This is a genomic window from Rummeliibacillus sp. TYF005, from assembly GCF_003844195.1.
Lineage (GTDB): Bacteria > Bacillota > Bacilli > Bacillales_A > Planococcaceae > Rummeliibacillus.
Window position 1 is genome coordinate 1 of the sequence record NZ_ML122550.1, and the last position, 57671, is coordinate 57671.

Below are 57671 nucleotides of genomic sequence, written 5' to 3' on the forward strand. Positions count from 1 at the left end.
CAAATTCACTCAAACAGTTTTTATTACAGGGTCAAAGCCACCAAAAAAGCCCACGTTTAACATCCTGTTTGTGTCATTACCATTATGAACCGAAGGTAACTATTTTCATGCCAGGGTTGGGTGTAAAAAACTCATGAATGTTTTTATTCTAATTTCGCGAAAAATTAAGATACTTCTAAGTAGTACCTTATTTTTCTTGATAACTTTCTGGTAATTTCTTTTGTGATTTTAATTTTGCGATAATTTTGGGCATTAATTCATCTTCCGTATGAGCTGCACATGGACGATTATTTACAATAGTAAATGTTTTCCGAAGTCCAGGTCCGCAATAAGATTGGCATTTAATATCTATCGTCGCATCTGGATCAATTTCTTTAAGCTTAGGAATTAATGTTTTTAAATTAACGGCCTGACATTCATCGCAAACACGAAATTCGTTTGCCATTTTGTCTACAACCCTTTCTATATCTCAATTTTAAGTCTATGTAATAGTGTAGCGTATTTTCTATCTTTCATTCAAGACATAATACTCATAAAGCGTTTACAAGTTTATGAATAAAAAATATAAAAACTGTCTAGGCTAATCCTATGAATCAAATAGGAGGTTTTAAATCAATGAAAACAAGACAAGATGCTTGGTTACCAGAAAATGATGAATTATTAGCAGAAGCTGTTTTACGCCATGTAAAAGAAGGAAGTACACAACTCACTGCTTTCGAAGAAGCTGGAGATGCACTAAACCGCACTGCTGCGGCTTGCGGCTTTCGCTGGAATGCAGTAGTACGAAAAAACTATGAGAAAGAACTAGCTTCTGCTAAAAAAGAGAGAAAGGAAAGAATGCGCATTTATGGTACTTCTGCTAGAAGAAGAACTGCTGGACTATATCTGCTGCCAAATGAAAAGCATAATGAAGTGACGCGTTCAATTCCACTTTCTGCAATGTCAATCGACCTTGTTATTGCATATCTAATGCGTTTACAACAAAGTGACTTCCATGATGAAGAAGTGACAAGATGGCGTCATCTAGCAAATATAGCAAATGAAAAAGCTTCACAATTAGAAAAAGAAGTACTGCGATTAGAAAAAGAGCATCGTAATATGAAAAAAGATTACGACCAATTTATGCAAGTGATGAACCGCGCAAGACGTTTAATGACTCTAGGCACAGAAGATGAACATATCGCACCTGTATTTACGATGGAGCGAAATGGTAATCTCGTTAAAAAAGAAGATTCTTCAGTAGGTGTCGAAGAATAGTATTTAAAAAGCCTGATTGTTATTGTTGAAAAATAGCAATCAGGCTTTTTCTAAATTTCCCAGGAAATCGACAGAATAGGAAATTAAATTATAAATGTCTTTAACGTTTTGACAACATCGATTGATTTCTGTCGAGAACTCTCTTCAAATAGAATGTATACAATTCCATTTCATCTTCTTGTAATGTTCCCATTTTCACTTCATCACTTAAAGTAACTAGCAAACTCTGCAAGTCTATAGTTGTTTGTTGTACAGTCAATGTTTCATCTACTAATTCGTTTAAAGAAGCCATTACTTCTGGTTTAATATCTGGATATTTAAACTTTGTTTCTGCTCCTTGCAAACTAATGTCATAGAAATCACGGACAAGCTTTGCTCTTTCGACTCCGCTTCCTTCAATACATAGATAAATTTGTACAGCAATCCCTTGACGTAAACGGCGTTGGGAAATCCCTGCAAATTTCTTACCATTAATACTTAAATCATAGGAGCCTGGGCAATAAGAACCCACAATTTCATATACTTCTATCTTATCTGCAACTTTTGGAAATAACCTTTTGATCAGCGAAACCATAATATCATAGCCAGTATTAATATCTATTTTTTCCTCTTTCTCAGATAAAACCATTGAAATATTCAATACACCTGGATCTAATACAACAGCCAAGCCACCTGAATTTCGAACGATTGGTTTAAATCCTCTATCTTTTAATAATGCCATTCCTTCCTGAACATGTGGCAAGCGATGATCTTGAATCCCAAGTACAACCGATTGATCGTGTACCCACGTCCGAATTGTTGCTGGGGATAAACCTTGTCCAACTAATTGGCATAGTGTATCATCGGCAGCAAATGATTCTAATGGTGAACGTCCTTTACCACTAACCGATTGATCCCAAAAACGCCATACTGATTGTTGTAAATAATCTTTCATAGTCAATTCTCCCGAAATTGTTTTATATACCCTATAAGCATACATGATTTTAACGAATAACTCATGTCAAAATGGTGAAACCGAAGCGTTCTACATAGACCTCTCAAGCATTTATGTTAAAATTAACGTGAATAATTCTCAATAAGAAGGAGTGTCCACGATTATGATCGAAGCAGCACAAACACTAGATGGTTGGTACGTATTACATGATTTCCGTTCAATTGACTGGGCTTCATGGAAATTAGTTTCCGAAGAAGAACGTAAAGCAGCCGTTGATGAATTCATCAACTATCTAGAAAAAATTAACGAAGCAGATATTGCTAAAACAGGTAGCCATGCTTTCTACTCTATCTTAGGTCAAAAAGCAGACTTCGTGTTAATGACATTACGCGAAACAATGGAAGAACTACAAGATCTTGAAAACGAATTCAACAAATTAGCAATAGCTGATTTTACAATTCCAACTTACTCATATGTATCTGTAGTTGAACTTTCTAACTACTTAGCAAGCAAAAAAGCTGGAGATGAACCAGCTGAAGATCCATATCAAAATCCTCATGTACGTGCACGTTTATACCCTGAGCTTCCACGTTGGGAACATATTTGTTTCTATCCAATGGACAAACGTCGTCAAAAAGGCGCTAACTGGTACATGATGGAGATGGATGCACGTCGCGAATTAATGCGTTCTCACGGTTTAATCGGTCGTAGTTATGCTGGTAAAGTTAAACAAATTATTTCTGGTTCTATCGGTTTTGATGACCATGAATGGGGCGTTACATTATTTGCTCATGATGTTCTTGAATTTAAAAAACTTATTTACGAAATGCGCTTTGATGAAGTTTCAGCTCGTTATGCAGACTTCGGCGAATTCTTCGTTGGTAACATCATGGATAATGATAAATTAGTTAAGTACTTAGCTGTAAAATAAAAAAATTCCCGCTCTTTCTAGAATAAGAAGAGCGGGTTTTTTTAATATGCGAAACGGTTATCCAATTCCGATAGTTTTTCAATTATTTTTTCTTCTCGCAACGAATCGTTTTCAATATTTTCATCTGCGTAATGTGACAGTAAGGGATGTTTTCCAATCATTACACTATGTTGGGCATTTTCGAACATACTGATATCATTAGCATCATTGCCAAATGCAATATACTTTCCTTTTTGAACGCCTAATTGTTGAAGGGCATTCCACTTATGAATACCACAAGGAGTAATCTCTAATATCCCCTCTTGGTGATGAGTTTGGATAATTACGTCTAATTTATCTAGCTTTTTTCTTAGCCCCATCATATTAAAAGAAGTTAGAATAGCAATTTTCACAACATGCTCTAATTTTCCTATTGGTTTATTTACAGCAAGCTTTTTTGTATCAAAATTAGTTAAAATTGGATGATCAGCCGGACCTGTATAAGAATAATCCCAATCACCTTCAATTAAATAGGTAGCGTGATATTCTTCCATTAAATGTTTTATCTTTTCTAAAGTAATATCATCAAACCCAGCGTTTTGTTTTATATTCCCATTTACACATAATAGAGAACCATTTCCTCCAACCATTTTATAGCCATGGAATCTTTTATGTAGAATTGGCAATATATCACGAATTGGGCGTGCAGATGCAAATATAACTTCATGTCCTTTTTCCGTTAACAGTTCGAGACTGTTTAATATAGATTCAGTAACTTGCTTTCCTTCAAAACAAATCGTACCATCTAAATCAAAAACAAATTGCATATAAACACTTCTTTCTGTTTTTTTACATAATCATCTTAATACTTTACTTAAAAGTATACGATTGTATTGATTACATACGAAGGATGTGGCATGTATAAGATTATTTCCCTCCTTCCAATAATTTTATACAAATTTTCTGGTTCTTATTTTACCCAACTGTCATATATAAAGAAGAGGAGGTTATATAATGCCTGTTTTAGAGTAATGTCCAAAGAGCTTGATTTACTGCTCTAGTTATGTAGGTTACAGGTGATTATCCTACAAACTTTTATAGGCATCTAAAGACTGACATTATAAAGCACATGTTTTTTGTCTCCATCAGTAGATGATTGTCCACAAGTATAATATTCTGAAAGGAAGATGAAATGGTTCAATATTATTGGACACCAAATTATTCTGGCGGTACGCAATATCCTAGTGGTGCAGCCTTTCCTAGTGGCACCCCTCAACCTACTGCAGGTACGCCTGGAACAACAAACGTTTTTCCACAAAGAGAACAGTCCTATATCGAGAATATTCTCCGTTTAAATCGAGGAAAGCCTGGAAACTTTCACTTTTCTTTTGAACATGCGGTTGCTCCACAAGGAAATACCCTTAATATAAGAGGTGTTGTGGAAGCTGCAGGTCGAGATCATGTTATTTTACGTGAACTTAATACAAATCATCGATTCTTGATGCCTATGATTTACTTCGATTATGCAGAATTTGATGAGCAAATGAATTACTTCAATCAAAATCCATAGGCGTAAAAATGCCATATGCTATAAGCATATGGCATTTTTAGTTTTTAGAACTCAAGCTGCTTTTCGTCCGGCTTCGCTTTTATTTATCCAGCTCTGCCGGCTTGACCCTCGTGTCATTTCGGTCCCTCGGTCGAAAGTTGTAAAAATACTTTCGATTCGGGCCCTCCAATGCGCGTCGGGCCAGTTCGAGCCGGCTTCGCTTTTATAGTTTTGATGCAGTTAAGATTACCATTAGCCATGAGATTAGGAATAGGACGCCTCCAATTGGCGTAATGGCACCTAGAATTTTTATTTGAGTGATTGCTAGAACATATAGGCTTCCTGAGAAGATTATGACCCCTATGAACATAATAATTCCTGCGCGTGATAGCATTGTGGTTGGTCCTAGAATACCTTTACTAATTAAAATACCAATTACGATTAAACCAATTGCATGGAACATTTGATATTGTACAGCCGTATCCCATATTGCTGCATAATGTTCTGTTAATACATCTTTTAATGCATGTGCACCAAAGGCACCAAAAGCAACTGCTAGAAGTGCATATACTGCACCTGCTATAATATTAAATTTCATCGTTGTACATTCCTTTCTAAAAGTCAAAAATTGAATCACCATTTGCATCGTCTTCTTGTAACTTGTTAACCATCAACGATGGGGAAACTTGTCCGGAAGTTTGCTGTGGTGATGGATTTACATTTGTCATCATCTTAGGAAAACTAGGACTAGATGGAAGTTTTGTCCCTTCCCTATGTAAAGCTACATCACATAATGCGCGAATGGCAGAAAGCTCCTCACGTATTTGTGCATCTGAAGTAGTAGATTGCGCTTGTGTTATATGCTTTGCTATTTCAGTGACAATTACTTCATAAGAAATCATTGTACTTTTCCCCCTGCTTTTTGCTCAAACTTTAAACAATCCAAGCCTGACGATTTTTTTACTACAATTGAAGGAATCGCTTTACTTTTGAATTGATAGGCACGACATCCTCTAGGATTGTGCTGATCCCAAGTGACAAAAAAGTGTTTACATTTAAAACAACTCTGTTGCATCTTGCGTCCCCTCTTCACTTGACTTTAAGAATGATTCGCCAAATTGAAAGTTTAAAAGACACTTTCGATCTGGTCCCTCTTTTAGTATCACTTTACCATGTTTATAGTTTTTGGTGTAGTGTGATTACTTATACTGTCATAGACTTTTCATCTATTTTGTTAAATCAAAGTCAATCGGTTCCATCCCCCATGCCACTAGTTGATTGTTGATTTTCGAATATGGGCGACTGCCAAAGAATCCTCTATAGGCACTCAAAGGACTTGGATGAGGTGCTTTAATAATAGCATGACGTGTCGTATCAATTAGTCGTTCTTTTTGTTGTGCTGGTCTTCCCCATAATACAAAGACAATAGGTTCGTTTCGTTGTGATAACTTTTGAATGACTGTGTCTGTAAACTGCTCCCATCCATGAGCTTTATGTGAATGAGCTTGATGAGCACGGACGGTAAGCACTGTATTTAATAATAATACTCCTTGTTGAGCCCATTTGATCAACGTACCGTCTCTTGGAATATCATATCCGAGATCGTCATGTAGCTCCTTGAACATATTTTGTAAACTTGGTGGATGTGGTACACCGGGTTTAACTGAAAAACTCATTCCATGTGCTTGACCTGGTCCATGATAAGGATCTTGCCCTAAAATCACAACTTTTACTTTGGCATAAGGTGTATAACGAAAGGCACTCCACATATCTTCCATAGGTGGATAAACTGTTTTCGTAAAATATTCTTGCTTTAAAAACTCGCGTAATTGTAGATAATATGGTTTTTCAAACTCTGCTCCTAATACATCTTGCCAATCATTATCAAAAATAATCTTCGACATTTTTCTACTCCTTAAACTTCACTGTGACATGGTACCCAACTAAAGAGAACATTTCAGCTACTGATTTCTTAGCATTTCTTTCAGCAGTCTTCAGTACTCCCTGTGTCGTTGCCTCTTCAATCATCTGTTTTTTTGCAGCAGCGGCTAAATCATATGCTTCTGAAATATCCGGTTTACTTCGGAATAGTCCTTCACTTGAAAACACTTGTACTTTATCAAAGTCAATCTCTGGTTCACCTAATATTTCTGCTGAAGGTAATGTAATTGTAGCTGTCTTTTTCTTTTCATTAATCTCAATGCTTTTCCCCGATACATTTGAAAAATTGACTCCAGCCTTTACTCCCCCAGGAATAACGACAAGTAATTGTCTTTTGGTACCAGGTAAATCTATACCGATTTCCTTTCCAAATAGTTCGTTATTTTCACGTTCAATCATGACCTTTGTATAAGCTTCTGCAGTTGTTAATTCATTGAGGTTTTGAATACGCTCTACCAAAGCCCCCTTTTGTTCTGCAAAACTATTTCCTTGAATAAGTTTCCAAGTAGCAAAGGGTAAGATTAATACTGATAAGACTATTATGATTGCTGCCCACACATACCAATTTTTCAATAGGTGGATTAGTATCCTACTTTTAAAACGTACGCGAGAGCCTGATGCAACTTCCATAATCGTGGCTGCTTGTTGTTCACCCATATGAAAATCCTTTAGCACTTTTTCTAGCTCTTTGTTTGTTCTCATAGGCTTTCCTCTTTTCTTACCTTTATTATATCTTTCTATTAATATACTTTCTGTTATTGTAGCTAGAAAGTAGACTATTTGTCGAAATGTTAGGTTTCTCAAAAATGTTTCTTTTTTTTCCAAAATTCATTTACGATACTACTAAGGGAATGAACAGATTTTTTTGTAAATCCAACATGGTTTTAGTAAGACTGTTTAAATTTAATCTTACAATACATATCTTTATTGAATTCTACTGGAGGAATTTTAGATGAATTTTCAATGGAAAGAAAGACTTAAAAAAGTTGCAGATGTGACGACAAATGCAAAATATGTACCTGATAAAGTGAAGTCTATTGGGGTGCTGTTCTTTTATGTATTTGTTTTGATCATTGTGTTTGTTTTATTGTTTTTTGTCATTGGTTTATGCCAACAAAATCATTATATTGCGGCTATCATAGTTGCTATTATTAGTTGCAGTGGGATTTTCCTTTTGTGGAAAATCATTAGCGCTGATTCACTGGACAATGAGAAATATTAAATTGGCAACTCACTTATCTTCAATAAGTAAGAATAAAACTGACCACATCAAATTTATGATTTTTGACTATTTTCTTCTACTCAGTTTAGTCCCTATAATAAAGAATAATAGATATACACAATATCCCGCTTATGAAAATGCGCAGGAAGGACAAACTATAACAACTGTTGTCCGAAAAATTTGATAACTATTTAAAGGAGTCCTCATTATGTCATTGAAAAAAACGTTAACAATTGCTGGTTCTGATGCATCAGGTGGTGCTGGTTTAGAAGCAGATTTAAAAACATTCCAAGAACACGGCACATATGGTATGGCTGCAGTGACTGTCATTGCAACAATGGATCCGGATAATAATTGGTCTCATGGAGTTTACACATTACCAATAGATGTCTTAAAAGCACAATTAAAAACTACTTTTTCAACAGGTATCGATGCACTTAAAACAGGTATGTTATCAACAGAAGAAGTGATTAAAACTTCTGGTGAAGCGATTAAAACTTCTGGTGTACAAAATGTTGTGATTGATCCAGTTATGGTATGTAAAGGTGAAGATGAAGTATTGAACCCTGGTAATGTCGATGCAATGATCACATACTTACTTCCTCTTGCTTTAGTAACAACTCCAAACCTATTTGAAGCAGGTCAATTAGCAGGTATGAAAACCCCAAAAAACATTGATGAAATGAAAGAAGCAGCTGAAAAAATTCATGCTCTTGGTGCGAAAAATATTGTCATCAAAGGTGGTCGATCAATCGATCCAACTAAAGCATTCGATTTATACTACGATGGTGAAAAACACTATTTACTAGAAACACCTAAAATCGATACTAGCTATAACCATGGCGCAGGTTGTACTTTTGCTGCCGCAGTTACAGCTAACCTAGCAAATGGACTTGATGTAAAAGCAGCAGTTATTGAAGCAAAAGAATTTGTTGCTGCTGCAATTACTCATGGTTGGAAATTGAACAAATTTGTAGGTCCTGTTATGCATGGTGCTAAAGGCGTTTATGGCGCACCAGAAATTACAGTAACTGAGATTTAATAGAATAAAACTAACGAAAAGAGCTTCCATTCCATTTTAAGGTTGGAAACTCTTTTACTTTATGATTGAACAAATTTCAATTATGCTTTTTTAATACCACTTTTTCAACTGAATTTTTCTTCTTCCCCATAAGTATATGGTGCTTAACAATAATCCGGCAGACATCAAAATTCCTGTTACTGCTGTCACCAAACATATCCATTCATATATTGAATAGTGTAAGATTTTTGACCACTTATAGCCATTATCCCATTCATTTACAACAAGGTTCATACCGAAAATTCCAGAAATAACTGAGAACATCGTTAAAATAAATAATAATTGGTTTTGTCTCTGGTCTGATGTTTTTTCTTGATTGACATATAGTGCATCCAATGTTTTTGCAACATCTCCAAATAACTCATCGATTTTGAATATACTGCGTAATCTTTTTGCCATTTCTCTACTAGACGAACGACTGCTAACTTCTTGAAAATAGAATTTAGATGAAAATATTGTTATTTGCTTCATCAACTTTTCTATATACACTTCATCTGTTCTCCAAGAAAGCTCGCTATATCTAAAGGATAATTCTAATAATGTTAGTTTATAAAAATAATGTAACAACACATTATAATAATGAATGCCCATAAATCGAGCTCTAGCTTTTCTCCGCAATACTTCATCAGCTTGCTTAAAAACAATCGTTGTTTGCACATGCTCTGTTGTAATGTCGCATAACTTCGGCATATATCGGTTGTTAATCTTCGTTTGTAGATACTCTTTCATATGTTCCTTGTTACCTGAAGAGATATAAGGAAGACCATTTTCTGTAAAGCCATCTAATTGGCTTACCCGGTAAATTTGTTCGATTGATAATTCATCTTCATCTATCTCGATATATGACGAGACCAGCATTCTTTCATCTTCAAAAAAAGGTAAACTACCATAGTAACCGTTACGAATTTCATCATGAATAATATACGGTTGAATTTCTGGACAAAGATACATCATAAAAAGATCATTTACAGTATGAAAAGTATAAGACGAAACAAAAAGCCTGACACCCTTTTCATCCAAAGCTTTCGGTTCTAATATACGGAAGTGATGCATAAAATCCAATGTTTCAGACAGCGAATAATTATCTTGTAATTCAACCCGTACTGTGGCAAATCCTACACCAAATGGACAAAGTATTACGTCTACGCTTAATATTTGAAAATGATAGTGGCGATCATGGATGACCATTTCACCTTTTTTAGGAATAGCTTTTGAAAAGCGATGAAAAGCATGTTCATCGACGCTACTAGGAAATAGTCTGCGTTCTATGTATGGCAAAAAATTTTGATTGAGTGCGATATTCGAAATTTTAATATCTCCATAATAGGCAGATTCCTGAGTTTCGTCTTGCAAATCAAAAAATTTAAAGCCTTTTGCCAACAATTCTTCTGCCAACTTCTTATTATCTTTCTCAACAAATAAAAAAGGCATCATAGACGTCATCCATACTCTTGAAGTTTTACTTTCTTTATCTACACTTGGTAATGTGAAATTCACCCTACTCGCCTCCTTGACCTAGTATCCCCAAAGTTACTTTTTTTATAAACATAGGGAAAACAAAGCCTTTTAACGAGTTTTTTCTTTTAATAAAATCATTTTTTCTTTTAGTTGTTGCTGATTCCACGCAACAACATCTTCGGGAATATCCTTACGATTAGATAACTTCCTATCTAAAGATTTTGTAACAACAGAAGCTCTTGAATATCCTTCGATCATAGCAGCGATAGATAAAATCACTAATGCGAAGCAAATTGCTGGACCTAATGGTAACCAAGGTGCACCTTGCAAGTAGCCGAAAGTTGAACCAAATAACCCCGCCCATTCAAAAGATATGGACATCGGTGGATCGCCGAACATTGGGCTGTAATTTACCTTTGTCCCACCCAAAAATAAATCTAACAAACCCAAATGTGCAAAAACTATTAGTGTCTCCAAAATTTGTTGACCATATAAAACAAATAGTTTTTCTCGCAATTGAGGAAATAAGTGTTTTCGAATAATGCGAAACTTACTTGCCCCAAGTGTTCTAGATGCTAAAATATATTCCTTTTCGTATAATATGGCAGCCTCATTACTAATTAGCGAAGCAACTATTGGTACAGTCAACATAGCTAATATTACGACTTCAATGATAATTCTCTCCAGTAAAGAGTTACTAAAACCGTCTTGTGGCATCCACAGTACAGGCATTAAAATTATAGCGTCTAAATAATAAGTAAAAGTAAATAAAAATGTATGACTTTGTACACCTTCTATTAAAATTGGTAATCCACTTATCAAAATAATCCCTATAATAGCGCAGATCAGTTGTAATAGACGATTAGAAAAATCCTTCATTTTTTACACCTCCAAAAACAAAAATTAAAAATAATCAGATAATTTTAATGATAGCATATGTTAATTCAGTTTTATGAACAATTTCTTACGAAAAGCCCTATAGGGTAAGGACCTTTTTTAAAAAGCTATATTATAAAAATGCTTAGCAATCGCATTTACTTTAATAATTCTCTATACTATAGAGTAGATTCTATCTTCTGGAAGGAGCATTTTGATGGAAATAGTAGATACAAAAAAGCTGCAAGAACTTCTGAATTCCTTTGCAAATAAAGATGTCTATATACATTTAGAAACTACAAATGGGGCGTATGCAAGTCACTTTGATGAAAAAGTATTTAATGCAGGTGCCTTTATACGCAACGTAAAATTGAGCTATGAATTAGGTAAAGTAACCCCTGATGCACCTCATCGTGTTGGTTTAAAACTGCATAATGATGGTTGGGTTTACGCACAAGGTATTACACACTATGAACTAGATGAATTGGGTCGCTTATTAATGGCTGGACATGGCTACGATGGCAAATTGGCCGTTGCTTTAGAAATTAGCGAAACACCATTCGCTTATTAAAAGGAGTTGAAAAAACATGCTACAACCTGAACGTCAAATTCTTGTCGTATTCCCACATCCAGATGATGAAGCATTCGGAGTATCTGGAACATTAGCGCAATATGCAAAAGCAGGCACACCGATTACATATGCTTGTCTTACTTTAGGTGAAATGGGTCGAAATCTTGGTAATCCTCCATTCACTACACGTGAAGGACTTCCACTTATTCGTAAAGAAGAGTTGAAAGCTTCATGTGATGCAATCGGTATTAAAGATTTACGTATGATGGGCTTACGTGATAAAACCGTTGAATTTGAAGATGACGAGAAAATGGTTCAAATGATGACGGATCTTATTGACGAATTAAACCCTTCACTAATCATTACCTTCTATCCAAACTATGCAGTTCATCCTGACCATGAAGCAACTGCAAGAGCAGTAGTCCGAGCAGTACGACGCATCCCTGAAGAAAATCGTCCACGTCTTTATGGTGTTGCTTTTGCAAACGATACTCTAGAAGGACTTGGCGAACCAGATATCGTGAATGATATTCAAGATGTCAAAGAAGCTAAATGGAATTCTATGCATGCGCATATTTCACAAACTGGTTGGATTTTACAAGAAGAAGCCAAACGAAAAAATGAAGGTGCAACAGAAGATGATAACTGGCTTGTCATTGAACGTATGTATTCTTATCGTTGGCATGAAGATTTTGAAGAGAAATTCTAGAATTAGAAGTCCCTTTTGAAGAGGCTATCCAAAGTATGCTTCTAAATACTTTGGTATAGCCTTTTTTTAATAATACGCCTCAATAATATATTTCAGATTGAAACTGGATATAAAATATTCAATGTCATTTTTGCTATAAGATTCCGTTGAAAGATCTTTACTCTCATCGTAATTTTGTAAAATTATTGTGTATTCCTTATTTGCCTATGTTCTTTTTAAATATCCATGACTCAAACAAAAATCTAGCATGAACTTTTTAGGACCTACGGATTCAAAATCAATTTCAATTGAGTCTAACGTAATGCTTGTAATTCTTCCAACTCCATATAAATGATGTTCTACTTCATGTCCTATACTTAAATCTGATTCATCTGTAATTGCATTTTCAGATATTACTTGATAACTTGGGCGTTTAGGTTGTTTCCTTGCTGTCGTTTGTTTCACATCTTCTGGCGCGATGATTCTACGGACATTTTGAACAAAGCGTGATTCTTTTACATGCACATCACTTCGAACATTGTAAGTTAGCAATTCTAAATGATGACGTGCTCGTGTCATCCCCACATAAAAGAGGCGTGTTGCTTCTTCCATTTCATCTGTATTTCCTAATTCGTACTCTTTAATATCCTCATGATTTGGTAGAATCCCCTCGATTAAATCAATCATATATACACTGTCATATTCCAATCCTTTTGAACTATGTAGTGTTGATAGAGTTACAACGTTTTGGCCTTTATACATTTTAGAAGTTCGCATTAGCTTTTCAATTTCTTTTAAGCGTCGGGCAAATGATTCTAGATCTGGACGTTCTTTAGCAATTTGCTCTAATGTATTTAAAACGTCGAATAAGTTATCCTCATTCATCCGCAAATGTTCAGCCATGTTTTTTAAGGACTTATCATATCCTAATTTTTGGCGAATCATTTGAATCGCTTCATAAGGTTCTTGTATTTGAAGTTTATGAATGGTTTGCTTTGCCCTTTTTAGCACTTGCTCTTGGTACGGGGCATGGACAATTTTTTGCAACCGGTCAAATGCTGATTCTTTACTAGCACTTCTTTGTAGTTGTTGAATTTGTCCTTTTTTAATATAGGCGCCAATTTTTGTATAAACCTTTTCCAAAATATCGACGCGCGAATCATTATAAGAAAGTCTCATAATATTTAAAATATCTTCTACAATCCAATGACGGAAAAACTTTAACTCAACATCTTTCATATAGAAGGGAATGCCTTCATCCATTAGCTTATTGCACAGTAAAATGGCTGAGTTATTGTTGCGATATAAAATAGCAACTTCTGATGGATGTTCTGCTTTTTGTATTTCACCAACAACATAATTAAGTTGTAAATCATAGCGTTTCAAATTATGAATTTCAATTGGTTCACCCGCTGGATTTTCTGTGAACATCTTCTTCGGATAACGATGCCGATTCCTTTTAATAAATTCGTTTGCAGTATCTACTATTTCTGACGTCGAGCGATAGTTTTGTGCCATCGTCACAGTCTTGGCATTTGGATAGATCTTTTTAAAATTGAGAAGCTTTCTTACATCTGCTCCCCGCCACATAAAAATCGACTGATCATCGTCTGCTACTACACAAATATTAAATTGTGGAGCAGCTAGAAGATAGACAATTTCATGTTGAATAACTGAGTTATCTTGGCTTTCATCCGTTAAAATATATTCAAATCGTTGTTGATACTTGTTTCGTAAGAACTCGTCTTCACTCAATGCTTTATAACAATAAGTTAACATATCATCAAAATCTAATAGCACTAATCCTGGATATTGGACCTTAAAAGCTTCGTACTGTTTATACATATCTACAAGCCCTGGCATCATCGTCTTTTTTTGAACAAGAGAATCTTCAGGAATCATTCTATTTTTGACAAAACTACAGTATGTTATTAGTTCATCCATTTCATCTTCAGAAGGAATTGTATTGCGTTTTTGTGCGAAGATATTCCGCAAAATTGTCTTTTTATCAAAATCATTGTTCAGATTTCCCTCAATAATTTCAAAGTTTTGGTGATGAATAGAGAAATACTCGCGTACAATTTGAAATGCAATACTATGAATTGTAGAAAAGTGAACACGTTCACGAATAACAGATGAGAAGAATTGATCAAACCTTGCAGCCATGTCTACGGCTGAAGCCTTACTAAAAGTGATGGCTAGAATTTTATGTGCAGGTACTTTTTTTACCAATAATAAATACCCTATTTTCATATTCAATGTTGTTGTTTTCCCTGACCCTGGGGATGCAAGTAGTAATAGCGGTCCTTTCGAATAACGTACAGCTTTTTGTTGTACTTCATTCAGACATACTCCTGTCAACTTTTGCATCTTCTCAAAAAAGTTCATACTGCACTAACCTTCCTCTTATTATGTTCTTTCTATTATAACGAAAATATCGTTCGTATAACCTTTTTCATCATTTTTGTAATTATTATATAAAATATTTAGAATTGACTTAAAATTTCGGATTTTTAGAGCTATAATTAGTTAAACTCTTTTGAATCTTACAGAAAGTGGGAGGTTTTAATGTGACTGTACAAGACAAAACTGTACAGGTGGAAAACGTACTAATCGCCTATCAATTTTTGAAGGATGTCGTCGTACATACACCTTTACAAAAGAATGAATATTTATCAGAAAAATATGAAAGTAATGTTTACTTAAAACGTGAAGATTTACAACATGTTCGCTCGTTTAAACTTCGCGGGGCCTACTATAAAATTAAAACAATCGAAGAACAAGCACGTGAAAAAGGTGTTGTTTGTGCAAGTGCAGGAAATCATGCACAAGGTGTAGCTTATGCTTGTGCACATTTAGGCATTTACGGGCATATTTTCATGCCAACAACCACACCAAAGCAAAAGATTGATCAAGTAAGGATGTTTGGTCGTGAATTCGTCGAAATTATTTTAGCTGGAGATACTTTCGATGATTCCGCGAAAAGTGCAATGGAGTTTTCTGATGCAGATGGTCATATTTTCATCCATCCATTCGATGATGCAGATATTATTGCCGGACAAGGTACAGTTGCTGTGGAAGTGATGAATGATATTGAAGAGCCACTTGATTTTGTATTTGCTAGTATTGGGGGCGGCGGACTAATCTCCGGAATCTCTGCGTACGTTAAAAATCTTTCACCACAATCCTCTATTATTGGTGTTGAACCTGCTGGTGCAGCAAGTATGAAAGAAGCTCTTGCTGAAGGTCATCCAGTCGAGTTACCTCATATTGATAAGTTCGTGGATGGAGCAGCTGTTCAATGTGTTGGAGAAAAAACATTTGAGATTTGTAAAAAGTATGTAGACGATATTGTTACAGTACCTGAGGGAAAAGATTGTACGACAATTTTAGATTTATATAATAAGCACGCAATTATTGCAGAGCCTGCTGGTGCTCTACCTGTTGCTGCACTCGATTATTATAAAGATCAAATTAAAGGCAAATCTGTTGTTTGTATCATTAGTGGCGGTAACAATGATATTAGTCGTATGCAAGAGATAAAAGAAAAATCACTTATTCATGAAGGATTATTATATTATTTCCTTGTTAGTTTTCCACAACGAGCTGGTGCACTTCGCCAATTCCTAACGGAAGTATTAGGACCAGAGGATGATATTACAACCTTTGAATATACAAAGAAAAATAATAAAGAAAGTGGTCCTGCACTAGTAGGCATCGAATTAAAAAATCCTGAAGATTATGCAGGATTACTCGATCGCATGAAGCATAATGGATTTTCTTTCAAAGAAGTAAACAATGATAGTACACTATTTGCATTATTAGTATAAGTATGTAGCTTAACTTTAAATAAAACAAATTGAAATCTTCCTACGTAACGTAACAAAACCTCCAAAGAAGCCATGATCTTTGGAGGTTTTACTGTATTGAATAGTTGTTATGAAATGCTGATACTTTACTTTTTTTATGATTTTCAAACTCATTTAGAAGCTGTTCATGCATCGTTTTAGCATTTTGTACGCTAACCCAAAATATATCAAAAGAGTAACCAGACACTGTCGGGTTCCATTTACTAAGGCGCTTTTGGATGTCTTTTCCATACTTTTCCGATGTAGAAATAACCGTTGATCTACCAATGCCAGGATGATTTATGCATTGTATATCTTCAATTTCATACCAATAGATTTTATGATGACTAAAATCTATCTTAACCCCTTCATCGTCCCAGCAAATCCCACGTTTCTTTATACGAGCAATCAAATAATAAAAGCCTAAAAATGAAAATGAAAAATAAACACATATTCCAACAAAAAGCATAACAAATTGACGCCATGTCCAACTAGTTAAATCCGGATTGTTAGCAATTTGAGCAATAGCACCAACAATTGTTAAAAAGCCTACGACTAATAATAAAAGTGTACTCCATAAATTTGGCAAAAATTTATTCATATGAATGCTCCTCGACTCTTGGTAGATTCGTTAATGGTAACTGAATTTATTCTATTATAACGGATATTTGTTTGCAGGACCTTTTTTGTTTATTAAACTTAATTTAATTATATCCTTTAGGCTATAATAATTCATTTTCTTAGGCGTATGAGTATGAGCGATTCGATTTAATATTAAGTTTTTTATTTAAAAGCATAAATTTCCTTTCTAGAAAGACGATTTTCGGGTGCACGGTTTCAATTTCAAACAAATCATGTAAAAAATAGAGAAAAAGGCGACTTTCCGTTCAAAGTAAAACAGAAAGTCACCGATATTTCTCCTTATTAAACACTTAATAGAGTTCGATCTGACACCATTTTCTCTCCACGTATACGTTGGAATTCGGCCATTAAATCATCGATTTGTAAATCTTTTTTCGCTGATGGTTCTACTTCTAAAATGATTTGTCCCTTATCCATCATAATTAGTCGATTTCCTAAGTCAATGGCTTGTTGCATATTATGCGTTACCATTAATGTAGTTAGGTTATCTTTTTCAACAAGTTGTTTAGTAAGATTCGTGATTAGTTCCGCTCTTGATGGATCAAGTGCCGCTGTATGTTCATCAAGCAAGAGAATATTAGGCTTAGTAAAAGTTGCCATTAATAGTGATAATGCTTGGCGTTCCCCACCTGATAAAAGACCGACCTTCGCATTTAAGCGATTTTCTAGATTTAAATGTAAGGTTGCTAAAGATTCTTTAAAAAATTCTCTACGTTTTTTATTTACACCAATACGTAGTGAACGTTTTTGATGACGCGAATACGCAATGGCAAGGTTCTCCTCGATTGTCATCGTTGGCGCTGTTCCTGCCATTGGATCTTGGAATACACGACCTATAAATTGTGAACGTTTATATTCTGGTAATCTTGTTACATCTTTACCATCAATTTTTATATGCCCAAAGTCAGGAAGTAAAGCTCCGGAAATCATGTTCATCATTGTTGACTTTCCAGCACCGTTACTACCAATAACCGTGACAAAATCCCCTTCTTTTAAGTCTAGAGTAATATTATCTAGAGCTACTTTTTCATCGGGCGTTGCTTCATTGAAGATTTTGTTGATTCCTTTTAGGTTAAGCAATTGTCTTCGCCTCCCGTCTTTCTGCTAAAGCACGTTCTGCACGACGTTTTGCTTTTCGAACCTTGTCTTTCCGTTTTTTTCGAAGCGTTGGTACTACTAATGCTATGACAACTATAATTGCTGTGATTAACTTCATATCTCCTGTATCTAAAAACTCTACTTGTAATGCTAATGCAAGAACAATTCGATAAATAATCGCACCGAAAATGACAGCAAATGTTGTACGAACGATTGTCTTTGTTCCGAAAATGGCTTCCCCAATAATAACAGAAGCTAAACCAATAACGATCATGCCGATTCCCATTCCAACATCAGCAAATTTACCATATTGTGCAATTAGAGCGCCTGATAGTGCAACCAGTCCATTGGATAAACCTAACCCTAAAATCACTAGTGTATCTGTATTTGCAGAGAAACTACGAATCATCTTGTCGTTATCTCCTGTTGCACGAATTGCTAAACCCACTTCTGTTTTTAAGAACCAGTCGAAGGTAAACTTAATCGCAAATGTCAAAACGAACATGATAAAAATTGTGCCCCATGTATTCGGAACATGTTCTACACCTAAGCTTAGTAACATGTTGTTTAAAGCAGTATCTATTCCAAGCTTTTCCCAAAATCCAAAAAATAGAGTAAAAAGTGAATCTGAGTTTGCGAGTGGAATATTCGGGCGTCCAACAGCTGTATCTATAGTCAATCCCATAATTCGCAAGTTAATGGAGTATAAAGCAATCATCATTAATATCCCTGATAGTAGTGGATTGATTTTTGCTTTAGTGTGTAGGAGGCCTGTAATTGAACCGGCAACAAAGCCAGCTAATGTTGCACATAATGTGGAAATAATCGGATTGTATCCTAGTGTAATCATTGTTGCTGCGGTTGCGGCACCTGTTACAAAACTGCCGTCTACTGTTAAATCAGGAAAATCTAACACTCGGAATGTTAGATACACTCCGAGTGCCATAATAGCGTAGATGATCCCTTGCTCCACTGAGCCAAAAATTGCTGTAAACACATGAATCATCTCCAATCTATTTAACTACTTCTGCTTTCCATTCTTCTTTAATGTCTACGCCAATTTTATCTGCTGTTGTTTTGTTAATTTCCAACTTTAAGTTTGCAGGGTATGCTACAGGAATATCTGCTGGCTTTTTACCATCCTTTAGAATTTCTACAGCTTTTTGTCCAGCTTCATAACCAATATCATAATAACTGAAACCGTATGCTCCAAGACCACCGCGTGCTACTGAATCTAATTCCCCTACCATGACAGGAATTTTCTTGTCATTTGCTACATCTAATACAGATTCAAGAGCTGATACTACTGTGTTATCAGTAATAATGTAAATTGCATCAACTTTACTAACTAGTGATTCTGTCGCTTGTTTTACCTCCGCTGATGTAGATGCAGATGCTTCTACTATTGTAATTCCAGCATTTTTTGCTTCCTTTTTCACTCTATCAACTTGTACTCGTGAATTTTGTTCACCAGAGTTAAATACCATTCCTACTTTTTTAGCCCCTAATTGTTCGGATAAGAACTTCACAGTATCTGGAATTGCTTCAGGATGTGTATCTACCGTTCCTGTTACGTTACCACCTGGTTTTTCCATTGATTTAACTAATTCTGCCCCTACTGCATCTGTTACTGATGTGAACACAATTGGGATATCAGATGTTGCTGCTGCTACAGCTTGAGCACTTGGTGTTGAATTTGCAAAGATCAAATCCGCTCCGCTGCCTACTAAATTATTAGCTGCTGTTGTATTAACACTTTGATCGCCTTGCGCAATTTCTGTTTGATACTCAACTTTTAAACCAGCATCTTTTAGTGCTGCTTTAAATCCTTTTGTAGCTTCGTTTAATGATGGATGCTCCACTATTTGTGTTATACCAACTTTATATGTTTTGCTATCTGCCCCTGCATTTGAATCTTCTTTGTTAGATGATGAATCATTTTTGCTACCACATGCTGCTAAGGCTAAAACGACTATAGCTGTTATTAAAAGTAATACATACTTTTTTGTTTTCTTCATATAGCAATCCCCCTATTTTTCTTCTATATAATAAAGAATTATTGTAATATTACAGAATGCTCTTACAATAGTCAATAATATTTAGAATATTTGAAAACTTTAAGACGCTAAACTTTAGCGCTTCAACCCGTTGAATCATTGGCGTATAAGGAGTTCCAGAGTCCTCCTTTAATTTGTGTCTAATTTGTGAATTTTTTAATGTACTCAATAGCCTATTTAATCACTCTTTTAATTAATGAAAGTTTGACATTCTATTTTCATAGATTTAGAATTGATTTTTGGTTGATTAAAAGTAACGTGGTTCGAGACCATCCCACGTAAAAAAACTAGGGGGAACTTAATAATGAAGACAAAATCTTTAGCAGTTAGCGCAATTATTGCCGCTCTTTACGTTGCGGTTTCAATGCTTATTGCGCCCTTTGGCTTTACAAATGTACAATTTCGCATATCAGAAATGTTCAATCATCTTGTTGTTTTTAACAAAAAATATATGATTGGCATTGTACTTGGTGTAGTTGTCACTAATCTTTTCTCACCACTTGGAACGTATGATTTAGTATTTGGTGTAGGACAATCGATTCTAGCACTTAGCATTACTATTTTTTCGGCTCGCTTTATCAAAGGCCAACTATCTCGCATGATTTTCAATACAATTGTGTTCACGATTACAATGTTCATCATTGCAATTGAGTTGAATCTTGCGTTAAATCTACCATTCCTATTTACATGGTTGACAGTAGCTGTTGGTGAATTTGTTGTAATGGCTGTCGGAATTCCCGTTATATCAGCACTTAATAAGCGCATTCACTTTGGTCGATTAATAGATTAGTATTTTATAAAAAAGAGCAATTTCCTGTCAGGTTGACATAGGAAATTGCTCTTTTGTAATTTTATAATTTTAGACTTTTTAAATCTTCTCGAAGTTTTGCTTTTAGGAATTTCCCAACAGATGTCTTAGGGATTTCCTTTAAGAAAACTACATGATCTGGTACCCACCATTTTGCAAATTGTCCTTCTAAATAGGTAAGTAATTGTTCTTTTGTCGTTGTTCTTCCTTCTTTTAGAACGATACATGCTAACGGCCTTTCTTGCCATTTTTCATCTGGTATCGCAATAACGGCTGCTTCAAACACATCTTCATGTGTCATTAAAGCGTTTTCAAGATCTACCGAGGAAATCCATTCTCCCCCACTCTTAATCAGATCTTTTACACGATCAGTTATTTTAATATAACCTTCAGGTGTCATGACTGCGATGTCTCCTGTATATAACCAACCGTCTTTAAATGCTTCTGCTGTTCTTTCGTCACGATAGTATTCGTCGGCAATCCATGGTCCCCTGATTGTTAACTCACCCATCGTCTTTCCGTCCCAAGGCACTTCACCAGTCTCATTTACAACACGAGTTTCGATCAAAGATACTGTTAAACCTTGTGTTGCACGAATGTCTAATTTTTCTTCTTTTGACCATTGCTCCATTTCAGTAGTATAGGTAGATAAACTAACTATCGGTGAAGTTTCTGTCATACCATAGCCTACGATAAATGGTACGTTATACTTTTCTTCAAAGGCTTTGATCAAACCTTTCGGTGAAGCTGATCCACCACTTATAATGGTACGTAAAGAAGAAATATCTCTAGGATTCCCTTCTAATTCTTTTAAAACCCCTAGCCAAATTGTTGGTACGCCGGCTGTTAATGTCACTTTTTCTTGTTCTATCAAATCTAATAATAATGCTGGCGTGAACATTGGGCCTGGTAATACTTGAGTTGTTCCAAAATTAACTGCAGCAAAAGGCATTCCCCATGCATTTACATGGAACATTGGAACAACTGGCATAGCCACATCACTTTCGCGAATCCCAAGTGAATCTGCTAAACCAAGTGCTATACTGTGAAGTACTAAACTACGATGCGTATAAACAACGCCCTTAGGAAATCCTGTAGTTGCACTTGTATAGCACATCCCAGCTGGCATATTTTCATCTAAGTCCTCTGGGAATTCGTAATCCTCTCCCGCATCGGCTAGTAATTGTTCGTATGAATGAACATTCTCTAGCGTTGTTTCAGGTAGTTCTAATCCATCTTGCATGACGACAATATGTTTTACTGACTTTAACATTGGAATTGCCTTTTCTACCAATGGAAATAGATCCCCATCAATTAATAGAATCTCATCTTCTGCATGATTGATAATATAAATAATATGTTCTGGTGAGAGACGGATATTAATCATGTGAAGAACTGCTCCTGCACAAGGAACCGCAAAATATGCTTCTAAATGTCGATGATGATTCCATGCAAAAGAACCAACCTTTGTGCCCCTCTTCATGCCTAATTTCGTTAAAGCTTTTGCTAACTTTCTAGTACGTTGTCCAAACTCCTTGTAAGTTATACGATGAATCGTATTTTCTGCCGTTCTTGAAATAATGAGTTTCTTTGGAAAATAACGCTCTGCCCTCTTTACGAAATCTGTTAATACTAACGGTGCTTGCATCATGTTAAATCATCTCCTTTGTAAAAATACTTTTAAAAACACATCAAGTAAGTTTTCACATAATGTAGATATTTTCCATCCATATTATGCATTTATCTATATGAGACCCAATTCCATTAGTAAACTTTATTTAAAAAGTTTAAAAATAATGAAATCAATTCAATCTAGTTAATACTATGATTTCTTAAGAGAATTATGTGTGAATATATGGTAGTAGATTAAAATATTTTATACCGATGTACGCTGAAAATATGAAAACAACGTGTATTCTTGTCACTTTTGGGAATAACTTAAGGAGAATTCAAATAGGAGGAGAAGCTTATGATTCATAATTTTTCTGTAGAAAATGTAGTTCAAGCAAAAAGTCAGATTGAGAAGTTGGAATCACAAGGTCTTAAACGTGATAGTATTTATGTTTTTGCCCACTACGATGAACGTGAAGAAGATATTACTAATGCTTTCAAAACTGCTGAAGTAGGGATGAAGGACCAAGGCTTTTTTAATACGATGAAAAATATTATCGTTTCTCGTGGAAACGAACTTCGCAACCAAATGGAAGCTATAGGGTTAAGCAAAGAAGAAGCAGCTGTTGCAGAAAAAGAGTTAGATCAAGGTAAACTTATTATTATCGCTAAAGGATTGCAATAAATTTTTAGTTAGGCGTTGTTGTTTCTATTTTAGTGAGGTTTATTTCTTTTTGGTGGTTTTTATTTCTTTTTTAGAGTGTTTTATTTCTTTTTGGCACTCCTTTATTTCATAAAAAAGAGAATCCCAATTCATCCAGAATGGGATTCTCTTTTTGTTCAAAATTATGCTGAATGGCTAATTTTTTTTTCTAATTTTTTTAGCATATCTATTGTCATTGCATCTAAATCATATTTTGCGTTAAATCCCCATTCCTCTTTTGCGGCACTTGCATCAAGAGAATCTGGCCAGCTATCTGCAATCGCTTGACGAACGGGATCTACGTCATAATCCATTTTGAATTTAGGCATTTGTTTGCGAATAGAAGCAGCTATTTGTTCAGGTTCAAAACTCATAGCTGTTAAGTTAAAGGCATTTCTGTGTATTAACTTATCTGGGTTTGCTTCCATCAAGTCAACAATTGCTTGTAAGGCATCTGGCATATACATCATATCCATGTAAGTATCTTTTGCGATATAAGACGTATATTTTCCTTCTTGTACAGCTTTGTAGTAAATATCAACAGCATAATCTGTTGTACCACCACCAGGAGGCGTAACATTTGAGATTAAACCTGGGAAACGGACACCGCGTGTATCTAATCCAAAACGAGTATGATAGTAGTCACATAAAAGCTCACCAGCCACTTTGTTAACACCATACATGGTTGTTGGACGTTGCAAAGTATCTTGAGGCGTATTATGTTTTGGTGTTGAAGGTCCAAATGCACCGATAGAACTTGGTGTGAAGAATTGTAAACCTAATTCACGAGAAACTTCTAATGCATTAACAAGGCCACCCATATTTAAATTCCAAGCGAATAGTGGTTTTTCTTCTGCAGTTGCAGATAATAACGCCGCCATATGCATCATTGTATCGGCACCAAATGCTTTTGCTATATCGTGCATACGTGTAGCATCCATGACATCAAGAACCTCAAACGGTCCTGCTTGTGTAGATACTTTTCTTATATCTGTCGCCAACACATTATCCTTACCATATTCATCGCGTAATTTCGCCACTAACTCAGATCCAATTTGTCCACATGCACCAGTAATCATAATTTTTTTCATTGTTACTCCTCCTTCTGTCAACTACATATGTATTTTTGGAGTGTACATATTTTATAAAAATACAACTGTATTTTTAGAGTGTACATTAATAACGCTTTTATTTAACGTTATTACTATATTTTTCGTTAAAAATATTATATATTGTATTCTTTAAAAACACAATAGTTGTTTCTCTTAAAAGAACACATATACAAAAAGACTTTTTTGAATATTTTAATTATAATAAATGAAAAGGAGTGAAGCTCATGCAATTATGGAAATTGACACTGATTTATTTATTTGCAATTATCGCTTGTACTTTTTTGCTATTAATGGATATATCTAAATGGCTAATTTTCATTTTACTTTTTCTTTATGTTTTTTCATTTACCATGTATCCTCACTTCAACGCATTATTATGGACAAACAATCTAAAAAAAGTGGAACATTTTCTTGAATCAAATAAGCATCGCTCTCTCTATGCATACCCTTATGCAATCGCACATCAGACTGTCGCCGAACAAAAAGCCGCTCTACAAAAAATAATCACCTCCTATAAGCAACCGTACGTCAAGCATAACTACGCTTCTATACTTGCAATGCTAGAGAAGGATTATCATCGTGCCTTATCTGAAGCAAAGCAAATTACAAGAGAACCATTCCAAAGCTATATGATTGCCCACAGTGAAGTATTTTTAGGAAACTATGAACAAGCTAAAGCTTTAATACCCAAATTCACAGAAAAGTGGATGTCGCCTTCCATTGAAAGTTTAATCTCTTTTAAACAACAAGATAGGAAAAATTTTAAGTATCATTCAACAAAAGCTATTAAACAAGCTAGAGGTATTCAAAAGTATTTGCTCGTTTATAGCTTTCAAGAAATGGAAGGGAAAATGAAAAGCTGATTGGCTGCTTTTCTATAAAAGAATATTGAATAGCCCATATAAAAAGGGAAATTGCGCCAGGCAATTTCCCTTTTTGTTTATATCGAACATATGCGATTAGGACTGATTCTATTTATTTTTCATCCAATCAGGTTTACCAAATCCTTTGAATTGTGAATCGATTACTTTTTCAAATTCATCAGATTCAACAACTTCTTTAAGATCTTTTGCAAGTTGTGAATTTTCATCTGCTTCACGCACTGCTACGACATTACGGAATTGATCAGGCATGTTTTCTAGGAATACGGCATCGTCTAATTTCATACCTGCTGCTAATGCAAAGTTTCCTGGTACACCAGCTAGATCCGCACTTTCTACAGCACGAGGAAGTCCTGCTGCTTCAATTTCTTTGAATTTTAAGTTTTTAGGATTTTCCTTTATATCTTTTGTAGAAGCTTTTAATTGGTCAATATTATCATCAATTTTGACTAGTCCCTGATCTTGTAAAGATTTTAAAGTACGAGCTAAGTTTGATGGGTCGTTTGCAATGGCAATTGTTGCTCCATCTTTGATATCATCGACTGATTTATATTTTTTAGAGAAAAAGCCCATTGGTGCTGTTGGTACAATGATTAGACCTTTGATTTTTGTTCCATTTTGTTTGTTAAAGTTTTCTAAGTAGATAGAGTGTTGGAATAAATTCGCATCAATGTCACCAGAATCTAATGCTTTGTTCGGTTGGATATAATCACTAAATTCTTTTAACTCTACTTTGTATCCTTTCTTTTCAAGCTCCGGTACGATTGCTTTTTTAAGCATATCACTATATGGACCTGCTGTTGCACCAATTGTAATGTCTTTTGTTTTTGTTGCTTTACTTGTATCTTTTGATTTATCTCCACCACAAGCCGCTAAAGCCACTGCTAGTACTAGCGTTAATACGCTAAACAAAAATTTCTTCATGTTTAAAACCCCCAATTTTTTATAAAAAGCTATTTTTTCAGAATGCTAGTTACTTTTAACGTTTATCGACTGCTTTTGCAATCGCGTCTCCTGCTAATTGAATTGCTTGGACAATGATGATTAATATCACAACTGTCGCGATCATAATAGTGTTGTCATAACGGTAGTAGCCAAAGCGAATTGCTAGGTCACCGATACCACCACCACCGATAATTCCTGCCATTGCTGAGTATGCTACTAAACTAATAATAGTCATGGTGATTCCTTGAATGACACCAGATTTTGCTTCTGGAAGTAACACGTCTTTAATAATCATCCAACGTGTCGCCCCTACTGCAATAGACGCCTCAATAACACCTTTATCAATTTCTCGAAGTGATGTTTCAACAAGTCTTGCGAAAAACGGAATTGATGCGACTGACAAAGAAACACTTGCTGCAATAGGCCCTATCGTATCGCCTATTAACCACTTAGTAACTGGGAATAACGCTACTAAAAGAATGATATATGGAATTGAACGTATTAAGTTAACGATAAAGCCAACCACTACATTCACAAAGCGGTTACCAAGTAAACCGGATCTACTTGTAGAAAACAAGCCTTTTCCTGTGATGAATAAAAGCAAACCAAGTGGTAAACCAATGACCAAGGCCACTGCTAATGAAATACCTACCATTAGAAGCGTTTGACCAAATGCTTTCCAAATATCAGGAAGCATTTCTGTAAAATGACTAGGATCAAATAGCATTGTTTAACACCTCCACTGTGACTCCACGACTTTCCATATAGGAAATCGAACGGTTAATATCTGCCACTTGCCCATTCAGTTCCATTAGAAAAATACCAAGAGGTCTTTCCTGTATATATTCAATTGTGCCGTGTAGAAAGTTCCCACGTACCTCAAATTGCTGTAGCATATCTGAAATAACACCTTCACCAGCTACATCGCCTTTGAATAAAATTTTGACTACCTTACCTTTAACGTTTTGTAAAATGGTTGGCGGAATATCAAAAGACACTACACTGCTGATAAATTCCTGAGTTAGCGACTTTTCAGGATTGGCGAAAATATCATATACCGCACCTTCTTCGATTACCTTTCCATTTTGCATAATAGCCATGCGATCACAAATTTCCTTCACAACATCCATTTCATGTGTTATTAGAACAATTGTAATACCAAGTTCTCGGTTGATTTTCTTTAACAATCGTAAAATAGAGGTTGTTGTTGTTGGGTCAAGCGCTGATGTTGCTTCATCGCAAAGTAATATAGAGGGGTTATTAGCTAATGCTCTTGCGATTCCCACACGCTGTTTTTGTCCACCACTTAACTGGGCTGGAAACACATCTTTTTTATCTGACAAACCAACCATATGGAGCAACTCTTTGACTCTTTCATTTCTCTTTTCTTTTGATATATTTGCAGCTTTCAATGCAAACTCAATATTTTCCCCTACTGTTTTTTGGCTAATTAAGTAAAAGTGTTGGAAAATCATCCCGATTTTCAATCGTGCTTGTCGAAGTTGCTCACCTTTTAATTTTGTTAAATCTTGACCATCGATTAATATCTGTCCATCTGTTGGCTGTTCTAATAAATTAATGCACCGTAATAAGGAACTCTTGCCTGCTCCAGAATAACCAACTATTCCAAATATCTCTCCGTTATCAATTGTCAATGAGACATGATCTACACCGGTTACGCTTTTCTTTTTTACCTTGTAAATCTTTGATACATTTTGTATTTCCAGCATATACATCCCTCTAATCATTGTTAAATTACTATTGCACAAAAATTCATAATTTCTATTGAAAAACTATGTATTCCTACTAAAAAAAGATACATCCTTCTACTGAAAGATGTATCTTCTAATCAGATGTCGATTTATCTTTCAGAAATAAATTCTGTAGGAATTAGCACCTTCCCAAACGGGGGTTGCTGGACTTCACAGGGCCTATCCCTCAGTCACTCTTGATAAATTCCATTTGTTAAGTTGTAAGTTTATGTTAACCATATTATTTCTTTTTATATTATTTGTCAATCTATTTTTAGAAAAAATAAATTATTTAAAAATATTTTTATATTGGCTTATTTTATGTCTATTATTCAAATACCTTAACATTGAGGATAAATTCTACCGGAACCCATTTATCTTTATATTGGGTATCATTGTGTAGGCATAGCTTTTTTTCTTCGCTAATTAGTTTGGTGATGATTCCTCTATAGTGAACACTAGTTTGTTGGTGCCAAACGTCTAATAATACTTCTTTTTTGCCGTAATATGCTTGCAAAAGTTCTTCCTCTAAGGCTTGTAGGGTCCATTCATCAAAGGTCGGCTTTGTGATTTGCTGATCTTCTTGTTGCCAGGTTCTTAGTCTTTGTACATGTTCTGGCAACATCATAGCAGTCCATTTTATGTTACCTCGATCACGTAACATTTGTAATACCACTCCTTAGTATTGGAATCAGTTTTAGATTTAAATTTTATGCCCACCGAGTAATTTAGAACGATCGATAGCTGTTCCTGCATTTGTATATGATACGGCACGTAATAGAGCCGTAGAACCATAGTGGGTACGAAGGTGATCCATTGTGGTCCCAAGTTGTCGCCGTTTCCAACGTGTTTTATCAAAAAAACTAAGTTGCATAGAATGTTCTGATTCTAACTTTGAAATACTGACACTGATTTGTCGTACAGGGCGCTCGTTGTATTGTTCGTTCAATATCTGTTGGCAAATTTGATAAATAATCATCGTATCGTTTGTTGCTTCATCTATCGTACGTGAACGCTGGAAACCTCCTCCAAAAGCGTTTTTGCTATAAGAAATCCCAAGCGTAATCGTACGTCCTACTTTATAAGCTTCACGCGCTCTTCTTGCCACATCTTCACACATTTCTAGAAGTACGGCGAGCACTTCCGTTTTAGTGTTGTAATCCCGCATCAATATTTGGCTTTTACCATAACTAATTTGACCTTCTATCAATGGCGCTTCGCCAACTTTTGATAGATCAATTCCCCAAGCGTGATAGTAGAGTTGATTGCCCATAATACCAAAATGCCTTTCTAATGTTGTTAAATCAGCGTGCGCTAAATCCCCAACAGAAAAAATCCCCATATTATTAAGGGTTCGCTCGATTCGATGGCCAATTCCCCACATTTTAGATAATGGTGCAACAGGCCATAGCTTTTTTTCTACATCTTCAAAGTCCCACTTCGCAAACCCTGTTTTTTTTGCATCTAAATCAAGTGCAAGTTTTGCTAATAACATATTAGGACCCATCCCAACTGTGCTAGGAATTTCAAATTGGTTATAGAGTTCATATTGGATTTGGTGTGCTGTTTCTACAGGATCTCCCCACAGTTTTTCAGTGCCAGTCAGATCCACAAAACTTTCGTCAATGCTGTATACATGGATGGCCTCCTTCGGCACATAGCTGTTCAATAACTTGGTGATTTCGACTGACATGCGTACAAAGTATTCCATCTTAGGTTCAAACAAATGAATATCTGGATGCTTCGGTATCTCATATAGTCTCGTTCCAGTTTTCACTTGAAAACGTTGTTTCATTATTGGAGAAGCAGCCAGTACAATACTTCCTTTTTGTTCGAAATTCCCTATAACTGCAATTGCCTCTTTTTCAACGTCTAAATGAGCTAAAGTAGCCATACAACTAGCATAAAAACATCTCATATCTATACACATAATGGATCTTCTCGGCATATTTTCATACATTTCAGCACACCTCACAAAAGGAACGTTTGTTCTTATTTTAAAATGAGATAAGTGAGATGGCAAGTAAGAATTCGCACTTACCAATAAACAACAATATTTTTGTTGGTATTATCCTTTTCAGGAAGTCCGTTTAAAGATCGTGCTATTTAATCCACGGAATTTCTTGTTCAATCCACGCCTTTCTGTCTTCAATCCACGCAAATGCATGTTTAATCCACGCTTTCTCGTCTTCAATCCACGCAATTTTGAATTGTATCCACGTTCCGTGAAATTGATGTCATTAATTAAAAAAGGCTTTCATAATGCGTCCATTTAGTTCTCATGCTTTAATCCGTAAAAAAATATATGAAAATCCCCAAACTAAAACCCACTCTGCTCAGCAAAATGGGTTTAAATAATTATTTCAAAATATCCTTATACAATTCTGGGCGTCTATCATCATATACTGGAATCTTCTGACGCACCTCATCGACTTTTGAAAAGTCAACATCGACTATGGCTAACTCTTCTTCTTCGCTCCCTGTCCACAATACTTCTCCCCATGGCTCAATCACCATCGATTGACCATTAAAGTTTTCTTTTTTATGACTAATGCGATTTACCGCAATGATAAAGCTTTGGTTTTCAATAGCACGAGCTTGTAACAACGTTTTCCAGTGATCGATTCTTGCTGTTGGCCATTGTGCTGAGACAAATATTACCTTTGCGCCATTTAACGCATGAAGACGAAGCCATTCTGGGAAGCGGATATCATAACAAATCACCCCAGCAGCTTGTATGTCTCCTAATTCAAAATTATTTTGCCCTTCCCCAGCAGAAAGATGTAAGTGCTCATCCATCAAACGGAACAAATGTGCTTTATCATACTCTCCAACTAGTTCACCATCGTGATTCACCGTGAACATCGTATTATAAAATTCCTCTTCTTTTTTCGTCGCTACTGATCCACCTACAATGTGAATATGGAGCTCCGAAGCTAATGTTTGGAGAAATTCCTTTGTTCTTTCACCATTTACATCTGCCAATTCTCCTAGTCTTTCTAATGCGTAACCCGTATTCCACATTTCTGGCAAAATAACGAGCTCAGCACCTTTACTAGCTGCCTCTCTTATAAATGCTTCTGCCCTTGTAAAATTTTTTTCAACATCTCCAAAAGCTACGTTTAATTGAATACATCCTATTTTCATTTTTGCACCACCTATGGACATTTTTCTAAAAAGGTTATAGTATTTTCACTAAATCGTTATTCAATTCTGAAAATTCATCTTTATACTATTCTATCTATATGAGATTGAAATGTATAGTACATGAACTCAACACAATACTAATATATCAATCGGAGGAATGCATAATGGAGTTATCCACAAAACTACAAAATTTACCGAAACAGTTTTTTGCAAATCTTGTGAAGCAAGTAAGTGCTGCAGTTGCAGAAGGAAGAGATGTTATAAACTTAGGGCAAGGAAATCCAGATCAACCTACTCCGCCACATATCGTCAAAGTCATGCAAGAAGCAACCGCTAATCCACAAATGCATAAATACTCACCATTCCGTGGATTACCTGAGTTAAAAGAAGCAGTCGCTACATTTTATAAACGTGAATACGATGTGGATATTGACCCTGCTACAGAAGTAGCGGTTCTTTTCGGTGCGAAGGCCGGGCTTGTTGAACTACCTTTAGCCATTTTGAACCCTGGGGACACAATGTTATTACCAGACCCTGGATATCCTGATTATTTATCTGGTGTCACATTGGCTGATGTTCAATTTGAAACAATGCCACTATTGGCTGAAAATGACTTCCTTCCAGATTATCAAAAGCTTTCTGAAGATGTTAAGAAACAAGCAAAATTAATGTATTTAAACTACCCAAATAATCCTACAGGCGGGGTTGCTACAAAAGAATTTTATGAGGACACCGTCAAATTAGCAAAAGAAAATAATATTGTTGTACTGCAAGATTTCGCCTATGGAGCTATTGGCTTTGATGGTAAAAAACCAATTAGTTTTCTTCAAACTGAAGGAGCCAAAGACGTTGGCATTGAATGCTATACATTATCCAAAACGTATAATATGGCAGGCTGGCGTGTTGGTTTCGCAGTTGGTAATGCACAAATTGTCGAAGCATTAAACCTTATACAAGATCACCTCTTTGTTAGCCTATTCCCTGCTATACAACTTGCAGCAGTTGAAGCATTAACTGGAGACCAATCTTGCGTGACGAAACAAGTGGCTATTTATGAAAACAGAAGAAACGCGTTGATCAATGCTTGTGCCGAAGTTGGTTGGCCTGTAACTGCACCAAGAGGATCTTTCTTTGCATGGCTTCCCGTTCCAGAAGGATTCACAAGTCAACAATTTGCTGATTTACTTTTAGAAAAAGCAGACGTTGCTGTCGCTGCTGGTAATGGATTTGGTAAGTATGGAGAAGGTTATATACGAGTAGGCTTATTAGTAGATGAACAACGATTAAAAGAAGCCATTCAAAGAATTGCAAAACTAGGTTTATTTAAAGAAAAAGCTGAACTAGCGAAAAACTAATTTTTAAATAAAGTAATTTCTTTATATTCCAAAATATAGACCCAATCATTAAATAACATCAAAAATGCTATGAAGACGTTTAAAACAATCTTCATAGCATTCTTTTAAAATCCATAATATACTTCTAGTTTCTTTACTGAATAACCCCTAATTCTTTACCCACTTTTTCATAAATAGCTAATGCATCATCTAGCATTTCTTTCGTATGGGCTGCTGTAGGCATATTACGAACGCGACCAGTACCTTTTGGAACAGTTGGGAAGACAATCGCTTTTGCATAAACGCCTTCCTCAATTAGACGAGATGAGAATTGCTGTGTTAGTTTTTCATCTCCGATAATACATGGTGTGATTGGTGTTTCTGAATGACCGATGTTAAAGCCAAGTTTTTTAAGTCCTGCTTTTAAATAATCGCCATTTTCCCAAAGCTTGTCACATAGTTCTGTTGAATCGATTAACATTTGAACTGCATGTGTAATTGCTGCTACGTCACCTGGTGGTAATGCTGTTGAGAATAAAAATGGACGTGAACGAACTTTTAACCAATCGATTAGGTTTTTCTTTCCTGCTACATAACCACCAACAACGCCGATTGCTTTGGATAGCGTACCAATTTGGAAGTCAATGTCATTTTGTAGACCGAATTGTTTTACAGTCCCTTTTCCTTTACCTGTTACACCTGAGCCATGAGCATCATCGACATATGTAATAAGGTCAAATTCTTTTGCAATCTCAACGATTTCAGGAAGTTTTGCGATATCGCCATCCATTGAAAAGACGCCATCAGTAATGACCATGACTTTATTATAAAGACCAGATTCAGTTGCTTCTTTTGCCTTTTTACGAAGATCTTCCATATTGGAATGGTTATAAGCAATAATTTTTGCTTTTGATAGTCTACAACCATCAATAATGGAAGCATGATTTAACTGGTCAGAGAGAATTGCATCATTTTTATCCATTACAGCAGAGATAGCGGCCATATTGCAGTTAAAACCAGATTGATAAGATATCGCTGCTTCGGTTCCTTTAAACTCTGCTAATTTTTCTTCTAATTTCACATGTAGATCAAGTGTACCGTTAATAGTACGAACGGCTCCTGCACCTACACCATAAGAGTCAATTGTTTTTTTAGCAATTTCCTTTAACTCTGGATTTGTTGCTAAGCCAAGATAGTTGTTTGAAGATAGGTTGATCAATTTCTTACCACGTACTTGAATAATTGGACCATTAGCTCCTTCAACGGGATCAATTTCGTTGTATAAGCCTTGGTCACGAAGTTCTTGCAAGTTGTCATTAACGAATGTGTTGAGTACGTTAGACAAGGTCATCATCCCTTTCATACATTATATCGATATTGTAGCATATCAGGTTTTTATTTTGTACTCCTGAAAAGAACTGTTTTCCCACAGACAACTACATACCTCAATAAAATAATATTATATGTACTTCTGAAAAATACAGTTGTATTTACAGAGAAGGGTCTTATCTGAAAAGAAACCTTTACGAAGAGTGTGGCACAATCCTGATTTCGACCATTATAGGACCAATACTACTAAACAAATTTCTGGCATAAAAAGAAGGGGGGATGCTATAAGTTTTGCACTTAAAGCACCCCCCTTACATACTATTTATTTTTCCCCTTTTGCTTTCCTTTGTTAGGTTTATCCCCTTTTAAAATTACTTCATAAGCAAAGTCTACTGGATTTAATAGACCTGGTTTTGCTGCATAAGAAGTAATCATCTTCACATTACCTTCTTTTAGAATTTTTTGGATATCAAGTGCCTGTGCATCTGTTACTGTAAATGGATTTACATGATATACACGTTCTTTACCATTTTTCTTTGTTTGAATAAATGTCACAACATATTCTAGATATTCCTTTTTAACTTGTCCGATAGATTGGAAACCTTCTGTAGAAGATCCAGATTTAGATAATCCTATTTCTGGTATACTAATATTGTTTATATACCAACCAGCTTCCTCTGAACCCCAATCGGTCATATAACGGAATGCGATTAACACCTTTTTCCCTGCATAATTAGAAAGATCAAATGATTCAGCTGTCCAGCCGCCATTTGTTCCTGTAAATCCAGGTAAATTTCCTTTGGTATTTGGATAGCCTTCTTCTGTAATATCCTCTCTAGTGTTGCTATTTGCTAAACTTGTCCAGGTTTCACCATTATCCGTAGATACTTGGACTGCACCAAAGTCCCATTGTTCTTCAATTTGGTAATAATGATCAAATTTCAAAGTAGCATTATTGACTGTAGACAGATCCGCTTCGAAAATCATTTGGTTGTCAGCTTGACTACCTGTATTCCCCCATAAAACTTGTTTGCCGGATCCAAGTGGATCACTCACTGATTTCCACTGCAATGGTAGGAAATCTGCTCCATTAAACTTCATGCCTCTAATTTCTTTCGAAAAATCAAGTGATTTAAAGTCTCCGCCCCAAGCAGGAACACCTTGTTTTTCATAAACCTGTGCTTTCTCAAAGTCTACTGTTTTGCCACGTTTTGTCCCTTGTTGATCAACCACTAAATCTCGCAAATTAATGCTATCAATATCATAATCTTTGCTTACTGAACGATCATCCAATGTAATGGCTGTCATGAAATTTTGATAGACATCTGTAAAGTTCTTTTTCGTTTTATATTGCTTTAATACCTTTTCTACACTTTCGATACCTTGTGAAGTACCATCAGTTGCTAACGATTTGATAAAGTCATGACCAAACTTGTCATATAGATAAAGAGTAAATAGATAAACTTCTCCATAATCAGCAATTGTTTCTGGACCTGTCTCAGCATTAGAATGTTCATCCCAATTCACAAGAGAATTTTCCGGATGATCAAGGAAGAAATTAATCGATCCATCTTCATGGCCATATCCTCCTAAATATTCTGAGAAAGTAGACATTCCCTCGTTAAGCCATGTTTCTTCAGATGGATCATTATCTGCTTGAATTAAATGTTGTAATTCATGAATTGTCGTACCAAAGAAAGTAGATTCTAAGCGTGTATCCCATGAATTTGTATCGATGGTGATAATATTACGATTAATATAATTTTCAAGTGTTTGCCAGAAGAAACCTGCAACAAAGAAAGGATAATTTGGATTATTCCATCCTTCATCTTGTATATTATCAACAAGCATGATGACTTTATCTGAACCCGTATAATAGTCTTTTGGTAATCCAACCAAATCTGGCAACGGTGATTGAGAGCCATCTAATGCATTAGGCGTTCCAAAGAAGTCGGTAGCCTTTGGATAAATATTTTGATCAAACTCATCACGAAGCTTGTCCACTTGAGCTTGTGTTACAACATCGGGCTTTTTAGGATTATTAGGTCCATATGATAAATCATGTGCTACCCATATCTCTACGTTGTCCCCCACACTACGCAAAGTAAATTCTTTAAAAGCTAAATTACGATTCAAAAATACTTTTGTTCCTCCATCATACGAGAAATTAGGATCTGCCTCTTCATCTGATTCCGCTAAATTTTTAGCTTCATCAGCTTGCTCTTTAATCTTCTTCTCCGCTTGTTGTTGGAAAACTTCACTTTCTGTCTGCTTGTTTAGCTGGCCATCGATATCAACACGATCACCATATCGCTCAGTATTCCAATTCTCATAAGACTTTGTCTCCGCATTCGCATGTCCAATAGATATTGGACTAAGTAGCGATAATGCTAAACTACCTGAAAGTAATAAAGAAACCCACTTTGTCTTCTTCATAAAACAACCCCTTACCCCATTTTTTTGAAGTTCTTACATTAATAATTCTAACATGTATGAATATTCTGAGAATAATACAAGAGTACGATTTTAATATAATCACTGTACCTAATATAATGGTAAATATATGTAAAATAATATTTATATACACCTTATTTCAAACAAAAATCCGGTCACAAATGACCAACATCCTTATCTGAGTCAAAAAATGAAAAGCCATGAAAATTTTACAATGAGTAAAAGATTCACGGCTTTATTTTTGTCTATTTACTTATTTTATAATCTATTAAAAAAATGTAACCTGTTTTTCTCCAATACATTTCTTTAGTAGTTTGCGACAAAATGATAGAGAAATTTGTACAATTGGTCCAAGTGCGAATACCATAATAATTGTTCCAATACCGACAGGTCCTCCAAGAAGGTACCCTGCAAATGCAACAACAATTTCCATAATCGTACGAGCCACAGTAATACTACAATGGAACTTCTCCACAGCTAATAACATTAAGCTATCTCGAGGACCAGCACCTAAATTAGCAGAAATATAAATACCTCCCCCTACAGCGATTAAGACAACGCCTAAGAAGAAGTCCATAAATTGCAATGAAATAAGATGAACATCCGGTAATAACCAGTTGAAAAAATCTAGAAATAACCCAACAAAAATCATATTAAAAAATGTCCCTATTTTAGGAAATTGGCGCATACCTATTGAGGATACGGTGATAATGAGAACCCCTGCAATATCCGACCATAAACCGATAGATAAGCCAAAATGATTAAATAATCCAATATGGAGAACATCCCATGATCCTACTCCAAAACGTTGGCCTTTTACTGTTAATGCAATTCCTAGCCCAATCACCAAAAGCCCCGTAAAAAAGAATAACCAACGCCATCTATTTGCTTTCTTCACATACATCCTTCTTTCTACAATAAAACAATTGCCAATTAATAAGTTAAAGCCTCCATAAATTGGGGTTGTTACATCCCTTTAACATGAGATAAAGCTAGCTTAATAATTTTTTGACAACTTTTCTATTGTATCAAGAAACTATCACAATTGAAAAGATTACAACTTTCAAATATTTTTGATGAATGGGTACTAATTTTCAAATTTATATTCTAGAGGATATAAGATGAAATTCATGAGTTAGGAAGCTTCTTCATCCCTACCGAGGACTGAGAGATAATACTTTCATTCGGAAAAATATCAGAAGTGTTTTATAGAATATTAATAAAAAGAAAATCCGAACAAATGTGAATTTAAATACAATTTCACATTATAGTTCGGATTTCCGTTAGCTAAAACTCTTAAGTCTCTTCTATATAATTCATTAACATTTAAGTAAGAGATACTATTTGTGCTTTTGCAGCTTTTACTAGATTCTCAGGTGTAATACAAATTTGCATACCAATTTTTCCTGCACTTACATACATTTCATCTACCTGTTCAGCAGAAATATCGATAAATGTAGGATATTGTTTCTTCATACCAATTGGTGAACAACCTCCACGAATATACCCTGTGTTCGGAAGTAAATCCTTTACATGAAGCATTTCAATCTTCTTTTCCCCAACAACTTTTGCAGCTTTTTTTAGATTTAGTTCTTTAGCTACCGGTATTACAAATACATAGAGATTTCCTTTACCTGCTGTAGCAACGAGCGTTTTAAAAACTTTTTCTATGGGTTGGTTAATCTTCGTAGCAACCGAAATACCGTCTATTTTTCCTTCTTCTACTTCATATTCTGCAAGTATATAAGGAATCTTTTGTTGATCTAAAAGCCGTACTGCGTTTGTTTTTTGTATTTTATGTTTTGCCACGGTACATCACTTCCTCTATACAGCACGGTAAATTATTGGTTCTGCAAAATGGAATCCTTGTTTAGCCATTTGCATATGGAAAGAGTAATGAGCAATGGCTTTTTTGAAAAGCCGTTGTTTCGTTTTTTCTTGTGCAATTACAGCGCTATCACTTGTAGTAGCACTTTCCTCTTTCCCATGGTCGTTCATTTGAAAGACATTAGATAATTTAGTTTCATGAGTAGATTGACTTTGTGTTTCTTGAATTGTTTCAGAAGCAGTGGCAGCCACTTGCAAATCCTGTTGGCTTGGATTTTCTGGAGCCAATGCTGCATCGCGTACGTCCTCTAAAATAGTAATTGTTTGAGCATACTTTTCGTCCGAAGAAATAGGGTCCGCTAGTTGAGCAGAAGCTACTTCATCATCAACAGGTGAATTTTGCTGTTCAATAAGATCCTTTTGTTGTTTTAAATCTTGAATCGCAGCCTGAACTTCAGGTTGATGGTCTTTTTCCTTTTTCCCTGTCAATAAATCAACTAATTCTTCAAGTGCTGGATTAAATTTTGGCTTAAAGTATTGGGCATTTTTTCGATATGCATCATCTGCTGTTTTTTGACGAAGTGCTCTTTTACGATTTTCAACTTCAGCATAACGATTACTCACAAGAGAAGTCACATTCATGTCAATCACCTCTTTTCCAATATCAATATAGTTATTACCATGTTATCACCAATATTTGAGACAGGTAAATGTCTATTTACTCAAATATACTAGTAATGTTTAATAGGTAAATAAAACTAAATATTAGAATTTTATTAATCTTTGTTCCCAAATAATTTTTGGAGTGCTTCTGCCATTGCATTATTTGTTGGTTCATCTTGCTTTTTCATATACTTTTGAACATCGCGTTTCGATACTTTAGTATTGCCTGTTGCCTTTTTACGTTTTTCAAAAGCAGATAGTTTTTCACGGTGCCCACATGAACATACGAAGATACGTCCATCTCCTTCGCCACGTAATTCTAATTTTTTATGACAAACTGGACAACGTGCATTTGTTAATGTCGATAATTTTTTCTTATATCCGCAAGTACGGTCTTGGCAGACTAACATTTTACCGCGTTTTCCGTTTACTTCGAGTAAAAGTTTTCCACAATCTGGGCAATGCTTGCCAGTAACATTATCATGTTTGAACTTTTTATCACTAGTTTTAATATCTTTTACTGCCTTTTTAGAAAAATTAACCATATTATTAATGAAATCGGATTTTTTTGCAGAACCTTTAGCAATTTTCGTTAATTCTGTTTCCCATTGTGCTGTCAATGCTGGGGATTTCAAATCGGCAGGTGCAAGGTCTAATAGCTGACGACCTTTTGACGTTGTGTATAAGTCTTTTCCTTTTTTCTCAATAACAAATGACTTAAAGAGTTTTTCAATAATATCAGCACGTGTTGCAACTGTTCCGATACCACCTGTTTCATGTAATGTTTTGATCAACTCTTTGGATTCCCCACTCATAAATTGCGTTGGATTTTCCATTGCTGCAAGTAGTGTACCTTCATTGAAACGTGCTGGTGGTTTGGTTTCTCCCTGTGTCATCGCAATGGCACGTAATTTTACATTTTCACCTTTTTTGAATACTGGCAATGTATGACTAGATGATTCTTCATCATCTTGGTGATATACCTTTTTCCATCCTTCATCACGAACCGTGTTGCCTTTTACTTTGAATATTTCGCCACTTACATTCAAAGTAACGGTTGTTTGATCATATTGATAAGGTCCAAAGAATACTGCTAAAAATCGTTTGGCGATAAGATCGTATAATTTTCTTTCTTTGTCAGAAAGGTTAGGCAAAATAGCTGGTTCTTCTGTTGGAATAATGGCATGGTGATCTGAAACCTTGGCGTTATCCACTACGCCTTTTTGTGGTCTTACTTGTTTATTTCTTAACAATGAGTTAGCTGCAGCACGGTTATCCCCAACCGCTGATGCTTTAATACGTTCAGCTAACGTGCCCACCATATCAGATGTTAAATGTTTGGAATCTGTCCGTGGATAAGTAACAATTTTATGGTGTTCATATAAGTTTTGTAATGTGGATAACGTTTCTTTTGCAGACCAACTCCAGCGTTTGTGTGCTTCTTTTTGTAATTCTGTTAAGTCAAAGAGTGTTGGTGCGAACGTTTTTTTCGGCACTGTTTGAACATCTTCTACAATTGCTTCATGAACATGATCGAGTTTTTTTAGTAACTGCTCAATTTTTTCCTTATTAAAGGATTGTGTCTGATTAGTCCCTTTTTCAGACCATGTAAATGTAGCTTCGTTTGTGATAGCTTGAAGTCCATAATAAGTTTTTGGTTTAAAGTTTTTGATCTGTTCTTCACGTTCCGCAATCATAGCAAGTGTAGGTGTTTGTACTCGACCTGTTGATAGTTGTGCATTATACTTCACTGTCAATGCACGAGTTGCGTTAATCCCTACAACCCAGTCTGCTTCTGCACGTGCAACTGCTGCTTCGTATAAATTGTTGTATGCTCGTCCGTCTTTTAAATGTGCAAAACCGTCTTTTATCGCTTTATCTGTGACTGAAGATATCCACAGACGTTTAATCGGCTTATGGCATTTCGCTTTTTCTAAAATCCATCGGGCAACAAGTTCCCCTTCTCGTCCTGCATCTGTTGCAATAATAACCTGATTAACATCCTTACGAGCAAGTTGTGTCTTCACTGCATTAAATTGTTTTGTTGTTTGACGAATTGGTACTAGCTTAAATGGATTTGGGATAATCGGTAGATCCTCCATTTTCCATTCTTTATATTTGTTATCGTACTGTTCTGGATCTGCATGTGTCACTAAATGGCCGAGCGCCCAAGTGACAATATATTGGGAACCTTCTAAAAAGCCATTCCCCTTTTTGTTACATCCTAAGACACGTGCAATATCACGTCCCACAGATGGTTTTTCAGCTAAAACTAAAGATTTAGACATAATTCTGCTCCTCTCAATGTCTTCTATTATAACGGAAATAACGTATAGATTAAAAAATGATGCTGGCATTGATTAGCAGAGAAATTAAAATAGGCTACCTAATTTCAATTAATTTTGATTTTAGGTAACCATTCAATTTACTTAGCCTCTATATTCTCATGCTACTATCTATAAGAAACAACTCGAAAGAATCAAGCCTCCTCTATCCATTCTTTATACAATTGCTCTATTTTCTTTTGGAACTCTTCTTTTTCTTGTTTAGATAAAGATTGCTTCATACGTTCCTCAATCTGTTCAATTTGTTGTTCTATTGATAAAGGATGCTGATTTGTCGTTGTTATACATTGCTTTTTCTTTGTTTCAGATGGAAGTACTTTTGCTTGTTGTTTTTCTTTTGCCCACAGGTAATTACCTACATGAATCGTCACCGTTTGTTGCTCAATCCATGCAATCTTGGTAAATATTTTTTGTAAGAAATAACGGTCATGACTGACTGCGATAATCGTACCTTCAAAATTTTGAAGATTTTCCTCCAATACTTCTCTTGATTCAATATCTAAATGGTTTGTAGGTTCGTCTAGCACAAGTAAATTGATATCTTGTTGCATTAACTGTGCTAAACGCAAGCGCATTTTTTCACCACCGCTTAAATCGTATACCTTTTTATAAACGTCATAGCCGTAAAACAAAAACCTAGCTAGGACATGTCTTGCCTCTTCTTCTGCCATTGAAATATTTTCTCGAAAGGCATCGATTAATCTCGCGTTTCTATCTAATGTTTCAAACTCTTGTGCAAGATAACCTACTTTTACATTACTCCCGATAATACACTGCCCTACATCCGGCTTAACCTCACCAAGCATCATTTTTAGCAAAGTTGTTTTTCCAGTTCCATTTTCACCTACAATTGCTAAGCGGTCTTGCCAGTAAACTGAAAAGTTCACGTTATTAAATAAGGGTCTTTTATACGTTTTCTCGACATTTTTGACTGTAATAACTTCCTTACCACTTCGATCGCTCACCTCTAGAGATAAGGTCATCTTCTTCTCTATCTTTGGTCTTTTAACTAACTCAATTCTCTCTAAAGCTTTTTCCATACTTTTTGCTTTACGGTATAAATCAGGATTTGGGGGTGATGCCTCATTTGCCCATTGTCTAAGTCGTTTTATCGCTTCTTTCATTTTCTTAATCTTTTTTTGTTGCTCTTGATATTGAGAAAATTGTTGGGCAACTATTTCCTCTTTACTTTTCACATAATCATCATAATTACCATGGAAAAGAAAAGCTTCTCCATCTTCTAGTTCAATTACTTTTTGTACAACATTGTTCATAAATTGCCGATCATGTGAGACCACGATGACTGTACCTGAAAAGTTCTTGATATACTCTTCCAACCATTCGATTGCTTGTAAGTCCAAATGATTTGTCGGCTCATCGAGTAATAAGATGGATGAACTTTGTAAAAGTATTTGCCCTAACATGACCTTCGTTTTTTCCCCACCGCTAAGATCTTCAAATTGTTGGCCAAGTAAATGATGAATCCCTAAACCATTTGCGACACTTGCCAATTTAGATTCTATTTCATAGCCACCTTGTTGCAAAAATTGTTCTTGTAATTGTCCATACTCATCTAAAGTCTTTTCAAGGTTTTCTGCCACTGCCATTAGATTCTCGAGTTCTGACATTTTGCTTTGAATTTTTACTAATGCAGAGAATGCCTCCATTAGAACCTCTGAAACCGAAAAATCAGGATAATAAGGAATTTGATGCAAATAACCAATCGTACTATTTTTCTTCTTAATAATTCTCCCTGCATCAGGTATATCTACCCCAGCTAATAATTGCAGTAAGGTTGTCTTGCCACAGCCATTATTTCCTACGACTGCTACATGCTCGGCTGTTTGGACCTCGACTGTTAAATTTTCAAAAATAATATGACCACCAAATGATTTGGTAACATTTTCTGCTTTTATAGACATCTACTTTCCCTCCGAATACGTAGCGGAAAAGCCTTAAATACAAAAAGACTGCCTATTAACGAGCAGTCTTTTCTGTGAAAATATGTGAAAAGAATGGTTAGTCAGCTACGTTTTTTATTTGATTTGCTTTTAAAAAAGGGCATACGTATCCCGTTAGCTGCAACATCAAAAGTAATGACACGTGCAAAATACATAGCTGTATCTACATTTACACTAGTCAACATAGCTGAATTCTTCATTCTTTTCACCTCCGTTCAAATAATTATATAAATTATATCATGTGTTTAATTTTTTGAAAATAAAGAAATCATTTTCGTTGACTAAAAAACTGTCTTCGATAATTTACATCGAGACAGTTCTTTTACTTTTCTAAAATGTCTAGTGTTGGTCAATTGTTTCTTTAGGTAAATTTTTGCTTAGTTCACAATATTTTACGAATACACGTGCCATTTCACGAAGACGTTCATGAACGTTTTCATCAATAATTTTGTTTTCTTTATCAAAATGTCCAGCATGTGTATATACATAGTTTGGTGTAACTAATGCACGGAAATAGTCAAGGATTGGTTTTAATTGATTTTCTACTACTAAATGGTGTTGATAAGTACCACCGTTTGCGACGATTGAAACTGGTTTGTATCTCAGAGCTTTTGGGTGAAGGAAGTCAAATGTATTCTTTAAAACCCCAGGTATTGACCCTTGGAAAATGGGTGTTGCCAAGATATATCCATCTGCTTCTTCAATAGTTTTAACTAATTTTTTCATATCGTTATTATATTGATCAAACGGACGACCATCTACAAATTGATGATCGAATTCGGCTAAATGTAATTGTTCAATTTCTAAATTAGTATCAAATTCTTTTATATATTGTTCAACTTGCTCTAAAATAGCACCCGTTTTTCTACCAATAATGGTGCCATCAAGAAGTAAAATCTTCATATGATGTTTCCTCCAATTCAGAATTCCTAGAGTTATTGTAACAAATGCGGAAGTATCTCATATGGTACCATGCTTAAAATAAGCATAAATCAGTCTTTTGACGGAAAAATAAAATCACCTTTAATTTTATAGAATCCTTATAATTCCTAGAGTTTTATAGTTTCGATACGATTTTATACATATTACACCTCTTCATCCCATAAATTGAAAAGAGCAGCGGAAAGGATGGAGATATATGAAATATCAAAACAATGAGGAAACAAATAAAAAGACAGTCTTTGTAGGAGCTGTGACTCCTTGCTATAATCTTTACCCAATTGAAAGAATTATTACGCTCTCTGCGATGTTCGACAAACAGCAAACTGAAATACTCGTTAGACATGACGAACACGCTCTAAATTTTTTAAAACAAAAAGGCATTACACCGATTGTGTATAAAAATGATAAACAATTAATAGCAGAACTTTCAAAGCTCTCACCTGATTTACTTATTCATGATGCAGGGAGCACTGAATTACCTTTAATTGATCACTTAAAAACGTTTATCCCAACAATTCTCCATTTTGATGATTTTGGAGAAGGTGGTTCATCAGCCGATTGTGTTTTCCATACGTTGTACCAAGAAAAACGTGAAAAATTATTACCTCATTTTTTAGTTGGCCCTTCTTCTTATGTTGTGCCAAAACAATTACAGGCAATATCGAAAAGTACACATAATTTATCAGATAAGCCCCATATTGTTGTAGCGATTGAAGGTTCCGATCCAGACAATACAAGTTATCGTGTTCTACGTCATTTGTTACAATTGCAAATCCCTATAAAAGTTTCAGTTATTGTGCAAATGAGTTATGCACATGATGTGGATGAACTAAAACTAATGGCTCTTAGCCGAAAAAATATTAAAGTAATTCAAAAAGACAACGCCATCTATGAATTATTAGAAGTGGCAGATATTGTAATTTGCGGTGCAAAATATACACCCTATAAAGTAGCTACAATCGGTATTCCATGTATTGTCACTTGCCAGGATGAGCTGGATATGCAACATATCTTTCCTACCGAAACAAATGGTTTTATCAATCTAGGGTTAGGTAAAAAGCTAAAGCAATCCATCTTGCAGAACGCAGTGATGGAATATCTCCTACATGAAGCAAGGTGTGAACATGCTATTCGCAAGCAACTTAATATTGATTTAAATCGTAACAACCAATACATTCAGTCATTATTAAAAAGTTTCATCGCTAGCCCAGCAAAATCAACTGCTTTTTTAGTTGAAGAACAAGCCAAGAAAACAAGTGGTATGATACAATAACAAAAAGATGAAACATAATTGATATCTTATCCACAAAGGAGATTTGTCATGCCAACAAAAGATGAATTACTATACCAAATTGCCGAGCTAAAAAGCGATTATATTCGCCAACAAGGTGATATTGAAAAATTAGAATCTACAGGATATCCTGAGCTTATTGAAAAAGCTGAACAACGTCTTTCAGATATGGAAAAACAACTAGCTGAATTGAACAATCAGTTAAAAGCTTATGAATCCTAAAGCGCCTACCCACCTAAAGGCGCTTTTACTGTGCTAAAAACTAACTCTATAACAAATTCTCTTTAATAAGGTGAAACTTCCATAAGTAGATGTTTTCCAACGTACGGAAGTACTAATGCCAACGTTGTAACAGACGTGGCTTTTTTAGTTGGCACCATCCACTCTTGTTGTTAGTTGAACCAATCAGGCTTTTACGAGCAAATATCACCCACCTATCTTTTTCATTTTTCTCACTCTTGAGGTGGATGCCTTACTGCCGGTTAAAGCGGGATAGATACTTGTCACCAAATACACCACTAATTACACTACCCATGCGTACTTCATGCATGGATACGGAGGACCCAAAATCAATGAGTATATTAACAGTTGAAAATTTAGGCCATACTTTTGGCGATCGTACCCTTTTTAAAGATGTATCATTTCGTATTGTAGAAGGAGAACATGTTGGTCTTGTTGGAGCAAATGGTGTTGGTAAATCAACATTAATGCACATTCTAACGGGTGAACTGATCCACGATACTGGTCGTGTTGAATGGCTACCAGGTACACATTATGGTTATTTAGATCAACATGCAGTATTAACACCTGGAAAGACAATACGTGATACATTACGAGATGCTTTCTTACCTTTATATAAAAAGGAAGAAGAGTTGAACGAAATTACTGCTAAAATGGCAGATGCTACACCTGAGGAATTGGAAAATTTACTTGAAGACATGGCTGTTATTCAAGATGCCTTGGATGCAGGCGATTTCTATACATTAGATATAAAAATTGAGGAAGTTGCACGTGGTCTTGGCCTGGATGCCATCGGTTTAGATCGTGACGTTACTGCCCTTTCAGGTGGTCAACGTACAAAACTATTATTAGCAAAACTTCTATTAGAAAAACCAAAAGTTTTACTATTAGACGAACCTACCAACTATTTAGATGAAGAACATATTACTTGGTTAAGTAATTATTTAAAAGGTTACCCACATGCCTTTTTATTAATCTCACATGATACGGAATTTATGAATGGAGTAGTAGATGTTATTTTCCATTTAGAATTTTCAAAACTAACTCGTTATACAGCTACTTACGAAAAATTCCTAGAGCTTGCAGAAATAAACAAACGTCAGCATATCGATGCTTATGAAAAACAACAGGAATTTATCAAAAAACAAGAAACGTTTATCGCCAAAAATAAAGCTCGTTTCTCTACTACAGGTCGTGCAAAATCTCGTCAAAAACAATTGGATCGTATGGAAAGAATTGACCGTCCTGAAACAGCTGCAAAACCACAATTCTCCTTCAAAGAATCTCGTAGCTCTAGTCGCTATATAGTAGAAGCTGAGAATTTACTAATTGGTTATGACAAGGACAAGCCACTACTTCCACCACTTACGTTCCAGATTGAACGTGGCGAAAAAATTGCTCTCGTTGGGATGAACGGAATTGGTAAATCTACCTTATTAAAAACAATGCTAGGTAAAATCCCTGCACTTGGCGGTAAAGTCGAACGAGGCGATTTCTTATTCCCATCATATTTCGAACAAGAAGTAAAAGCCGGGTCCATCACACCAATTGATGATGTATGGAACGCCTTCCCTGCTTTAGAACAAGCTACTGTGCGTGCCTTACTTGCAAAAACTGGATTAAAAAATGAACATATATCTCGTCCACTAAACCAATTAAGTGGTGGAGAACAAGCAAAAGTTCGTTTATGTAAACTAATGATGGAAGAAAGTAACTGGATGCTATTCGATGAACCGACGAACCATTTAGATGTCGATGCAAAAGAAGAGCTAAAACGTGCCATGAAAGAATACAAAGGAACCATCGTATTAGTCAGTCACGAACCAGAATTCTACGATGGACTTGTCACGAAAGTTTGGAATGTCGCAGAATGGTTTGCTCAAGGACATCAATAATTTTCACGTTACTCGTTTAGTCATTAATAATTTAAAATGCTTTATTAAAAGTAAAAAAGTACAATTCAAAACTAATTTTGAATTGTACTTTTTATATTTACAAATAGTTTTCCGTATTAGGTGAAAGCTTTCCGCGGAGTGCCCGGTAAGTTTCTCAATAAACTTCTCAATATTTTAACTTTCATTTTTGCTTCTTTTATAATTTCGCTATAGTTTTGTATAAGCTGTCTATCCAAAGCATTCTTGGCATTCAGTTACATGACTGAAATTCAAGGTGGCAATTTCAAAAAAGATATATAAACTAATCTAAACTCAAAACATCACTACATCAAATTAGTACAGTGATGTTTTTTATGAAAAAGTGAACATTTCTTGAATTCGCTCTTTTTTTCATTAATCATACTCATTTTTTCTCACTTTTTCATTGATTTATTTATATCTTACTGGTAAGATATAAATATAATATGAATAAAGAAAGTAGGAATCTATATGACAGTTACAATTTATACTCAAACAAGCTGTACTTCATCTAAAAAAGCTTTACAATGGCTACGTGATAATGATATCTCTTATAAAGAGAAACGTATTACTTCCGAACCTCTAACACTTTCTGAATTCAAACGTATTTTAAGTATGACTGAAGATGGTACAGATGAAATCATCTCAAAGAATTCCAAGGATTATAAAAACCTACATTGTGATGTTGAACAATTATCTATACAAGAACTTTATGATATTGTAAAAGATCATCCAAAAATGCTACGTAGCCCAATTCTATTAGATGAAAAACGACTTCAAGTTGGTTATAACGAAATGGATATTCGTCGCTTTATCCCTCGTAAAGTTCGTGCTTATGAATTGTATGAAATGCAACGTTTATCGTATGAAAGCTAATGATACATTTTGGAGATGAAAATTATGAATGAGGCAAGAAGAGAAAAGATTACTTCCCTTTTTGAAGTTGTATCTTCATTAGAAAGAAAATGGGCAAATGAGTGGAATAGCCACAATACGATGGGATTGTCTAAAACGCACATCTTCATACTCGATATACTTGAATCAGAAGGGCCAATGCGTCCATCTTCTTTAGCAGAAAGACTCCACGTCACTACAGGTGGTGTTACTGTACTCACTACAAAGTTGACGAAAGCTGGTTATATTAACAAAACACAAAATCCAACCGATCGTCGCGCTTCTCAACTGGAAATTACTGATGCAGGACATGAACTTTTAGAGGCTGCCCATGAACATATTAATAGCATTGTTGATCGTATGTTTGGCATGCTTACAGAAGATGAGATTCAGTCTTTAAAAATTATTTTCTCTAAATGCTTACTTGGGTAATTTTTAAAGCAAACAAATTCGGTGGCGGAATCCAAATCTACCACCGCGGAAACAATATTTCATGACGGATATTATTATAGAGAAAGAGAAAGAGGCTGTTCCATAAGTTTTCTACTTATGGGACAGCCTCTTTTTCATGCTACATCTTCATCTCAGCCAACAACCTCTGCATAGACTGTCTGATGCTGTGATTAGATTGATAGTAATGATTATGCGGGTAATATGACTTCTTTTGAAGTTGCATCAGACATCATAATATCTTTTAAACGTTGTTTTGCACGGAATAGACGAGATTTCACTGTACCAATAGATACTTTCATCAATTCAGCAATCTCTACTAAAGAATATTGGTTGACATAGAAATATAAAAGCGTATTGCGATAGATACTATCAAGTTGATTAATCTTTTCTTGAACAATTTTTGAAACGGCTTCTTGTTCTACAACTGTTTCTGTAGAAGGATCATTATTGGGAACCAAATCTAGTACTGGCACGTCTAATGTTTCAGGTTGGCTCATCATATATTTGCTACGACGAACATTTTTGCGATAGCGGTCGCGGAATGTATTCATACAAATAGTAGTAAGCCATGCTTTTACATGTTCAACTTCTGCAACATAAGATTCGTAACGGACAACTTTTACCCAAACTTCTTGCATGAGGTCTTCAGCCTCTGCTCTGTTGCGCGTTAATTTTAAGCATAAGTGATATATATAACGATTATATTCTTCATAAACATTTTCAAGTGTAGTATTCATCTTTAAATATCCTCCGGTTTATCGTCTTGCTTTGATAAACCTATTTTCGCAAAAACAAAGCTTTCACTCTATCGGATTAACTTTCAATTACATTACATTCGTGTAAGGTTTGACAAACATATGTGTAATAAATGTTTTTTTGAATGAAATGAAGATCAACAGGCATAGGCTTTATCACAACTCGGGCTCCCTTTGTCACAACTCACGCTTCATTTATCACAACTCAGTTTCTTTATCACAACTCACGCTCCCTTTATCACAACTCAGGCTTCATTTATCACAACTCACGCTCCCTTTATCACAACTCGGACTTCATTTATCACAACTCAGTTTCTTTATCACAACTCACGCTCCTTTTATCACAACTCAGGCTTCATTTATCACAACTCACGCTCCCTTTATCACAACTCAGTTTCTTTATCACAACTCACGCTCCTTTTATCACAACTCAGGCTTCATTTATCACAACTCACGCTCCTTTTATCACAACTCACGCTCAAACTTAGTTTCTGTTAATTTGATCCTTTGCACTTTACGATAAAAAAGCCTAAAGCAATATTTTCATATGCTTTAGGCTATAATACTTTTTATAATAGCTTACTCCTCTTGCTCTTCAAAAGGTTGCTTTGTTATCGTCAATTTTATAATTCGATTATCATCGACCTCATTTACAATAATGTGGAGGTTTTCAAAGTCAAAAGTTTCACCAGGTTCGGGAATATGCAAACTTTGCTCCAGTACAAATCCCCCAACTGTTTCGTGATCTTGAGGGATGTCCACATGGAAGATTTCATTGGCTTCTTCAATTTCTAATCGTCCATGACAGACTAGTGTATCTTCTGTTAGTTCATAAACGAGCGACTCTTCTTCCTCATCAGATTCATCTTCAATTTCTAGCCCAATCATTTCTTCAATAATATCTTCATGTGAAACGATTCCAAGTGTACCGCCATATTCATCTAATACGATAGCTAAATGTTTCTTCTGTGTAAGCATTAAAGTAAACACTTTCTCAATGCTTACAGTTGAAACTACAAATAATGGGTCTTCATCGATAAAATCAACTAACTTCTTCGAAGGATTTAATGACCATTCCACGAATTTCTTTGAATAGAACATCCCTACTACATTGTCCAAACTTTCTTCATAAACAGGATAGCGAGTAAATGAATACTCTAAAATTGTATTTCGTACTTCATCATAAGTAGCATCAATGGTTAATCCTATTACATCTGTACGATGTGTCCCCATTACATCAGATACGTCCTTATCCGGAAAATCCAACATTTCTTTCAAACGATCAGATTCACTCTCATCAAATGTACCTTCCGTAGAAGCAACGTCAACCATACCTCTTAACTCTTCTTTTGTTAAAGTTGCTTCAGTTACTGTACCATTTGAAAGAATACGGATAAACAAATTTGTAAATCCTTGTACAATCCATGTGATTGGTGTAAGAATTCTTACAAAAAACGCAATGACTGGAGCAACAACATATGCAAGTCGATCAGCAAATGTAACAGCAATTGTTTTTGGTAGGACTTCCCCAAATATTATAATAATAATCGTTAAAATCGTCGTAGCCACTGAAACTTGCCAATTATGTCTTAAAGCAATGATTGTCAATAATGTCGGCATCAAAATATTAACGGTATTATTGACGATTAATATCGTCGTAATCATACGGTCTGATTGAGTAAGCAAAAGGTTCAATTTTTGAGACATACGGTCCCCTTGATTTGCTCTCAATTGAACCTTCATCCTATTAATAGCTGTTAAAGCTGTTTCACTTCCTGAAAAGAAAAATGATATGAGCAAACATATTATTAATCCAATAAATTCCAACTATATTCCTCCCACAAAACTTTAAAATCCGTTCCAATATTACACTTCATAATATACCATATTTTAGTGAACTCTGTATTTTGGAAACCTTGTGTTTTCTATATAAATAGATGGCTATGGTATAATAATTCTATTATCGAAATACTGAAATGAGGGATTTAAGTGAGTCAATTAGAAGCATTAGACACTTACTTTACTAAACATCGAGATGAACATCTTGATGAGATGAAACAATTTTTATCTATTGCGAGCATCAGTTCTTTATCTGAGCACAAAGAAGATATGAAAAAGGCAGCTAATTTTCTTGGAGAGTCTATGAAGAGAGCTGGTCTTGAAAACATTCAAATCAATGAGACGGCTGGTCATCCAGTTGTAACAGCGGATTGGTTACACGCTGAAGGAAAACCAACTGTATTAGTTTATGGTCACTATGATGTTCAACCTGTAGATCCTTTGGAATTATGGGATAGCGAACCTTTTAAACCTGAAATTCGTGACAATATTTTATATGCACGCGGATCAAGCGATGATAAAGGACAAGTGTTCATGCATGTAAAAGTAATTGAAGGTTTGATGAAAGAAAATGGTGAACTACCTGTTAACGTAAAATTCTTAATCGAAGGTGAAGAAGAAATCGGAAGTGTACATCTTCCTGAGTTTGTTGAAGCTCATAAAGAAGATCTTGCAACAGACTTAGTATTAATCTCAGATACAAGTCTTTATGCACCAGGTCGTCCAGCAGTATGCTACGCATTACGCGGATTAACAGGTGTTCAAATTGACGTTCGTGCTGCTAAAGGAGATCTTCACTCAGGTATTTATGGTGGCGGTGTCCAAAACCCAATCCATGCATTAGCTGATATTCTATCTTCATTCCACGATGAACATGGCACGATTGCGGTAGACGGTTTCTACGATAAAGTCCGTCCAATTACAGCTGAAGAAAAAGCAGCTTATGAAGCATTAGATTTTGACGAAGAAGGCATTAAAGAAGAAGCTGGTGTCAAAGAATTATATGGCGAAGAAGGTTACACTTACCTTGAACGCACATGGGCTCGTCCAACTTTAGAAGTAAACGGTGTATTTGGCGGCTTCTCAGGTGAAGGTATTAAAACAGTTCTTCCTGCAACTGCTGGAGCAAAAATTACTTGTCGCTTAGTTCCTGATCAAGACCCTTACGAAATTGTTGAACAATTACGTGCACATATTGAAAAACATAAACCAGCTGGTGTGGACATTACAGTAACTGATTTCGATAAAGGGAAACCTTTTATCACTCCGCTTGATCATCCATATATTCAAGCTGCTGGTCGTTCATATGAAACTCAATATGACACAAAAACAGCCTATATTCGTGCAGGTGGTTCTATTCCAATCGTAGCTACATTTGACGAAATCCTAGAGGTGCCTGTTATCATGATGGGCTTTGCCTTATCAACAGAAAACTTCCATGCACCAAACGAACATTTCCACTTAGAAAACTTTGATAAAGGACTTCGTGTTATTAGTGATTACTATTACGAAATCGCCAATTTATCAAAATAGATTCTAAAAAAACCGGAATTCCTATTAATAGGAATTCCGGTTTTTTTAGCTTAAAAGGAAGGGTGAAAAAAATACCTTCACAATTATTCCTTTTCACCAAAGTTAGTAACAATTTCTTCAGCAGATTTACGTGGTTTTTCTTTAGGAATTGTATCAAAATAACCAAATTGAAGCATGCTGATAATTCGTTCTTCTGGTTTTACACCTAGTGCATCACGGAATTTTGGATTATCAATCCAGTTTGGTGTTTTCCAACATGCACCGATTCCACGGTCCCATGCTAATAATTGAATGTTTTGGATAAAGCCACTTGCTGCTGCAAAATCTTCATAACGTTCTTTTTGGCGAACGTCTTGAGGTACAATGACAAATGCATAAGCACCCGGGGTTACGAATTTTTGCATTTTCTTCGCAAGTACTTCTTCAGATAGCTCTTTCCAATCTGGCACTGCATATTCACGGATTAAATCTTTCAATTCATCTAATTCAGAGCCACTAGCTAATACAATTCGCCATGGTTGACGATTACCATGATTTGGCGCCCATACTGCAATATCAATGATTTCCATTAAATCTTCACGATCTACTGGTTGACCATTAAACATTTTAATAGAACGACGACCACGGATAGCTTCTTCAACAGATAAAGATTGTTCGTTCATCATAATCACTCCTAATACAATCACAATTTACATAGAATATACCTGGTATGTATATTACTAAAATCAACCTTACCACAATCTTTCTAAAATATAAAAGAACATAACTGCAAGGTTATATGACATCTATTTTGAAAAAGTAATATTTTATATTAGGTGTATATGCACTTGAATCTTCATATGTCCATAATCGATGATAACTGTTCGTTGTATGTGCATTCACGTATGGTACACCCTTAACAATACTTGTTATGATTAAGGTATGATTAATTTTACCGTCACCATCAAAATCTAAAAAGATTAAATCCCCTAACTGTAATTCACTGACACTATCCACTCGTTTTCCGACTAATCCTGTTTTAGCCGTTTCTAAATACCAACGGAGCGCATTTGATGTCGTCCAGCTATAACTCCAAGTTCCACCTTTGATCCACCAACCCTTAGCACGATTAGGTGCACCCGTCATAGGAGCTCCACCTGCCAATAAACATTGTGAAATGTAATTTGTGCAATCATCATCGAATTTTGGAAAAGCAGGATTGAAACTGTTCCACCAACGATTAGCATATTCAACTGCCGCTTTCCTATTATACATAGCCCAAAACCTCCTGTTCTTACCTTATGTAAAAACAGCACTATTTGCTACTTATCCTTTAAAGAAAACCGATATCATTAGAAAGATCAAAAGAAATATTATATAGATTTCGTATGATTACATTTACTTTATTTGGTAAATATTTATATATTTATATCCAATTATGTCAATAATATAAACTCAAAATTATTAAAGAACACAATTCTTCATTTTTCCATGATGAAGTGACAAAAATCACATAATTTTTGGTACAATAAAAACAACTAAGTTGTATCTCTTATTTTTGTTTGAAAGGATGTTTGAATTGACTCAGCACGCTGAAAAAGAGATTGTTGAAGCAACATTATTATGCGATCAAAAAGGAAACTTAAATCCTGCTGCTATTGGATATGCTAGAAAGCCAATTATCCAAAGCAATTTAAAGGGTCATTTCATGCGTAAGAAAAAATGGAATTATTGGTGCATATTCGGTGACGATATTATGTTCTCGGCGACCATTAGTCATTTAGATTACGCAGCAGTATGTTTCGTTTATTTCCTCGAATATGAAACTCAAAGATATTTTGAAAAAACGATTACGATTCCTCTTGGTAGTCGATTAAAGATGCCCGAAAAAGTTTTGGAAACAATATCTCTAAATAATAGTGATATGAAAATCCAAATATTATACTCTCAAGGAGAAACTCAAATGACGGTCACAATCCCTGATTTTGATGATGATCTTTTACATGCTGATTTAACCATTAAACATCCAGAAAACGATGAATCACTAAATGTAGTGATTCCATGGAATCGCCAAACATTCCAATTTACAGCCAAACACCACTCATTACCAACAAGTGGTTATGTGAAAATCGGCGATAAACGATACAACTTTAATGAAGAAGATTGTTTTGCAGTATTGGACTACGGACGTGGAATTTGGCCACGAGAAGCCATTTGGAATTGGGCCATGGCATCACAAAGTTGTGGGAATCATCGTATTGCTATAAATTTCGGTGGTCAATGGACAGATGGAACTGGTATGACTGAAAATGCTCTTTTTATAGATGGGAAAATGCAAAAAATCCATGAAGATGTAATTTTTAAATATAATAATCAAAACTTTATGCAACCTTGGCATATTCATACAAAATTCACTGATGATGTTCACCTTACCTTTACACCATTTTTTGAACGCGAAGCCTCAACAGATGTAAAATTGATAAAATCTACAGTTCATCAAATGGTCGGCTACTATGATGGACGTATCCGATTAGAGGATGGGTCTATTATGCCTATTCAACAATTGCTAGGAACCATAGAAGAACATGTTGCGAAGTGGTAAAAAGTAAGAGAGGTCTATTAAATTAGACCTCTCTTACTTTTTAGTTCATTTTACAATCGTATTTTTTACTGTATGCATGTCGGTACAGTTTTTCTGGATAATCTGTAAATACACCGTCTACTTCAATCTCTTCCATCAAATCGTAATCATTGGTTGTATTAACGGTGTATACTCGTACTGTATTGCCAGCATTAATGGCTTTTTTCGCAGATTCTCGTTTTGCTGCAACAAGTGAAATATGCAATGCAGTTGTACCAATCATTTGACCATATGCATCTAGATTCACTAATATTTTCATGAATAGTGCAGCCACTTCATTGGTAGGTGCCTTTTGAAGAACTCGTTCTACTATTTCATGGTCGAATGATGAAAATAAGACACGCTCCATCATCTCATGTGATTTCACTGTTTCAATAACATCATCTTCTAGACCTGGATATTCAAATACATCGGTTTTCAATTCAATATTAATCATATGATGTGTTGTTCTGAAAATATCAAGCACTTCATCGAGTGTAGGAATTTTCTCTCCAGTAAAATGCTGACCTTTCCATTTACCAAAATCATATGACCGAATTTCTTCAAATGTCATATCACGAATATAACCTTTCCCGTTCGAAGTACGGTCAATTTTTTCATCATGATTAATTACCAATACGCCATCCTTTGTACGCTGAACATCTAGTTCAACGCCGTAAATCGGTAATTTCGCTGCTTCTTTAAAAGCAAGTAATGTATTTTCTGGATAATCACCTGATGCACCACGATGCGCGAATATTTTCATTTGTTTTCCTCCAGCAATTTTCTAGTTACTAAATACATCCTATCGCTAGAGCAAATTTTATACAATATTTAAACTTCATATCAACTACGCATTAGCGTATAGTTATAATTATTACCCTAGGATCAAGTGAAACTTCCATTAGTGTGGGCTTCATCTCCACTGATGATTAGTTGAACCAATTGGGCTTTTATGGGCAGTTATTCCCCTACCCTCTTTGGTGGGAATTACTGCCCGTTTATTGCGACTTCCTTCAGTGGGGTTCCTACATACAGGACGTACAAGTGCCAACTTTGCCACAGGATTGGGCTCTAGTTGACTTCATCATATTTGGATAAAAAAAGGAGGCCAAATTTAATGACGCAACATCCGGATTTTAAAGAGGAAGAACAACATTTAGCTTATACAAAATACTATATGCAAAAATTATTAGACGAATCAAAACGAGATGTTCAAACTGCACAAGAAAATATTCGAACGGCAATGGCTGATTTAGATTACTTAGATTCAAGTTTAAGCTACCAAAATATTTTAACAAATGCTCGTTTCTTTGATATGGCCAAAAACCAACGTGAAGGATTAGAAGCTATTCGTCAAAAACCTTACTTTGCACGTATTCATTTCCAAAAAGAAGATGAACCTTCCGAAAAATTATATATCGGAAAAACATCACTTTTTGATCGTGAAACGCAAGAACCGATTATTGTAGACTGGCGTTCTCCAGTTGCTAATGTATATTACGATGGACGTCTTGGTGATTTAACTTATGAAGTAAATGGAGAAGAAAATAAAGGTCATCTTTACTCAAAACGTCAATATAAAATAGAAAAAGGTCGATTACTAGAAGTACGTGATATTGACCTCACTACAAATGACGAACTTTTGCAGGATGCTTTAGCTGGAAAGGCAGATGTTCGCTTAACAGAAATCGTTTCCACCATCCAAGCGGAACAAAACGAAGTTATTCGTGCACACTTGAAACAGCCAATTCTTGTTCAAGGGGCTGCAGGTAGTGGTAAAACTACGATTGCCCTACATAGAATCTCCTATTTTCTATATACAATGGGTGAACACTTCCGTGCACAAGATTTAATGATTTTAGCACCAAATAAATTATTTATAGATTATATTGCAGACGTTTTACCTGAACTTGGGGTCGGACAAATTTGCCAGACAACTTTTGCTGAATATGTACAAAATGCTACCCACATAAAGCTAAAATTACAGGATCCAAATAAGCAGCTAGAGGATTTAGTAAAACAAGACAAAATAGAAGAAACGACATTATGGGTTTCTAAAATGAAAGGAACTCTCGAATACAGAGATATAATGGCACGCTATGTAGCAAAACTAGAAGGTGCAATTGCTGATCAATTTGAAGATGTTTATATTGAAAAATACCGCATCTTAAAAGCTTCACATTTACGTCGACTATTTTTAGAGGAT

General features: G+C 35.3%; 57 protein-coding genes and 2 riboswitches (1 of these 59 running past the window's edge). Of the genes, 20 read left to right on the plus strand and 37 right to left on the minus strand.

Translation table 11 applies throughout. From position 1 onward, the window contains the following. Positions 1 to 187: 187 nt before the first annotated feature. A complete protein-coding gene (locus CW357_RS07140) occupies positions 188 to 445 on the minus strand; it encodes a YuzB family protein (protein ID WP_119414045.1) in 258 nt (85 codons plus the stop codon). A 170-nt stretch (positions 446 to 615) separates the two neighbouring features. On the opposite strand from CW357_RS07140, the gene CW357_RS07145 reads away from it, so the two are divergent. Then, positions 616 to 1257 (plus strand): RsfA family transcriptional regulator, encoded by a 642-nt coding sequence (locus tag CW357_RS07145; RefSeq protein ID WP_124217695.1) that lies wholly within the window; start codon positions 616 to 618, stop codon positions 1255 to 1257. A gap of 100 nt (positions 1258 to 1357) precedes the next feature. Here the strand turns inward: CW357_RS07145 and CW357_RS07150 are convergent, their stop codons facing one another. Next, positions 1358 to 2191: an octanoyl-[GcvH]:protein N-octanoyltransferase gene (locus CW357_RS07150; protein ID WP_124217696.1), complete on the minus strand. Its 834-nt coding sequence runs from the start codon at positions 2189 to 2191 to the stop codon at positions 1358 to 1360. A gap of 163 nt (positions 2192 to 2354) precedes the next feature. On the opposite strand from CW357_RS07150, the gene hemQ reads away from it, so the two are divergent. Next, positions 2355 to 3122 (plus strand): hydrogen peroxide-dependent heme synthase, encoded by a 768-nt coding sequence (gene hemQ, locus CW357_RS07155; protein WP_119414042.1) that lies wholly within the window; start codon positions 2355 to 2357, stop codon positions 3120 to 3122. A gap of 41 nt (positions 3123 to 3163) precedes the next feature. On the opposite strand, the gene CW357_RS07160 is transcribed toward hemQ, so the two are convergent. Next, positions 3164 to 3928 carry an HAD-IIB family hydrolase gene (locus CW357_RS07160; protein ID WP_119414041.1) on the minus strand — a complete coding sequence of 255 codons (765 nt, stop codon included), beginning with the start codon at positions 3926 to 3928 and terminating at the stop codon, positions 3164 to 3166. A 365-nt stretch (positions 3929 to 4293) separates the two neighbouring features. Between CW357_RS07160 and gerQ the strand changes: the two genes are divergently transcribed. Continuing rightward, positions 4294 to 4671, plus strand: coding sequence for a spore coat protein GerQ (gene gerQ, locus CW357_RS07165; protein WP_119414040.1), 378 nt, complete (start codon positions 4294 to 4296; stop codon positions 4669 to 4671). A gap of 202 nt (positions 4672 to 4873) precedes the next feature. Here gerQ and CW357_RS07170 read toward each other — a convergent pair whose 3' ends face one another. The 5 genes from CW357_RS07170 to CW357_RS07190 form a co-directional block, all read right to left on the minus strand. Beyond that, a complete protein-coding gene (locus CW357_RS07170) occupies positions 4874 to 5248 on the minus strand; it encodes a DUF423 domain-containing protein (RefSeq protein WP_119414063.1) in 375 nt (124 codons plus the stop codon). Positions 5249 to 5264: 16 nt separating this feature from the next. Then, positions 5265 to 5552, minus strand: coding sequence for a YwdI family protein (locus CW357_RS07175; protein ID WP_119414039.1), 288 nt, complete (start codon positions 5550 to 5552; stop codon positions 5265 to 5267). After that, on the minus strand, positions 5549 to 5725 hold the full coding sequence (locus tag CW357_RS07180) for a uracil-DNA glycosylase (RefSeq protein ID WP_124217697.1): 177 nt from the start codon (positions 5723 to 5725) through the stop codon (positions 5549 to 5551). Before CW357_RS07180 ends, CW357_RS07175 begins: the two co-directional genes overlap by 4 nt. 151 nt (positions 5726 to 5876) lie before the next feature. Continuing rightward, the gene (locus CW357_RS07185; RefSeq protein ID WP_119414038.1) at positions 5877 to 6554 is read right to left on the minus strand and encodes a uracil-DNA glycosylase; all 678 of its coding nucleotides are present in this window, start codon (positions 6552 to 6554) and stop codon (positions 5877 to 5879) included. A gap of 4 nt (positions 6555 to 6558) precedes the next feature. Next, positions 6559 to 7293, minus strand: a complete 735-nt coding sequence (locus CW357_RS07190; protein WP_124217698.1) for a DUF4230 domain-containing protein — start codon at positions 7291 to 7293, stop codon at positions 6559 to 6561. Positions 7294 to 7543: 250 nt separating this feature from the next. Between CW357_RS07190 and CW357_RS07195 the strand changes: the two genes are divergently transcribed. Together CW357_RS07195 and thiD are read left to right on the plus strand one after the other, a co-directional pair. Next, complete coding sequence (locus CW357_RS07195; RefSeq protein WP_124217699.1) at positions 7544 to 7813, plus strand: hypothetical protein; 270 nt, start codon at positions 7544 to 7546, stop codon at positions 7811 to 7813. A gap of 208 nt (positions 7814 to 8021) precedes the next feature. Continuing rightward, complete coding sequence (gene thiD / locus CW357_RS07200; protein WP_124217700.1) at positions 8022 to 8855, plus strand: bifunctional hydroxymethylpyrimidine kinase/phosphomethylpyrimidine kinase; 834 nt, start codon at positions 8022 to 8024, stop codon at positions 8853 to 8855. A 90-nt stretch (positions 8856 to 8945) separates the two neighbouring features. Here thiD and CW357_RS07205 read toward each other — a convergent pair whose 3' ends face one another. Together CW357_RS07205 and CW357_RS07210 are read right to left on the minus strand one after the other, a co-directional pair. Further along, positions 8946 to 10391: a magnesium transporter CorA family protein gene (locus tag CW357_RS07205; RefSeq protein ID WP_119414034.1), complete on the minus strand. Its 1446-nt coding sequence runs from the start codon at positions 10389 to 10391 to the stop codon at positions 8946 to 8948. A 69-nt stretch (positions 10392 to 10460) separates the two neighbouring features. Beyond that, positions 10461 to 11231 carry an ABC transporter permease subunit gene (locus tag CW357_RS07210; protein WP_119414033.1) on the minus strand — a complete coding sequence of 257 codons (771 nt, stop codon included), beginning with the start codon at positions 11229 to 11231 and terminating at the stop codon, positions 10461 to 10463. A 214-nt stretch (positions 11232 to 11445) separates the two neighbouring features. Between CW357_RS07210 and CW357_RS07215 the strand changes: the two genes are divergently transcribed. Both CW357_RS07215 and bshB2 read left to right on the plus strand, forming a co-directional pair. Then, complete coding sequence (locus CW357_RS07215) at positions 11446 to 11799, plus strand: YojF family protein (protein ID WP_119414032.1); 354 nt, start codon at positions 11446 to 11448, stop codon at positions 11797 to 11799. A gap of 16 nt (positions 11800 to 11815) precedes the next feature. After that, entirely contained in the window at positions 11816 to 12508 is a 693-nt protein-coding gene (gene bshB2 / locus CW357_RS07220) for a bacillithiol biosynthesis deacetylase BshB2 (RefSeq protein WP_119414031.1), read from the plus strand. 204 nt (positions 12509 to 12712) lie between these two features. Here the strand turns inward: bshB2 and CW357_RS07225 are convergent, their stop codons facing one another. After that, positions 12713 to 14875, minus strand: a complete 2163-nt coding sequence (locus CW357_RS07225) for an ATP-dependent helicase (RefSeq protein WP_119414030.1) — start codon at positions 14873 to 14875, stop codon at positions 12713 to 12715. A 182-nt stretch (positions 14876 to 15057) separates the two neighbouring features. On the opposite strand from CW357_RS07225, the gene ilvA reads away from it, so the two are divergent. After that, positions 15058 to 16317, plus strand: a complete 1260-nt coding sequence (gene ilvA / locus CW357_RS07230; protein WP_119414029.1) for a threonine ammonia-lyase IlvA — start codon at positions 15058 to 15060, stop codon at positions 16315 to 16317. An 88-nt stretch (positions 16318 to 16405) separates the two neighbouring features. Here ilvA and CW357_RS07235 read toward each other — a convergent pair whose 3' ends face one another. The 4 genes from CW357_RS07235 to CW357_RS07250 form a co-directional block, all read right to left on the minus strand. Further along, positions 16406 to 16936: a hypothetical protein gene (locus CW357_RS07235; RefSeq protein WP_119414028.1), complete on the minus strand. Its 531-nt coding sequence runs from the start codon at positions 16934 to 16936 to the stop codon at positions 16406 to 16408. A gap of 323 nt (positions 16937 to 17259) precedes the next feature. Then, a complete protein-coding gene (locus CW357_RS07240) occupies positions 17260 to 18057 on the minus strand; it encodes an ABC transporter ATP-binding protein (RefSeq protein WP_119414027.1) in 798 nt (265 codons plus the stop codon). Continuing rightward, complete coding sequence (locus tag CW357_RS07245) at positions 18050 to 19072, minus strand: ABC transporter permease (protein ID WP_119414026.1); 1023 nt, start codon at positions 19070 to 19072, stop codon at positions 18050 to 18052. The genes CW357_RS07240 and CW357_RS07245 overlap by 8 nt, the downstream gene beginning before the upstream one ends. Positions 19073 to 19088: 16 nt before the next feature. Next, positions 19089 to 20093, minus strand: coding sequence for an ABC transporter substrate-binding protein (locus CW357_RS07250; protein WP_119414025.1), 1005 nt, complete (start codon positions 20091 to 20093; stop codon positions 19089 to 19091). 291 nt (positions 20094 to 20384) lie between these two features. Then, a riboswitch (PreQ1 riboswitch) is annotated at positions 20385 to 20429 on the plus strand. 7 nt (positions 20430 to 20436) lie between these two features. Here CW357_RS07250 and CW357_RS07255 point away from each other — a divergent pair. Further along, on the plus strand, positions 20437 to 20922 hold the full coding sequence (locus CW357_RS07255; RefSeq protein WP_119414024.1) for a QueT transporter family protein: 486 nt from the start codon (positions 20437 to 20439) through the stop codon (positions 20920 to 20922). Between the two features lie 61 nt (positions 20923 to 20983). Here the strand turns inward: CW357_RS07255 and CW357_RS07260 are convergent, their stop codons facing one another. Continuing rightward, positions 20984 to 22591 (minus strand): long-chain fatty acid--CoA ligase, encoded by a 1608-nt coding sequence (locus CW357_RS07260; RefSeq protein WP_119414023.1) that lies wholly within the window; start codon positions 22589 to 22591, stop codon positions 20984 to 20986. A gap of 318 nt (positions 22592 to 22909) precedes the next feature. On the opposite strand from CW357_RS07260, the gene CW357_RS07265 reads away from it, so the two are divergent. After that, complete coding sequence (locus CW357_RS07265) at positions 22910 to 23236, plus strand: YflT domain-containing protein (protein ID WP_119414022.1); 327 nt, start codon at positions 22910 to 22912, stop codon at positions 23234 to 23236. A gap of 161 nt (positions 23237 to 23397) precedes the next feature. On the opposite strand, the gene CW357_RS07270 is transcribed toward CW357_RS07265, so the two are convergent. Further along, complete coding sequence (locus CW357_RS07270) at positions 23398 to 24345, minus strand: L-threonine 3-dehydrogenase (protein ID WP_119414021.1); 948 nt, start codon at positions 24343 to 24345, stop codon at positions 23398 to 23400. 245 nt (positions 24346 to 24590) lie between these two features. Between CW357_RS07270 and CW357_RS07275 the strand changes: the two genes are divergently transcribed. Then, complete coding sequence (locus tag CW357_RS07275) at positions 24591 to 25229, plus strand: hypothetical protein (RefSeq protein ID WP_119414020.1); 639 nt, start codon at positions 24591 to 24593, stop codon at positions 25227 to 25229. Between the two features lie 108 nt (positions 25230 to 25337). On the opposite strand, the gene CW357_RS07280 is transcribed toward CW357_RS07275, so the two are convergent. The 6 genes from CW357_RS07280 to CW357_RS07305 form a co-directional block, all read right to left on the minus strand. Further along, a complete protein-coding gene (locus tag CW357_RS07280) occupies positions 25338 to 26171 on the minus strand; it encodes a MetQ/NlpA family ABC transporter substrate-binding protein (protein WP_119414019.1) in 834 nt (277 codons plus the stop codon). 55 nt (positions 26172 to 26226) lie between these two features. Further along, positions 26227 to 26919 (minus strand): methionine ABC transporter permease, encoded by a 693-nt coding sequence (locus CW357_RS07285; RefSeq protein WP_119414018.1) that lies wholly within the window; start codon positions 26917 to 26919, stop codon positions 26227 to 26229. Continuing rightward, positions 26909 to 27922 carry a methionine ABC transporter ATP-binding protein gene (locus CW357_RS07290; protein ID WP_124217701.1) on the minus strand — a complete coding sequence of 338 codons (1014 nt, stop codon included), beginning with the start codon at positions 27920 to 27922 and terminating at the stop codon, positions 26909 to 26911. The genes CW357_RS07285 and CW357_RS07290 overlap by 11 nt, the downstream gene beginning before the upstream one ends. A 128-nt stretch (positions 27923 to 28050) precedes the next feature. Beyond that, positions 28051 to 28150, minus strand: a riboswitch (SAM riboswitch). A gap of 121 nt (positions 28151 to 28271) precedes the next feature. After that, positions 28272 to 28607, minus strand: a complete 336-nt coding sequence (locus CW357_RS07295) for a YolD-like family protein (RefSeq protein WP_119414016.1) — start codon at positions 28605 to 28607, stop codon at positions 28272 to 28274. A 39-nt stretch (positions 28608 to 28646) separates the two neighbouring features. Continuing rightward, positions 28647 to 29903 (minus strand): Y-family DNA polymerase, encoded by a 1257-nt coding sequence (locus CW357_RS07300; RefSeq protein WP_119414015.1) that lies wholly within the window; start codon positions 29901 to 29903, stop codon positions 28647 to 28649. Positions 29904 to 30301: 398 nt separating this feature from the next. After that, complete coding sequence (locus tag CW357_RS07305) at positions 30302 to 31090, minus strand: carbon-nitrogen family hydrolase (RefSeq protein WP_124217702.1); 789 nt, start codon at positions 31088 to 31090, stop codon at positions 30302 to 30304. Positions 31091 to 31254: 164 nt separating this feature from the next. On the opposite strand from CW357_RS07305, the gene CW357_RS07310 reads away from it, so the two are divergent. Then, positions 31255 to 32445 carry a pyridoxal phosphate-dependent aminotransferase gene (locus CW357_RS07310; RefSeq protein WP_124217703.1) on the plus strand — a complete coding sequence of 397 codons (1191 nt, stop codon included), beginning with the start codon at positions 31255 to 31257 and terminating at the stop codon, positions 32443 to 32445. Positions 32446 to 32578: 133 nt separating this feature from the next. On the opposite strand, the gene CW357_RS07315 is transcribed toward CW357_RS07310, so the two are convergent. The 9 genes from CW357_RS07315 to CW357_RS07350 all read right to left on the minus strand — a co-directional run bounded on the left by CW357_RS07315 (position 32579) and on the right by CW357_RS07350 (position 43906). Then, entirely contained in the window at positions 32579 to 33778 is a 1200-nt protein-coding gene (locus CW357_RS07315) for a glycine C-acetyltransferase (RefSeq protein ID WP_206426813.1), read from the minus strand. A gap of 293 nt (positions 33779 to 34071) precedes the next feature. Next, positions 34072 to 36189: a choice-of-anchor J domain-containing protein gene (locus tag CW357_RS07320; RefSeq protein ID WP_124217705.1), complete on the minus strand. Its 2118-nt coding sequence runs from the start codon at positions 36187 to 36189 to the stop codon at positions 34072 to 34074. A gap of 286 nt (positions 36190 to 36475) precedes the next feature. Then, positions 36476 to 37111, minus strand: a complete 636-nt coding sequence (locus tag CW357_RS07325) for a YczE/YyaS/YitT family protein (RefSeq protein ID WP_367269443.1) — start codon at positions 37109 to 37111, stop codon at positions 36476 to 36478. A gap of 422 nt (positions 37112 to 37533) precedes the next feature. Next, the gene (ybaK, locus tag CW357_RS07330) at positions 37534 to 38016 is read right to left on the minus strand and encodes a Cys-tRNA(Pro) deacylase (RefSeq protein WP_124217707.1); all 483 of its coding nucleotides are present in this window, start codon (positions 38014 to 38016) and stop codon (positions 37534 to 37536) included. 15 nt (positions 38017 to 38031) lie between these two features. Then, positions 38032 to 38676: a hypothetical protein gene (locus tag CW357_RS07335; RefSeq protein WP_124217708.1), complete on the minus strand. Its 645-nt coding sequence runs from the start codon at positions 38674 to 38676 to the stop codon at positions 38032 to 38034. Positions 38677 to 38810: 134 nt separating this feature from the next. Next, on the minus strand, positions 38811 to 40985 hold the full coding sequence (locus tag CW357_RS07340; protein ID WP_124217709.1) for a DNA topoisomerase III: 2175 nt from the start codon (positions 40983 to 40985) through the stop codon (positions 38811 to 38813). 191 nt (positions 40986 to 41176) lie between these two features. Next, entirely contained in the window at positions 41177 to 42964 is a 1788-nt protein-coding gene (abc-f, locus tag CW357_RS07345) for a ribosomal protection-like ABC-F family protein (protein ID WP_124217710.1), read from the minus strand. Between the two features lie 101 nt (positions 42965 to 43065). Then, positions 43066 to 43203, minus strand: a complete 138-nt coding sequence (locus CW357_RS18215) for an RAxF-45 family protein (protein WP_164489564.1) — start codon at positions 43201 to 43203, stop codon at positions 43066 to 43068. Between the two features lie 139 nt (positions 43204 to 43342). Continuing rightward, positions 43343 to 43906: an NADPH-dependent FMN reductase gene (locus tag CW357_RS07350; RefSeq protein WP_124217711.1), complete on the minus strand. Its 564-nt coding sequence runs from the start codon at positions 43904 to 43906 to the stop codon at positions 43343 to 43345. A gap of 235 nt (positions 43907 to 44141) precedes the next feature. Between CW357_RS07350 and CW357_RS07355 the strand changes: the two genes are divergently transcribed. The 5 genes from CW357_RS07355 (at position 44142) to CW357_RS07375 (ending at position 48715) form a co-directional block, all read left to right on the plus strand. Further along, positions 44142 to 45218, plus strand: coding sequence for a PseG/SpsG family protein (locus CW357_RS07355; protein WP_124217712.1), 1077 nt, complete (start codon positions 44142 to 44144; stop codon positions 45216 to 45218). Positions 45219 to 45266: 48 nt separating this feature from the next. After that, entirely contained in the window at positions 45267 to 45458 is a 192-nt protein-coding gene (locus CW357_RS07360) for an SE1832 family protein (protein WP_124217713.1), read from the plus strand. Between the two features lie 350 nt (positions 45459 to 45808). Continuing rightward, a complete protein-coding gene (locus tag CW357_RS07365; RefSeq protein ID WP_124217714.1) occupies positions 45809 to 47371 on the plus strand; it encodes an ABC-F family ATP-binding cassette domain-containing protein in 1563 nt (520 codons plus the stop codon). A gap of 489 nt (positions 47372 to 47860) precedes the next feature. After that, positions 47861 to 48265 (plus strand): transcriptional regulator Spx, encoded by a 405-nt coding sequence (spx, locus tag CW357_RS07370; protein WP_124217715.1) that lies wholly within the window; start codon positions 47861 to 47863, stop codon positions 48263 to 48265. Between the two features lie 24 nt (positions 48266 to 48289). Further along, positions 48290 to 48715: a MarR family winged helix-turn-helix transcriptional regulator gene (locus tag CW357_RS07375; RefSeq protein ID WP_124217716.1), complete on the plus strand. Its 426-nt coding sequence runs from the start codon at positions 48290 to 48292 to the stop codon at positions 48713 to 48715. 209 nt (positions 48716 to 48924) lie between these two features. Here the strand turns inward: CW357_RS07375 and CW357_RS07380 are convergent, their stop codons facing one another. Together CW357_RS07380 and CW357_RS07385 are read right to left on the minus strand one after the other, a co-directional pair. Continuing rightward, the gene (locus tag CW357_RS07380) at positions 48925 to 49473 is read right to left on the minus strand and encodes an RNA polymerase sigma factor (RefSeq protein WP_124217717.1); all 549 of its coding nucleotides are present in this window, start codon (positions 49471 to 49473) and stop codon (positions 48925 to 48927) included. 597 nt (positions 49474 to 50070) lie between these two features. After that, positions 50071 to 51318 carry a hemolysin family protein gene (locus CW357_RS07385; RefSeq protein WP_124217718.1) on the minus strand — a complete coding sequence of 416 codons (1248 nt, stop codon included), beginning with the start codon at positions 51316 to 51318 and terminating at the stop codon, positions 50071 to 50073. A gap of 162 nt (positions 51319 to 51480) precedes the next feature. Here CW357_RS07385 and CW357_RS07390 point away from each other — a divergent pair, with 162 nt between their 5' ends. Next, positions 51481 to 52863 carry a dipeptidase gene (locus CW357_RS07390; protein ID WP_124217719.1) on the plus strand — a complete coding sequence of 461 codons (1383 nt, stop codon included), beginning with the start codon at positions 51481 to 51483 and terminating at the stop codon, positions 52861 to 52863. 83 nt (positions 52864 to 52946) lie between these two features. On the opposite strand, the gene CW357_RS07395 is transcribed toward CW357_RS07390, so the two are convergent. Next, positions 52947 to 53525 (minus strand): nitroreductase family protein, encoded by a 579-nt coding sequence (locus CW357_RS07395; protein WP_119413990.1) that lies wholly within the window; start codon positions 53523 to 53525, stop codon positions 52947 to 52949. Between the two features lie 112 nt (positions 53526 to 53637). Continuing rightward, positions 53638 to 54117, minus strand: coding sequence for an amidase domain-containing protein (locus CW357_RS07400; protein WP_124217720.1), 480 nt, complete (start codon positions 54115 to 54117; stop codon positions 53638 to 53640). Between the two features lie 304 nt (positions 54118 to 54421). Between CW357_RS07400 and CW357_RS07405 the strand changes: the two genes are divergently transcribed. Then, positions 54422 to 55444 carry a DUF2804 domain-containing protein gene (locus tag CW357_RS07405; RefSeq protein WP_124217730.1) on the plus strand — a complete coding sequence of 341 codons (1023 nt, stop codon included), beginning with the start codon at positions 54422 to 54424 and terminating at the stop codon, positions 55442 to 55444. Positions 55445 to 55484: 40 nt separating this feature from the next. Here the strand turns inward: CW357_RS07405 and CW357_RS07410 are convergent, their stop codons facing one another. After that, positions 55485 to 56228 carry a glycerophosphodiester phosphodiesterase gene (locus CW357_RS07410; protein WP_124217721.1) on the minus strand — a complete coding sequence of 248 codons (744 nt, stop codon included), beginning with the start codon at positions 56226 to 56228 and terminating at the stop codon, positions 55485 to 55487. 354 nt (positions 56229 to 56582) lie between these two features. Here CW357_RS07410 and helD point away from each other — a divergent pair, with 354 nt between their 5' ends. Further along, positions 56583 to 57671: the beginning of an RNA polymerase recycling motor HelD gene (helD, locus tag CW357_RS07415; RefSeq protein WP_124217722.1), read on the plus strand. The gene runs 1134 nt beyond the window's last position; the window shows 1089 of its 2223 coding nt (coding positions 1–1089); its start codon is at positions 56583 to 56585; its stop codon lies off the right edge, out of view.

Excerpts from the sequence above, each read along its gene's own strand:
- CW357_RS07140 (WP_119414045.1), bottom strand. The coding sequence starts at position 445 with ATGGCAAACGAATTTCGTGTTTGCGATGAATGTCAGGCCGTTAATTTA.
- CW357_RS07145 (WP_124217695.1), top strand. The coding sequence starts at position 616 with ATGAAAACAAGACAAGATGCTTGGTTACCAGAAAATGATGAATTATTA.
- CW357_RS07150 (WP_124217696.1), bottom strand. The coding sequence starts at position 2,191 with ATGAAAGATTATTTACAACAATCAGTATGGCGTTTTTGGGATCAATCG.
- hemQ (WP_119414042.1), top strand. The coding sequence starts at position 2,355 with ATGATCGAAGCAGCACAAACACTAGATGGTTGGTACGTATTACATGAT.
- CW357_RS07160 (WP_119414041.1), bottom strand. The coding sequence starts at position 3,928 with ATGCAATTTGTTTTTGATTTAGATGGTACGATTTGTTTTGAAGGAAAG.
- gerQ (WP_119414040.1), top strand. The coding sequence starts at position 4,294 with ATGGTTCAATATTATTGGACACCAAATTATTCTGGCGGTACGCAATAT.
- CW357_RS07170 (WP_119414063.1), bottom strand. The coding sequence starts at position 5,248 with ATGAAATTTAATATTATAGCAGGTGCAGTATATGCACTTCTAGCAGTT.
- CW357_RS07175 (WP_119414039.1), bottom strand. The coding sequence starts at position 5,552 with ATGATTTCTTATGAAGTAATTGTCACTGAAATAGCAAAGCATATAACA.
- CW357_RS07180 (WP_124217697.1), bottom strand. The coding sequence starts at position 5,725 with ATGCAACAGAGTTGTTTTAAATGTAAACACTTTTTTGTCACTTGGGAT.
- CW357_RS07185 (WP_119414038.1), bottom strand. The coding sequence starts at position 6,554 with ATGTCGAAGATTATTTTTGATAATGATTGGCAAGATGTATTAGGAGCA.
- CW357_RS07190 (WP_124217698.1), bottom strand. The coding sequence starts at position 7,293 with ATGAGAACAAACAAAGAGCTAGAAAAAGTGCTAAAGGATTTTCATATG.
- CW357_RS07195 (WP_124217699.1), top strand. The coding sequence starts at position 7,544 with ATGAATTTTCAATGGAAAGAAAGACTTAAAAAAGTTGCAGATGTGACG.
- thiD (WP_124217700.1), top strand. The coding sequence starts at position 8,022 with ATGTCATTGAAAAAAACGTTAACAATTGCTGGTTCTGATGCATCAGGT.
- CW357_RS07210 (WP_119414033.1), bottom strand. The coding sequence starts at position 11,231 with ATGAAGGATTTTTCTAATCGTCTATTACAACTGATCTGCGCTATTATA.
- CW357_RS07215 (WP_119414032.1), top strand. The coding sequence starts at position 11,446 with ATGGAAATAGTAGATACAAAAAAGCTGCAAGAACTTCTGAATTCCTTT.
- bshB2 (WP_119414031.1), top strand. The coding sequence starts at position 11,816 with ATGCTACAACCTGAACGTCAAATTCTTGTCGTATTCCCACATCCAGAT.
- CW357_RS07225 (WP_119414030.1), bottom strand. The coding sequence starts at position 14,875 with ATGAACTTTTTTGAGAAGATGCAAAAGTTGACAGGAGTATGTCTGAAT.
- CW357_RS07235 (WP_119414028.1), bottom strand. The coding sequence starts at position 16,936 with ATGAATAAATTTTTGCCAAATTTATGGAGTACACTTTTATTATTAGTC.
- CW357_RS07250 (WP_119414025.1), bottom strand. The coding sequence starts at position 20,093 with ATGAAGAAAACAAAAAAGTATGTATTACTTTTAATAACAGCTATAGTC.
- CW357_RS07255 (WP_119414024.1), top strand. The coding sequence starts at position 20,437 with ATGAAGACAAAATCTTTAGCAGTTAGCGCAATTATTGCCGCTCTTTAC.
- CW357_RS07260 (WP_119414023.1), bottom strand. The coding sequence starts at position 22,591 with ATGATGCAAGCACCGTTAGTATTAACAGATTTCGTAAAGAGGGCAGAG.
- CW357_RS07265 (WP_119414022.1), top strand. The coding sequence starts at position 22,910 with ATGATTCATAATTTTTCTGTAGAAAATGTAGTTCAAGCAAAAAGTCAG.
- CW357_RS07270 (WP_119414021.1), bottom strand. The coding sequence starts at position 24,345 with ATGAAAAAAATTATGATTACTGGTGCATGTGGACAAATTGGATCTGAG.
- CW357_RS07275 (WP_119414020.1), top strand. The coding sequence starts at position 24,591 with ATGCAATTATGGAAATTGACACTGATTTATTTATTTGCAATTATCGCT.
- CW357_RS07280 (WP_119414019.1), bottom strand. The coding sequence starts at position 26,171 with ATGAAGAAATTTTTGTTTAGCGTATTAACGCTAGTACTAGCAGTGGCT.
- CW357_RS07285 (WP_119414018.1), bottom strand. The coding sequence starts at position 26,919 with ATGCTATTTGATCCTAGTCATTTTACAGAAATGCTTCCTGATATTTGG.
- CW357_RS07290 (WP_124217701.1), bottom strand. The coding sequence starts at position 27,922 with ATGCTGGAAATACAAAATGTATCAAAGATTTACAAGGTAAAAAAGAAA.
- CW357_RS07295 (WP_119414016.1), bottom strand. The coding sequence starts at position 28,607 with ATGTTACGTGATCGAGGTAACATAAAATGGACTGCTATGATGTTGCCA.
- CW357_RS07300 (WP_119414015.1), bottom strand. The coding sequence starts at position 29,903 with ATGTATGAAAATATGCCGAGAAGATCCATTATGTGTATAGATATGAGA.
- CW357_RS07305 (WP_124217702.1), bottom strand. The coding sequence starts at position 31,090 with ATGAAAATAGGATGTATTCAATTAAACGTAGCTTTTGGAGATGTTGAA.
- CW357_RS07310 (WP_124217703.1), top strand. The coding sequence starts at position 31,255 with ATGGAGTTATCCACAAAACTACAAAATTTACCGAAACAGTTTTTTGCA.
- CW357_RS07315 (WP_206426813.1), bottom strand. The coding sequence starts at position 33,778 with ATGATGACCTTGTCTAACGTACTCAACACATTCGTTAATGACAACTTG.
- CW357_RS07320 (WP_124217705.1), bottom strand. The coding sequence starts at position 36,189 with ATGAAGAAGACAAAGTGGGTTTCTTTATTACTTTCAGGTAGTTTAGCA.
- CW357_RS07325 (WP_367269443.1), bottom strand. The coding sequence starts at position 37,111 with ATGTATGTGAAGAAAGCAAATAGATGGCGTTGGTTATTCTTTTTTACG.
- CW357_RS07335 (WP_124217708.1), bottom strand. The coding sequence starts at position 38,676 with ATGAATGTGACTTCTCTTGTGAGTAATCGTTATGCTGAAGTTGAAAAT.
- CW357_RS07340 (WP_124217709.1), bottom strand. The coding sequence starts at position 40,985 with ATGTCTAAATCTTTAGTTTTAGCTGAAAAACCATCTGTGGGACGTGAT.
- abc-f (WP_124217710.1), bottom strand. The coding sequence starts at position 42,964 with ATGTCTATAAAAGCAGAAAATGTTACCAAATCATTTGGTGGTCATATT.
- CW357_RS18215 (WP_164489564.1), bottom strand. The coding sequence starts at position 43,203 with ATGAAGAATTCAGCTATGTTGACTAGTGTAAATGTAGATACAGCTATG.
- CW357_RS07350 (WP_124217711.1), bottom strand. The coding sequence starts at position 43,906 with ATGAAGATTTTACTTCTTGATGGCACCATTATTGGTAGAAAAACGGGT.
- CW357_RS07355 (WP_124217712.1), top strand. The coding sequence starts at position 44,142 with ATGAAATATCAAAACAATGAGGAAACAAATAAAAAGACAGTCTTTGTA.
- CW357_RS07360 (WP_124217713.1), top strand. The coding sequence starts at position 45,267 with ATGCCAACAAAAGATGAATTACTATACCAAATTGCCGAGCTAAAAAGC.
- CW357_RS07365 (WP_124217714.1), top strand. The coding sequence starts at position 45,809 with ATGAGTATATTAACAGTTGAAAATTTAGGCCATACTTTTGGCGATCGT.
- spx (WP_124217715.1), top strand. The coding sequence starts at position 47,861 with ATGACAGTTACAATTTATACTCAAACAAGCTGTACTTCATCTAAAAAA.
- CW357_RS07375 (WP_124217716.1), top strand. The coding sequence starts at position 48,290 with ATGAATGAGGCAAGAAGAGAAAAGATTACTTCCCTTTTTGAAGTTGTA.
- CW357_RS07380 (WP_124217717.1), bottom strand. The coding sequence starts at position 49,473 with ATGAATACTACACTTGAAAATGTTTATGAAGAATATAATCGTTATATA.
- CW357_RS07395 (WP_119413990.1), bottom strand. The coding sequence starts at position 53,525 with ATGAACGAACAATCTTTATCTGTTGAAGAAGCTATCCGTGGTCGTCGT.
- CW357_RS07400 (WP_124217720.1), bottom strand. The coding sequence starts at position 54,117 with ATGTATAATAGGAAAGCGGCAGTTGAATATGCTAATCGTTGGTGGAAC.
- CW357_RS07410 (WP_124217721.1), bottom strand. The coding sequence starts at position 56,228 with ATGAAAATATTCGCGCATCGTGGTGCATCAGGTGATTATCCAGAAAAT.